A 54,964-nucleotide genomic window follows, 5' to 3' on the forward strand; every position below is an offset into this window, starting at 1 on the left:
TGCTCGAGGTGGGGGCGGAGGGGCATGCGGGGTGGGGGGTGCGGTTGTTTGCGTCGTAGGGGCTGCGTCCCTGGCCGTGGGGGTGGTTGGCCCCTCCGGGCGGGCCAGGAACCCTGCGGCACCGGCAACTATTCAGCCCGTCCGGCGTTTGAGGACGAGCGCGCAGCGCGATCGGCGGCGGACAGTCCCACCCGCACGGGACATCGGCGAGGGCTGGGGTCCAGGGGGCGCAGCGCCCCTGGTTACGGGAAAGGGCGGGACTGGGGAAGCCCCCGCGCAGCACCCCACCCTCCCACCCACCACAACCCACGCACTATCCCACCCACCCAATGACTAACTAACCGGAGGGAAACGACATGCACCTCGACCACACCCACGACGAATCCAAGGCCATCAGCGCGGACGCGCACCGCCCCGACGGCACCCGCCGGGCCCTCCGTATCGGCCTCGGCGGCCCCGTCGGATCAGGCAAGACGGCGACGGTCGCAGCCCTCTGCCAGGCCCTCCGCGACGAACTCTCCCTGGCCGTCGTGACGAACGACATCTACACCCGGGAGGACGCGGAGTTCCTCCTCCGTGAGGCGGTCCTCCCTCCGGAGCGCATCACGGCTGTGGAGACGGGAGCCTGCCCCCACACCGCGATCCGCGACGACATCTCCGCGAACCTGGAGGCGGTGGAGGACCTGGAGGACGAGGTGGGCCCGCTGGACCTGATCCTGGTGGAGTCGGGCGGCGACAACCTCACGGCGACCTTCTCGCGCGGCCTGGTGGACGCCCAGATCTTCGTCATCGACGTGGCGGGAGGCGACGACATCCCGCGCAAGGGCGGCCCCGGCGTGACGACGGCCGACCTCCTCGTGGTGAACAAGACCGACCTCGCCCCGTACGTGGGCTCGGATCTGGCCCGGATGGCGGCCGACGCGAAGGCGCAGCGCGCGGAGCTGCCGGTGGTGTTCCAGTCGCTGCGCTCGCAGGAGCACGTGACCGAGGTCGCGCGCTGGGTCCGGGAGCAGCACGCGAAGTGGACGGAAGCCCCGGCCAAGTGACCCATGCACCGCTCCTTGAGGACGACGCCGGGCAGCGGCCGCGGAGCCCCGCCGGGGTGAGGGCCCGCGCCCGCATCACCGCACGCGTGGACCCGCACGGCCGCACGGTCTTGCCCCTCCTCCACGGTGAGGCTCCCGTGGCCCTGCGCCGCACTCGCACCACGGGCCCCGAGGCCCACGTCACGCTGGTGGGGGCGATGAGCGGCCCCCTGGGCGGCGACAGGATCACCGTGGAGGCGGAGGTCGAGGCGGGCGCGCGCCTGCACGTCGGATCGGCCGCGGCGACGATCGCCCTGCCGGGGCAGGACGGCGCCCCGGCACACTACGACGTGCGCCTCACGGTCGCCGCAGGGGCGGAACTGCGCTGGCTGCCGGAGCAACTGATCTCGGTGAAGGACAGCGAACTGCACGTCACGACCCGCGCGGACGTCGCCGCGGGTGGCCGCCTGGTCCTGCGCGAGGAACAGGTACTGGGCCGCACGGCCGAGACCCCGGGCCTCCTTTCGTCCAGGCTCACCGTGCATCACGCCGGCCACCCCCTCCTCGACCAGGAACTGTCCTGCGGCCCCGGAGCCCCGGGCGGCTGGGACGGCCCGGCAGTCCTGGCAGGCCACCGCGCCGTGGGCCAACTCATCGTCGTAGACCCAGATTTCACGCACCACCCACCACCCCCGACACCCCTGGGTGATGCGGCGGCCGTCACCCCCCTGGCAGGCCCGGGCGCCCTGGTCACAGCGCTGGCCCCCGACGCCCTGCGCCTGCGCCGGATCCTCGACGAAGCGCTGACCGGCTTGGCGCGCCTGAACACCTGACCCACCTGCCTCACTTGACCCACCTGCCCCGCCAGACCTCTGAACCCTGACCCAGGACCTGTCCCGCCCGACGGACGCGGCCCTCAACTCTGCGGGGCCTTGGCCGAAGCCGTCGCCACGGCGGCGCCGAGCACGATGAGGCCGATGCTGAGGTAGATCTCGTAGCCGTCGACGTACAGGTGCCGCATGAAGCCCATGAGCGGAATCCACTTGTCGAATGCCTCGTGGACGATGCCCTGCAGGCCGCCGACGATGAGCGTGAAGCTGATGAACCCAAGGATGCCTTTCATGCTCCCGAGCGTAGAAAGCGCAGGTCGGGGTGGGTATTGGTCGTCGGTACATGGCAGGGCGCGGGCGGTAGTCCGAAAGTATCGACCTGCGGGGCGTGCGGACCGGGCGGCGCGGGGGGAGCGGACGAAGGTCCGGCGCTGTGCGCCGCCGCCGTGACCGGTACACCGACATCGCTTGGGTGCGACTGCCTGGAACGTCAACGCTGACGCAGCCCCAGAAGGGCTCGGACCCGCGGAAGTGCTCGCCTGCCGTGTGCCACTGGACTCCGGGTTAGGCGCCGCGCAGTGAGCGGCGGCTCGGCCTGGAGTGCGACTTGGAAGGGTTGGACCTCGTTGTCATCGGTAGGACGGCGGCTGATGCCCAACGTGCAGTCGAAGTCATTCCCGTTCCCTGGCCGCCCGGCTGGAGGCAGGTCGCAGGCCTCCCGGCAGGACGACACGTCACATTGATTAACGTTCAACCATTTTCGGCCGCCATTCGCGCGGCGGGTCGGCGCCGACCGCACTCAAGGCCGAGCCGCGAAGTCGGTGCAGGGTAGGGCTGCGACGCCCTCGATCGAAGCCCTCGCACCCCAGATCCCCGACCGCGCCACACGGAGGATCCCCCTGGCACCCCCGCACCCCTGGAGCGCCGCCCTGGCCAGCGCTGGTGCTGCCACCCCCGCCCAGGTCGACCGCCGGGAGGTCGACGCTCCAGTGCGCGAACAATGGCTCATTATGATTTAACATTCAACCGATGTATGGGGCATGCTGATTGGAGCAACGGAGACCGCCCCGGTCCCCGGTCTCCGGTTCAACACCCCGGCCGATCAACGGAGATGACCCCACATGAGCCAGACCCTGCCGCTCCGCCTTCACCACCACGCATGGATCACCGACGACCAGGAGGCCAATCGGCACTTCTACGAGGACGTCATCGGCCTGCCCCTGGTGGCCACCTGGACCGAACGCGAGGTGCTCTCCGGAGCCGAACGCGCCTACAGCCACGCCCTCTACGGCATGGCCGACGGCAGCGCGCTCGCCTTCTTCCAGTTCGCCGACCCCAAGGACCAGGAGGAGTTCAAGACGGACCTCAACGTCACCCCCCTGCGCCACATCGCCTTCAAGGTCGAGGCGGAGACCCAGGAAGCCATACTCAAGCGCGTCACCTCGGCCGACTGCACCGATGCGAACGCCCACGTGCTCGACCACGGCTTCTGTGTCTCGCTGTACGTCACGGACCCCAACGGGCTCATCCTGGAATTCGCCGTCGACCACCCCGACGTGGAGAAGATCGACGCCGAGCGACGCGCCACGGCACACGCCGACCTCGCCCGCTGGCTCGCCGGCGACCACACCAGCAACAACCACTGGCGCTGACCCCCGCCACCGGACAGCCCTGCCCCGTAGCCGTACTGCCCCGTAGCCGTCACGGCAACGACGCCGACCTGCTGCGACTCTGCCCCGAACGGGGTCAGCGGCCCGTCGGCGTCGAGGAGCAGCAGTCGAGGCCTGGATGAATCGGGCCCCTTCCCTGCCCTGGCCGCTCACCGGTACAAACCAATCCGTTTATCGGATTGCTTAACTGGATGCGCAACGTGGGCACTTGAATCTCTCTATATCAAGCGCGAGCGCAGGGCGGCCTCGTTCACGGAAGTCCGCGTTCGTACGCGGTAAGACGCCTAGGCTGGCCCCCAGCTTGGCTCCCCGCGCCCCGGGCTTTGAGTGATGAGGTAGTGCTGGTTGCGGACGTGCTAGGCCGGGAGGGTGGCGAAGATGGCGAAGCGTAGGCGGACTCAGCCCCGAGACGCACGAGGCAGATACGCGCGCATGCCGGCCCCGCCTATGTGGTTGGCCATCGGCTTCGTTATCTTGGTCCTGGTCATTATCAATCTGTCCTGATGGCTTAAATCTGGTGTGGGAGGCAACGGCACCTCAGCTTGGGAAGCTGGGGTGACCTAGCGTCGCTGCGGGCGTTGACCTGTGGCGGGAAGCCCGTCGCCGCCTGTTGGAGGGACGCTGGTTCCCCGATGTTCCCCCGTGGATCCCGGTACGATCTGGCATGCGTATGGCACGACCTCTTCGTCCCGAAGCAATTCAGCCTGGGTGCCGGCCTTGGCCTGGTGGAGCACTCATCTGCGAGGACGGTTCGTGGGTGTGCGTGGGCGTCCGCCGTTGTGCGTAGCGATCACTGGCCACACACAGTCCGCAGTCGGCGCTGTGTTGCTCCCATTAGTTGACGACTTCGTCGCTGGCTACGGCGAACATGAACGTAGCCAGCTCGGGCTAGTCAAGGCCACAGAGTTCCAGAGCCTTCTCCCATCGCTTGGAAGAGACGTCCTGCACGAGTTGGTCAAGGTTCGGCGCTTCCCTTGAGGAGAAGAGCGATTCTTCGTGGGGCTCCGCGTTGAGCCAGTCTGGGGGCAGAAGATAGTCATCCATCTCTGGCCGGTCCGACGGATTCTTCGTGAAACACGGCCGGATGTACTCGGCGAAACGCTCGGGAACCCCGGTGAGGTCCGGCTCAGCCGTGCATATCGCGAGCATCGTGGCCATACTGCCCCTCGCCTCAAACGGAGATCTTCCGCCACGCGCCAGAGAAGCCACGGTAGACGCCAGAGAGAAGAGATCCGACTGGAACGGCTCCAGCGGCTTTGCCTCGATCTGCTCGGGCGACATGTACGCCACGGTCCCGATGACGTTCCCAACGGTCGTCAGCGGCACGTTGCTTTCGTCACGGGCAATGCCGAAGTCAAGGACGACGCTGCCATTACTGTTGGACCTCAACAGTGGCGAACGGTAATAACTGTAGGTCAGGTTACTGGGCTTCACGTCGCGATGAACGAACTCATGATTGATCGACTGAAGCGACTCGTTGGCTGCCTGGAAGATGTTGAAAAGGTCCCGCTCCTCGAAAACCACACGCTCCTCCAGCAGATCGGCAAGCGTAGGGTGCGGGATGTACTGCATGGCGAACCACGGAACCGGGTCCTCGCCGTGGGCTATCGGCATCGGCGAACCCGAGACCGGCGGATCGATCAACCGGATTTTCTCCGCCATGCCGGGGATGGTGAGCTGGTGCTGATCCGCAGTGTCAAACGCTCTATCTCTTTGAAGGTGCGCGGCCTGTAGACCCAGGTGCCTCCAGAAGAACACCTTTTCGTATGCCGCCACCTCACGCCGGAACCGTTCCCGCATCGACGCATCCGACGCGTAGCGCGGGCTGATCGTCTTGATAGCTGTGGGAGCACGGCGTATGAGGTGCCATGGTGTCAGCCGAAGCGCATCACCGCCGAAGTCCATCCCATGAGAGTCAAATCCCTTAATATACCCCGTAACGTACGGATCAAACTTCGGTGTAAGCGAGGCGAGGAGTCCGTCAGGTCGGCCGTTGCCGTCGAAAATTCCGAGGTACACGACGCCCATGCCACCCTCGCCGAGTCTGGCGACGAGACGGTATCCACCTAGTTCTCTCGGATCGCCGTCCTTCAGTGGTTCCATCCGTAGCCCCTCCCGTGGCTCTTATCCGCGGCGATCATAGCGAGGGCGGGAAAGTGGGAGTGAGCCCGTCTCCCGACTCTCAGCGGGTTCATGACATGCAGCCGTTGGCTGTCGCACGCGGTCGGTGGAGCGGCTTTGGGTTGGAGCTGCTTTGGCGCGAGTGATCATGGCCCCGTAAGCTTCCGGCGCGTCGGGCAGTCTGTGGACCTGCCCACTAAAGCACGACGTTGGGGCCATGATCTTCGAGGCTCGAGCCAAAGTGGCGGCATAAAGCCGTGGAGCCGACCGCCCGGCCACGACGTACCTCTCTCGAACCCCAAGTGGCTGATCGCTTAGCGTGCGGCACGGGCGCCAGCCAGGCTGGGGCGGGGTCAGGAGCGCAGGCCCGGCCGGGGGCCGGGCCGCGTGCGGGGAGCGGAGCGAGCCGCCTTGAATGTGTAGAGAAGGTTGTAACTCAGAAGTCACTGATCGTGGTGGGCGAGTGCCGGTGGCTGGGGACATCCTCAGAACGGCTGAAGGTGCTGCGACCACCTCCCGTTACGCTGGTACGCACCACCTCAGAATGGAGAGTGCACTGCGGATGGGGCCAAAGACAGCCAAGGTCTACGAGACGATTCGTGAGCGACTCGCGTCTGGCGAGTACGCCCCCGGCGACAAGATGCCCTCGGAGCGGACGCTCTCGGAGGAACTTGGCATCGGCCGGACGGCGCTTCGGCAAGTGCTGGCCCGACTCCTGGCAGAGGGCGCCTTGGAGGTGCGAGGCAGAAGCTCGTACCGGGTGCCCGGAGCCGTCAGCGTCGAGACCCCCGAGGGTCTGGAACCGTGGCGCATCCACGGCGAGCGAGACGTCTACGACAACCGCTGGGTCAAGCTGCAGCTTTGGGACGTTGAGCCGCCTGGCCTGAAGCGCTTCGAGCATCACGTGGTGAAGCTCCACCATGTGGCCATCACCGCGGTCCTGGATGACCAGGACCGGGTGCTGATGATGTGGCGGTACCGGTTCGTCCCTCAGCAGTGGGGCTGGGAGCTGCCCGGCGGCATCGTGGACGAAGGGGAGGACCCCGCGGCCACGGCGCTCCGGGAAGTCGTCGAAGAGACCGGGTGGCGGCCGAAGTCGGTGGAGCACGTCGTCACCTATCAGCCCATGGTGGGCATGGTCGACTCGCCTCACGAGATCTTCGTCGGGCACCAGGCCGAGCAGGTCGGTCCGCCGACGGACTTGGAAGAGGCCGGCCACATCGAGTGGGTTCCGCTCGCAGACATCCCCGGGCTGATGGCCCGCGGTGAACTGATGGGATCCGGCACCCTCGTTGCCCTGCTCCACATCCTGGCGAGCCGCGGGCGGCAAGGAGCTACAACCGCTCGCTGAGGAGGTCGACGCGGCGGCGCTGCCGCACTGAGCCGGTGCGGCTGGCGAGCAGTCGCGCCTGCCTCAGGTGGGTCTTCGCGTCGTCGTACTCTGCGCGCGCCAAGTGGGCCTGAGCGAGGTCGGTGTGAAGGCCGCCTTGGGCGCGGACGAAGGTCGGATCCGCGGCTTCCAAGGCTGTGTACAGGCTGGTCACTGCCTCGCCGTCCCCGAGCAGGGCGAGGACGTTGCCTCGCCACCGAGCGAGGTGCGCGCCGTTCAGGAAGATGCTCAGCATGTCCGGGTCCCGGTCCCCGGAGTCGGACGGGATGCTTGCTCCAGCCGCATCGAGTGCCCGTCGGCAGTCATCAGGCATTCCAGCGTGGGCGCAAAGCTCCGCTTCGGCCGCGTACAGCCACGCCTGGAGCCGGGGGGACCCGTCTCGGGCAAGGGTGCGTTGTGCATCGCGGACCAGGTCGACTCCGAGGGATGGCCGGCCAGCCTCGCAGAGCACGTATGCCTGCTCTGCCATCGCGTGGGCGAGATACATCGGGGCCTCAGCGTCCCTCGCCGCCCGCTTCGCGAGTTCGTAGTGACGCCAGGCGCGTTCGACCGCCCCGGAGTCGATCGCCTGCCACGCCGCCAGCGTTGACGCTCCGGCGAGTGCGAGTGCCACGGGACGGCGCGCGCTGGGGAGCACTGTGAAGTTCAGCGCGTCTTCCAGGGCGGAGAGGTGCCCGGTCATCTGGTCCACAAGACCAGCCGCGCCCATCTGGCGGTCCATGGTGCGCAGTAACTCGGTCTGGTCGTTGAACGCCTTCACCATGGATTCGCTGACGCTGCCCGCTGAATCGATGCGGCTCAGCAGTTCGTCGTACCCGTCGGCGGATGAAGGCGCAGCTACGAGTGGGCCGCCCCGGAGTTCCGCGTCGGTGGTGCCGAGAAGCTGCCGCAGGACTACCGCGTAGCGGTCCGAGATCGTGCGCTTGCCGTTCTCCCACTCGGACACGTACACACGCAAACTCGCCGTCGACGCAACGTCCGTGACGTGCCGTCGGGCGTACTGCTCGATCTCGCGAACCAGTCGCTCCTGAGACCAGCCCCGCGCCGTTCGCGCACTCCGAAGTCCTGTACTCACAGGCCACCGCCCGGCAGTAGGTCCGTCCATCGACTCTTTCAGGATGCCTCACGTTGCCGCAGGTCAACAGGGGTTAACAGGGCGGAAGTTAAGCCCTGTTGGCTACCGACGCCCCTACCTCAAGCGGTCTTCTGGATCTGCACCAGGGAGGGCGAGCGCGGCTCGGCTCGGCGCAATCGCTTGACTCTGGTGCGCACCAGATGCTTCTCTACTGGTGCGCACCAGATGGCGAAGTTGCCTCCGATTCACGGTGTGCCAAGCAAAGGGCGGGGACGCTGCGATCCCGCTAAAGGCCAGGGGACAGGGCTTGGGCCCGACTGGCGAGGTGGCCCGGTGACCGCGAGCAACGGCCGGAGGGTGGGGACATGGTCCCCCTTGCAGTGCGTATCCCCTGTTCAGCGGGCTGAAGGAGTGGCAGTGAATCGACGAAAGCGATGGGCGCGGCCGTGATCGACCGGCACGGCAGCGTCGCTCGGCCTCGGGTCCGTGAGCGCGATCGAGCGCTCCGGCCAACCGGTCACCTTCGACCGCTTCGCGGCGGCTAGCGCCGCGTCGGTTGCCTCCTCCGTCCGTCCGGGCGCCCTGCGGGGCGGTCCCGTACGGACGGGGTTGAGGGGAGCCGGAGGTTCCGACTTCGACGGCGTGCGGCCCCGGTGCTCGAACACCGGGGCCGCTGTTCGGGCCGTTCCCGTCTGAGAGGAGCACGACCCATGAAGTGCATCGTGGCTGGTCATGTCGCTGTTACGACAGCGGAGTTCACGGAGTTGGCGTTGGGCTTCGCTGAGCGTTCGGCGGGGTTCGACACGGAGCTGTTCACCGGCGAGTTCGGGGAGTCGGAGGAGGGGCGGGCCGCGCGGCTGGCGGTGGCCCGCGAGGTGCTGGTGGAACTGCGGGAGGTCGACCCGGTCGCCGCGGCTTACGCCCGTGCGCTGCTGCGGGCGAGCGACCTGCCGAGGCGGGTGTCGCGTGCCCGGCGGGCTCGCCAGGCGACGGTCCGGCGCACGGGTACCTGCGGTGCGCAGGGTGCGGCGGTGGCGGCATGAGGGCCGATCTGGCGTTAGAGGAGCTGACGGTTTCTCTGCGGGCCTTGCGCACGGTGGCCGCGGAGTTCCCCGCCCTGCCGGCCCCGTCGGTGCATGTCTCGCCGGTCTTCCCCAAGCGGCTGGAGCTGTCCCTGCACGACGACTTCGCGTCCTTCGAGCCCTGGCGCCTGGCGCTCGGCATCGCCTGTGAGGACGTGCGGTTCGGGGTACAGAGCGACGGCCAGACCTGGGTCCTGACGGCGTGCGGCGACTTCGCGGGCGCGTCGGTCCATCTGACTGCCTTCCATGCTGCGCTCGATTCGGAGAGCAGGGGGCAGCGATGCGTGAGTCCCTGACTCCTGCGCAGATCCAGTCTGCGGAGCGCACGCTGGCCGCGGGCACGTGGGCCATCACCGGCGGGGCGGTGCTGTACTCCGTGCTGACAGTCACGCCGCTGGTGGAGCGGGTCACGCCTGCCGAGTGGCAGTGGACGGCACCGATCCTGCCGCTCGTGGTCGATGCGGCCGTGGTCATCGTGGTGCGCCTGGACGCGGTCGTGGCACGGCTCGGTGGCAACGGCGGGCGGTGGCCGGGCGTGCTGCGGTGGATGACCGGGCTGATGACCCTGCTCCTCAACATCGGTGACAGCGCCCTGAAACGGGATCTGGTCGGCGTGGCCGTGCATGCTGTCGCGCCGCTGCTGCTGATCGTCACGGCGGAGGCCGGGCTGGCCTACCGGCGCGCGATCAGCCGGGCTCTTGAACGCATCGAGCGTTCACGAGCTGAGGAACAGACCGCCCGTGAACAGCAGGCTCGGGCAGTGCGTGAACGCGAGCAGCAGGCCCGTGAACATGCTGAACAGGCGGCACGTGAACACGCTGACCGTGTCGAGCGTGAGCGGTTCGAGCGTGAGCAGGAACAGCGTCGCGAGGCGCGCGAGCACGAGGCTCAGATGGAGCGTGAACGCCTCGCTCGTGAGGCGGACATGCGCCGTGAGCAGCGCGAACACGACGACCGCGTGCGGCGCGAGCAGCAGCAGCGCGAGGATGCGCGGCGCCGTGAACAACAGGCACTGGCTGAGCGTTCACGGCGCGAGCCGACAGCCGTCCGCGAGGGCCAGCGCACCCTCCCGGGTGTGCCCGCTGCGGGCGTGGTGAACACTCCGGCTCGCTCCGTGAACGCCGCTGCGCGCGGCGTGAACAGCGAGCCGGGTGCGTTCACGAAGATGCCGGAGGGCGAGGCGCGCGCCTACATCCGCTCGGTCCGCGAGGGGGAGCGCACGGTGCGCCAGCTCGCGGATGACACCGGCTGGTCGCTGGGCTGGGTGTCCTCCCGGCTTCAGGAGCAGCGCTCCAAGCCCTCCGCCGACGTGAGCACATCGCTGGTTGAGGCGGTGGGCTGATGTCCGGCGCCTACGGCAAGTGCTTCGACCCGTCCGGCGCCCGCTACGGCGTGCCGACCTACCCCTTCCGCCTGGCGCCCGACGGGCTGGCGACCCGCCGTCAGCTCCGCGCCCGCGGGCTGCGGCCGGGAGGCCAGCCCATCGCCGCACAGGTGATGCGCGTGAACCGCCGCGCCGGTGGCCACCTGGTGGCCTACCTGTACCGGATCGAGCTGGCCAAGCCGGTTCGTCCGATGACCTCGCGCAAGTGGGGTGCGCTCGCACTGGCGATGCTCGCCCGCCGCACCTGCCCGCGCTGCCGCCTCGACGTCGGCTACTGCATCCCGCGCTCGAAAGGCATCTGCGGCCTGTGCCTCGCCATCGAGGAACAGCACGCCGCCTGACCCCTCAACTTCCTGGAGTTTTGCTGTGTCCAGTCGTACCCGGCCCCGGGCCCGCACCATGAAGGTGCCCGCCGGGGCCACCACCGTTCGTATCCCGCGTCAGCGTGGGCGCCGTCAGCAGTCGTTCGTATTCGTGGTGCCCGAACGCCCCACCCTGACCGGCCAGGCACTGCGCACGGCGGGGCGCCTGTTCTGGCGCCACCGCGCGGCGCTGCTCCCGGCGGGACTCTCCGTGCTGGCCCTGATCGCGACCGCCGTCCTGCATGTCCTGGCGCCGTGGGCGGGCATTGGGATTGTCGTGGTCGGGCTGCTGCCCCTGATCGCACTCCTCACCCCGCCGCTTTCCCGCCGCTGGCTCAAGAGCGGGGACCGGATGTGGCAGTGGGCCGCCGCCGTGCTCGCCGCTGTCGTGGGCCTGTGGGCCGGGCTCGCGATCCTGCTCGGTCCGCTGGCCGGGCCGCTTGAAGTCCTGTGGTTCCTCGGTCTGCTGGCCGCCTATGGCCTGCGCGCTGCCCTGCGTCGCACGACCCCGAAGGAGAAGCCCTGATGGCTACCCCGACCCGCAACGGCGCCGCGCGCGGCGCCGACAAGGGCAACAAGTTTGCCAACGCCGGAGCCGCGGCCGGCGGGTTCGTCGGCGCGATGGGCGGCAGCTTCATGCCGAACATCAACATCAATGTCAGCCGCGGTGGCGGGCGCCACGCCGGAGGCGGAGGGCAGTCGCTGCTGCCGCCGCCGGAGTTCAACTCCCCGGCGCAGGTGCGCAACTACTGCAACACTCTGCGGGCCGCGGGCGTGATGCTCTCGATGGAGGTCGCGATGGCGGCCGAGATCCTCAAGAGCGTGCTGGGTGCGGTGCCCGACCCCGAGGGGCGGGCCTTCGGTTCGCGGATCCGTGCAGCGAAGGTGGCGCGCAAGCTGCGCAAGTCCGCCGACGCGCTCAAGGACGCGGCGAAGAACGCCGCCGCCACGTACGCGGTGTTCCAGCAGGAGTACCAGGAAGAGATCGGCCGTGTCCGGCACCGGGCCCGCAAGCCCAACGCGCCCACGATGAACTGGGCCCAGCAGTGAGGCGCCGCACAGCGGTCGATGAGACCGCGCAGCAGCAGTTCGCGCAGTTGGTGAACATGCGCGAGGGCGGCTCGGGCGCGAGCGGGGTGGGCAACTACCTGCTGCACCGGGCCAAGCCGCACCTGCCGCCCTGGCTCGGCATGGCCGGGGTGGGGCTGGCCGGGGTGCTCGGCCACGAACGATGGGCCGCCTCCCCGGCCGCCGCCGTCGGCCTCACCCTCACCTCCGTGGCCGTGTCCGGCGGCGCGTACGTGATCGGCAAGAGCGCGAGCAGGCAGCGCCGCCTGCACTCCGCCATCACCACCGCACTCGGCTCCACATGGCTGACGGCGGCGTGCCTGGCCGGACCGGCGGCCGGGCCCATCGGGGATGCGTACCTGATGGGCGGGCCCGCGCTGGCGCTGTCGTGGAACGTGCGCATCTTCATGCGCACCTCCGACAGCGGCGGCGCGGGCAGCGCTGACGGCGGCCTGATGGAGAAGATCGGGCTGGCCCGCGCGCAGATCGGCCGGGCCAAGGTGGAGCCGAACAGGGTGACCGCCCCGGTGGCGCTGGATCCGGGCACGCAGACCAACGACGACATGGCCAAGGCGCTGGCGCACATCGCGTCCGCCCTGGACCTGCCGACGACCGCGGTCCGCTACCGGCCCAACCCCGACTCCGCACGCCGCGGCGAACTGGTCATCGTCCCCGAAGACATGCTCGCCGAAGTGATGGAGTGGGATGGACCCTCGAATCTGGGTGGTTCGATCGCGGAACCGCTGGTCATCGGCCGCTACGACGACGGCGCCCCGCTGCAGCTCTGGCTGCCCGGCGATCCGGAGGCGGGCCGCAACAGCACCCACGTGCTGATCGCGGGCGGCACCGGCTCCGGCAAGGGCGATGCGGCGCTGGATCTCCAGACCGAGATCCTCTCTCGCCACGATGTCCTGCTGTGGCTGTCGGATCCGAAGTCCTTCCAGGACTTCCGGCCCTTGCTGCCTGGCATCGACTGGGCAGTGGAGGGCGGCACCGCCACCGAGGTCATGGTGGAGGCCCTCAAGGCCGCGATCCCGGCCCGCACACGCTGGCTCGGTCAGCACCAGTACCGCCAGTGGGTGCCCGAGGCCGCCCGCGAGCAGAGCGACCCGGCGCACTCCTGCCGGCCCGGCGGGCGGGCGTGCGGCTGCCCGGGGATGCCGTTCCTCGTGGCATGGATGGAGGAGGCCGCGAACACCCTGCGGTACTTGGGCGATGACGCGTTCACCGGCATCGCGCAGGAGGCCCGCTCCGCGGGCGTCTCGCTGATCGTGTCGCTTCAGCGGCCGTCCTACGACCAGATGTCGACGTCCACCCGGGCCTCGCTGCCGTCGGCCATCGCGCTGGGCTGCGATGCCCGTGATGAGGACTTCACGCTCCCCGAGCGGGTCATCGACGCGGGCGCCCACCCCGGGGCGTGGGGCAACCGCAAGCCCGGCTACTGCTACCTCGTCAGCCCCGGCATCGACGAGGAGCGCTACGCATCGCCGGGCCGCACCTGGCGGGTCACGCAGCGCGTAGCACCGGCCCTGGAAGCCCTCGCCACATGGGCCCATCGCCACGGTGCCATCGCCGACCCCGTCACCGCCCAAGCCGCTGTGAGCGTGGCAGGGCGGGCCTACACCGGCCGCCCCGGCCCCGACGAGCCCCCGGCCGCAGCGCGGTCGGGCCGTCCTGTCCCGGACGCGCCGTCGCCGCTGACGCTGGCGGGATGGCCGGACGACGAGGACCAGGAGGACGCCATGGAGGGCGGGCTGCACGTCGACGAGGAGGACCGGGATATCGACCCGGAGGCCGAGCTGCCCGACATCCAGCCGGGTGACGACGCCCCGATCTTCGGTCAGGAAGCCGGGCGCAAGCCGTCCCCGGAGGAGGCCCGCCGCCTGTTCGGCGCGGCGCTGGCCGAGTTCGAGCAGGAGGGGCGCATGGTCGTGGGTCCGAAGGACTTCACCGACTGGTGCGACCGCCACGACCTGTCGCGTTCTTGGGTGTCCAAGCAACTGAAGCGGACCGCTCAGGACGGGCGGCTGGAGGCGACCGAAGCCACCGGCCGGTGGCGGATCGTCCCGGCCCTCACGGCCGCCTGAGGCCCGTCACATGTGACGGCCGTGTCACACCCAAACCCCTAGGCGGGCGCGGCGTGACGCGCCCGGCACAGCGGCCTGTCACACGGCATCACACCTGCCCGTCACACCCCGCCCGCGGGCCCGCACTTCCACCCGGGGGCGGGCCCGCCGCCTTACCCGCTGGAGCACCTCATGACCTACTCCGAGCGGCCCGTGGCCCTCGAAGTCCATCACCCCGTACCGATCACGGCTGTTGACCCGTACGCGGCGCCGCTGGCGCCCGCGCAGACGGGCATCGAGCGTCAGCCGGTGGTGTGGGTACCGGACGCCTACGGCCGCATGGTCCCCATGCCCAAGCACCTCGCCCCGCCGCCCGTCCTCGCGTCCGAGCCGCGCGACCTGTCCCCGCTGCCGCTGCTCGACCCGGTCGCGCAGCGCCTCATCGGCGGCGGCATCGGCGGGGGCGCGCTGTCCGCCGGCGTCGGCTACGGCACCGGCCAGGCCATCAGCGCCGCCGTCGGATTCACCTCCGGCGCCGGACTGTGGCTCGTCCTCCTCTTCCTCCTCGTCCTGCGGGCCCCCGCGGTCGCGGAGGGCGGGAGCACGGTCAACATCCGCAAGGCCGTCATCAAACGCAGCCACTTCCACGGCTGAACCACCGGGAGGCAACCCCCATGGCCTGCCGCTACTGCACCGGACACACCCCCATCCGCCTGGACGCCTACCCCGCCGGGGACCCCCGCGCCGAACTCCTGGCCGCACACCGCGCCAGCGAGGCCCGCGCGGAGGCGCCCGGCCCGGTCCACGTCCACTACGACGCGATCGGCGACACCTTCGCCGTCATCCGCACCCCCGACTCCGCCGACCACCACTGAAGGAGCACCGCACATGATCATCCCGTTCACGCCCCTGGACTTAGTCCTGGGAACCGACCAGGCCCGCGCGTTCATCTACGCCCGCGCGCACGAGCTGACCCACCACGATCTCCTGCCCGAACCGGTCGCCCTCCAGCTCACCATCCACCGCATCCTGCACGGCGACCCCCTCACCCTGGCGGAGCCCGGACAGGTGTGGACGCTGCGCGCGGACACCGACCCCGACGACGCCCCCGCACACCGGCTGGTCATCCACGCCCGGCACCACTGCCCGCCGCGCGTTCTGGTCACCGACCCCGACGACCCCACCGGCGAGGTCGACGAACTCCTCATCGAGGTCCTGGACATGTACCAGCTCGCCACCTGGCACCCCACCTTCACCGTGTGCGAGGGCCGAAGGGACGACTTCCGGTGACTGCCACACTGATGTGGTTCGACTCGCTCACTGACAGCGCGTACGCGCTCGGTGCCGCCGCCCGCGAGACCCGCCGTGCCGCCCAGAGCGCGCGGCTGGCGCGGGAACTGTACGAGCCCGACCGCATCCGCTTGCTGGACGCAGAAGTCCACACTGGCGGCCAGGTCCCGGGGGCACCGCCGTTTCGCCCGCATGACGCGGCTGTGTTCGCCATCGGTGACACCCTCAGCCAGGCGGACAACCAGCTCAGCAGGCTCTACACCAATACCGCCACGGCCTACGCCTACGGCACCGCGCACGCCATCCTGCGCGTCCTGGACGGCCAGCAACCCGCCGCCGTCCAGCTCGAACGCACCCCGGACGGGCACTACGTCCTGCCGCGCGAGTTGTGCCCGGTCCCGCCCGCGATGCCCGCGCTGCAGCGCTGGAACGGCTATCGCGGCTTCGAGCAGGCCCGCGCCCGCCTGGCCGAGTGCGACGCCGCGGGCATGCACGCGGACTTCCTGGACGACCAGCCCCACGTCAGCGACCACGAAGCCGCCGAACTGCACGCCGCGCTCGACGTCGCGGCCGGATACGCCGACGCGGCCTACGTGTACGGCGAGCGCGCCGAATCGGCCCTGCACTTCGCCCTGCTCGAACCCCAGACCCAGCACCCCCGCGCCCGCGCCTGACCAGGACAAGGAGCACCGCATGTCGTTCGGAGAGACCCCGATCACCGTCATCGGCAACTTGACCGCCGACCCGGAGGTGCAGTTCACCACCACCGGCTCCGCCTTGGTGAAGTTCACCGTCGCTTCCACCCCGCGCACCTTCGACAAGGACTCCGGCCAGTGGAAAGACGGCACCACCACGTTCTTCCGCTGCGCCGCCTGGCGCTCCCTCGCCGAACACGTCGCGGAGTCCCTCACCAAGGGCTCGCGGGTGGTCGCGTTCGGCCGGATCCGCCAGCACAACTGGCAGACCCCCGAGGGCGAGAACCGCTCCATGCTGGCCGTCGAGGTCGACGACATCGGCGCGAGCCTGCGCTTCACCACCGTCACCGTCGACGCCAAGCGCCCCACCCCGGCCGCCGCGCCCTCCAACGACCCGTGGAACACCGCAGCCAACCCGGCCAAGGAAACCGCCGACGTCCCCTTCTAGCCCCGCCCGGGGCGGCCCGTCTCTCGCCAAAGAACCACGGCCGCCCCGGCTCTCCCCAACCTCGTTTCAAGCCACAGGAGAAGGCACGTGCTGACCCTGACCGATCTGTTCTGCGGCGCCGGTGGTTCCTCCACCGGCGCCATCACGGTGCCCGGCGTCCGTGTGCGGATGGCCGCCAACCACGCCCGGCACGCCGTCGACACCCACCAGGCCAACCACCCGACCACGGACCACGACTGCGCCGACATCTCCCAGGTCGAACCCCGCCGCTACCCCAAGACGGACATCCTGTGGGCGTCCCCGGAGTGCACCAACCACTCCGGCGCGCAGGGCGTCAAGCGCGATCACGGGGAGTGGGACGACGGCCTGTTCGCCCCGGACGGCACCAACGAGTCCGCGATCCGCTCGCGCGCCACCATGTGGGACGTGCCCCGCTTCGCCGAAGCCCACCAGTACCGGGCGATCATCGTGGAGAACGTCGTGGAATCCCGCTGGTGGGGACCGAAGAACAACCGCGGCGCCGTCCACGACGCGTGGCTGCACACCATGCTCGCGTGGGGCTACGACCACCGCGCGGTCTACCTCAACTCCATGCACGCCACCGCCTACGGCCAGGGCGCGGCACAGAACCGCGACCGCAAGTACGACGTGTTCTGGCTCAGCGGCACCCAGGCTCCGGACTTCGACAAGTGGCTTCGCCCGTACGCCATCTGCCCGGTCCACGGCCGGGTGCGCGCCCTGCAGGGCTGGAAGACGACGAAGCTGTGCAGCCCGTTCAAGCCCTGGGGGCGCTACGGGGCTCGCAACCAGTACCAGTGGCGCTGCCCCCGGGTGGAGTGCCGCAACCAGGTCATCGAACCCGTGGTGCGGGCCGCCGCCGAAATCGTCGACTGGCAGCTTCCCGCCGTCGCCATCAAAGACCGCGCGGACGCGGGCCTGGACCCGCTCGCCGCGGCGACGATGCGCCGCATCCGGGCCGGCTTCACCCAGTTCGCCCGCCCCTGCCTCATCCCCGTCGAAGGACGCGACGGCAAGCAGCCCATCCCCGTCGAGCTGCCGATGCGCACCTGCTCCACCCGCAACGAGACCGGCGTCACCGTGCCCCCGTACATGGTCGAGCTGCGCGGCGGCTCCTCCTCGCACCGGGCCATCACCGAGCCCACCGCGACCGTGTGCGCGGGCGGCAACCACCTCTACCTCGCCGCCCCGGACATGGTGCTGCCGTACTACAGCACCTCCGCCGCCCGCCCCGCGTCCGAGCCGCTGCCCACCGTGACCACCATCGACCGGCACGCCGCCCTCACCGGCGGCACCGTGGACACAGTGGAGGACATGCGGTTCCGGATGCTGGAGCCGCACGAGTGCCAGGCCGCCATGGAGTTCCCGGCCGACTACCTGCTGACCCCGAAGGACAAACGCACCAAGGTCCAGATGCTCGGCAACGCGGTCACCCCGAACGCCGCCCGCGACCTGGTCGCCATGCTCACCGAGGCCCTCACCGGCCAGGACCTCGAACCCGCCGCCTGAAGGGCTCCGGCCCACGCGCGGGGGCATGCACAGGCGCTCGGGTCCTGAAGCCTCCCCGCCCCCGGGGAGGCTTGGCGGAAGCGTAGCTTCCGCCCCAACTTGCTGGCCGCGAGGTCGGCTCGGCTCGGACACTCCGAGCCTCCATCTTGCTCGCTCGCTGCTCCGCTTGAAGGCCCTGCTCAGCGCGCCTCGCGGATGCCCTCTCGCTCCCTGACGCAGCCCTCAGGGGGCGTGGAGCGGGGCGAAACATAGCGGCGAGTACCGGTTAGCGAAACCGGTGATTCTCCGGACCCTCAGAGATGGATCGCGACGGCCCGCAGCTCCAGGCCGCGGTCGCCGTGGTCTGCCCTGCCCGCACACAACCCGCTGCGCCCGGGGCGGACGCTCTCTCGCCAAAGAACCGCGTCCGCCCCGGCTCTCCCCGTCCCTGTGACAGAACAGGAGAACCTCCAAAATGCCACACCCCGGCACCCCTCCGCTGCTGTCCGCAGCGCTCACGGCCGCCGTCCGCGGCTGGCCCGTCCACCCGCTGCGCCCCGGCGCCAAGAGCCCGGCCCTGCACGGCGAGCGCACCTGCCCCCGCACCGGCGACTGCACGGCCGGCCACCGCAAGTGGGAGCAGCGCGCCACCCGCGACCACCAGCGCATCCAACGCGCCTGGTCGGCGAGCCCGTTCAACATCGGCATCGCCACCGGCCCCGCCCACCTGGTCGTCATCGACCTCGACGTCCCCAAGGACAAGGGCAGTTCGGACGCGCCTGACGGCGCGCAACACTTCCTGGCGCTCTGCGAGCGCGCCGGACAGCCCACCCCGGCCACCTACACGGTGCGGACCCCCAGCGGCGGCCACCATCTGTACTTCACCGCCCCGCCCGGCACCCGCCTGACCAACACCGCCAGCCGCCTGGCCGACCTCGTCGACACCCGTGCATGGGGCGGCTACGTCCTCGCCGCGGGCAGCATCATCGACGGCGCCGCCTACGAGGTCACCGACAACGCGCCGGTCGCCGAACTGCCCGCCTGGCTGCTCACCGCACTCCGGCCCGCCCCGACGGCCAGCACCCCGCCCGCCATCACCCCGACCCGCGACGCCACCCGCCTGGCCCGCGTGGCGCTCGAACGCGAGCAGGCCGCCATCCAGGCCGCACCCCAAGGGGCCAGGGAGGCAACGCTGTTCACCTCCGCCCGCGCCATGGGCCGCTTCGTGGCCTGGGGCGACATCGACCGCCACGAGGTCGAAGAGGCTTTTCAGGCAGCAGGAGAGGCGGCCGGACTCAAAGCGTACGAGTGCCGCTCCACCCTGCGCTCCGCCCTGAACTGGTCGATCCGCACCGCCCGCCCCCGGCGGACAGCATGAGCGACCAGCCGCCCCGCCCTGAAAAGCCCCTCACCCTCGTTGCCCGGAGCCGTACGCGCCCGCATCCGGCGGGCCCCGACGGGGGCGGTGGCACGAAGGACGACGGCCGCCAGGCCGTCCTTTCAGCCCTTCCCACCGAACAGCCCCCGAGCGCCCCGCCGCGCGGCGACGGCCGCTTCCCCGTGGCCTGGCTGCACATCAGCGCGCCCCGCGGCGCCATCCCCACCGCCACCTCACGGTGCCTGTGCGGCCGTGACCGCAACGCCGTGGGCCACACGAAGGTGCTCGCCCTGATCGACGACCACACCGCCCACCGCGCCCTCTGCCCCCTGCGCGCCACCTCAGAAGGGAGGAACGCCGCATGACCAGCACCACCCCGCCTGCGCCGTCCATCGACGGCGCGGCCCTGCTCGACGAAGTCGAAGCGTTCCACCGCCGCTTCAACGTCTTCCCCACCGATGCCGCCTACGTGGCCGTGGCTCTGTGGGACGCGCACGCCCACCTCATCGACGCGTTCGACGGCACCGCCCGCCTCGCCTTCCTCTCCCCGGAACCAGGGTCGGGCAAGTCCCGCGCCCTGGAGATCGTGGAGACCCTCACCCCGCGCGCCGCGACCACGGTCAACGCCTCCGCCAACGCCCTGTTCCGCCTCGTGGAGGCCGACGGCGGTACCCCGACGCTGCTCTTCGACGAGATCGACACCGTGTTCGGGCCCAAGGCTGGCGGCAACGAAGAGGTGCGTGGCTTCCTCAACTCTGGCTACCGCCGCGGTGCCAAGTCCCTGCGCTGCGTCGGCGACGGATCCAACCAGAGCACGGAGTGGTTCTCCTCGTTCTGCGCGGTCGCCATGGCCGGGCTCGGCTCCCTGCCAGACACGATCCTGACCCGTTCGGTCATCATCCGCATGCGTAAGAAGGCCCCCAACGAGAAGGCCGAACCGTACCGGCGCCGCACCCACGAGCAGCAGGGGCACGCCCTGCGCGACCGGCTCGCCGACTGGACGGCGACCGTCCACGCGCAGGTGGCCGACGCGTGGCCCGACATGCCCGAGGGCGTCTCCGACCGCCCCGCCGACGTGTGGGAACCGCTCCTCGCGGTCGCGGACGCGGCGGGCGGTGCCTGGCCTGAGCGGGCCCGCGCCGCTTGCGTGGCTCTCATCAAGGCCGCGCAGGAAGGAGACGAAGCCTCCCTCGGCGTGCGGCTGCTGACCGACCTGCGCGACCACGTGTTCTGCGGCGCCGACCGCATGCCCACCGCCGCCATCCTCGAAGTCCTCCTCGGGCTCGACGACGCGTCCTGGGCCGACCTGAGCGACGACGGACAGCACTGCAAGCCGCTCACCGCCCGCGGCCTGTCCAAGCTCCTGAGCCAGTACGTCCGCCCCGACAACACCCCGATCCGCCCCCGCGGCATCCGCGTCGGCAGCGGCACCCCTAAGGGCTACTACGCGGAAGACCTCAGCGACGCCTGGGCCCGCTACTGCCCCCCTCCCCCCGAAAAGTCCGCAACAGCCGCAACAGCCGCAACATCGCAGGTCAACGAGGGTGAATCTGTGGCGGAAAGCCCGTCCGAGAGCCGCCACATGGTCGTGGAAACCGACACACGCCCCCTGCGCAGCGTCGGCTGAACGACCGGACCCGATAGGTGCCGCCGCGCCCACGCGTGGCGGCACCTATCCGCAACACAACTGGCATCCGCCACAGATTCACGCCGCTGACCAGCAATGTTGCGGCGTGGCGGATGTTGCGGATTCTCCAGAAGGCCCCACACGACAAGCGAGCAACAAGGAGGACGCATGGAAGCGGTCGCTCCTGCCGCCGTGACGCAGCGCCGTCTCTACAGCGTGGAAGTCGCCGCTGAACTTCTCGGCATCGGCCGCACCGCCGCGTACGACGAGATTCGCCTAGGACGTCTCCGCACAGTACGCCGCGGTCGCCGCCGCCTTGTGCCCCCGGAGTGGATCGACGAGTACGTCGAACTCCTCAAGCATGAGGCCGAAGCCGCCGCCTGATACCGAGACCTGAGCAGGGCCGCACTCACCACGGGTGCGGCCCTGCTCTTTGCCCATGGAGGGTACGACCGCATGACCGAAACACCTGCGAAGCGCAGCAGAGCAGGGCACGGCGACGACTCGATCTACTGGGACAAGTCCAAGAACAGGTACATCGGCGCGGTGTCGCTGGGGTACACCCCGTCCGGCAGCCGCAGGCGTCCGAAGGTGTCGGGCAAGACCAAGACCGAAGTGCGGCAGAAGCTGCGCGAGCTGCGGAAGGAACTCGCTCGCGGGGCCAGAGCACCAGCCAGTTACACGGTTGCCCAGGCCGTGAACGACTGGCTTGCCCAGGGACTCAAGGGCAAGGAAGCCTCGAGCATCGGCACATACCGGAGCCTGGCGGACAACCACGTCATTCCGCATCTGGGCGCGGCCAAGCTGAAGGATCTCGAAGCCGACGACGTCGACGAGTGGCTGGAAGGCCGGGCGGAGGTGCTCGCGACCCGGTCCCTGCGGATGGTTCGCTCGATCCTGCGGCGGTCCATCGCTCACGCGCAGAGGCGGGGGAGGGCCGTGCAGAACGTGGCCGATCTGGTCGAGTTACCCGAGGGACGGCCCGGCCGGCCGAGCAAGTCCCTCTCCCTCGAACAGGGCGAAGCCGTCCTGCGCGCCATGGAGGGCACCTGGATCCACGCCTACGTGGTGTTGTCCCTCCTGGTGGGAGTCCGGCCGGAGGAGGCGCGAGCCCTCACCTGGACGCACGTCCACTTCACAGAGCCGGGGGAGGGCAAACCGCACGTGGACGTCTGGCGCTCTGTGCGTCGGCACGGTGACACCAAGACGCACAGGAGCCGCCGCTCGTTGGCCATGCCGCGGCAGGTCGCGCTCGTGATGAAGGCGCACAAGGCCCGGCAGCAGGCCGATTTCCGGACGGCTAACAAGGAATGGGTGGAAGACGGACTCGTCTTCCCCACCAAGACCGGGAATCGGCGCGACGCCACGGACGTACGGCGGAACTTCCGCGAACTGCTGCGCGCGGCAGGCTTCGAGAACCCGGGAAAGTGGACCACGCGGGAGCTCCGGACGAGCTTCGTGTCCCTGCTCTCCGACCACGGCATCCCGATCGAAGTCATCGCCCGCCTGGTCGGCCACAGCGGCAGCGTGACGACGGAGAGGGTCTACCGCAAGCAACTGCGGCCCGTGATCTCCGACGGAGCGGAGGCCATGGACGACATCTTCGGCGACGACGAGACGGAGGACGAAGAGACGGAGGACGAAGAGGAGGTCTCCGAGCGGGGCTGATCTGAGCGCCAGGGCTCCCTGTTTGGCTCCCGACGCCTGGTGGGAGCCCTGTGCCGACTCACTGTGACGTGCATGAACCGTTCACCGGTACAAACCAATCCGTTTATCGGATTGGTAAAAAACGTCCAACACGTCTGTTGTCAGGGACCCCCAGACGCAAGTATCCCCGTACCGAGCGAACGACCGAATCGATGTGCGGGAGGCCCCACTTGAGTCGTACCCCGATGACCACGCGGACCAGACGGACGGTGACGTTCGGTTCTGCGGGCACACTCGTCGCGGCGACGTTGATAGCGGGGGCGCTTGCCGCGCCGTCCGCGAGCGCTGATGTCCGGGGCGAGAAGGGCCCCGCCAAGGCCGCGGCCGCCAAGGACCGGGAGGCCGTCGGCGCTGCCGTCGCCGCCCGGCGCGCCGCCAAGAAGGGCATCTCCTGGAAGGACTGTCCCGAGGACTGGGGCCTCGCCAAGCCCATCCAGTGCGGCTGGGTCACCGTGCCGCTGGACTACGCCAAGCCGAACGGCAAGCAGATCAAGCTCGCCGTCGACCGCATCGGCAACACCGGGAGCAAGAAGGAGCGCCAGGGCGCGCTGCTCTACAACCCCGGTGGCCCCGGCGCCTCAGGACTGCGCTTCCCCGCCCGTGTCACCAGCAAGAACAAGCTGTGGGAGAAGACCGCCAAGGCCTACGACTTCGTGGGCTTCGAGCCCCGCGGCGTCGGCCACTCCGCGCCCATCTCCTGCGTCGACCCGCAGGAGTTCGTCAAGGCTCCCAAGCTGGACCCGGTCCCCGACTCCGAGGCCGACAAGCGCGCCCAGCGCAAGCTCGCCGCCGAGTACGCGGACGGCTGCAAGGAGCGCAGCGGCTGGATGCTGCCGCACATGACGACGCCCAACACCGCCCGCGACCTGGATGTCATTCGCGCCGCCCTCGGTGAGAAGAAGCTCAACTTCCTGGGTGTCTCCTACGGGACCTACCTCGGCGCCGTGTACGCCACCCTCTTCCCGACGCACGTGCGCCGCATGGTCTTCGACTCGGTCGTCAACCCCTCGACGAAGAAGATCTGGTACGAGGCCAACCTCGACCAGGACGTCGCCTTCGAGATCCGCCTCAAGGACTGGATGACCTGGGTCGCCAAGTACGACGCCACCTTCCACCTCGGCGACACCGTCGAGAAGGTCCAGGCGCAGTGGACGAAGCTCCGCGCCACCGCGAAGAAGGATCCGCTGGGCGGCGTCGTCGGCCCGGCCGAGCTCATCTCGTACTTCCAGAGCGCGCCGTACTACGACTCCACCTGGGTCTCCATCGCCACCAACTGGAGCAAGTACGTCGCCGGTGACCCGAAGCCGCTGATCGAGGCCGCCAGCCCCGACCTGTCCGACGTGGCCGGGAACAAGTCCTCCGAGAACAGCAACGCCGTCTACACCGCGGTCGAGTGCGCCGACGCCAAGTGGCCCACCAGCTGGAAGAAGTGGGACCGGGACAACACCCGCATCCACAAGGACCACCCGTTCATGACCTGGGCCAACGCCTGGATGAACCTGCCCTGCGCCACCTGGCCCAGCAAGCAGCACAAGCCCGTCGAGGTGAAGACCGGCAAGGGCCTGCCGCCCACGCTGATCGCCCAGGCCACCCGCGACGCCGCCACGCCGTACCCGGGCGGGGTCGAGCTGCACAAGCGGCTCAAGGGCTCCCGTCTGATCACGGAGAAGGACGCCGGTTCGCACGGCATCACCAACCTCGAGAACCCCTGCCTCAACCAGCGCGTCGACAACTACCTGCTCAACGGCAAGCTCGACAGCCGTGACGTGACGTGCACCCCGCACGCCACGCCCAAGCCGTAGCAGTGAGCAGTCAGCAGTAGTGGTGCTACTGGGAGATCGTCTCCAGCCTCGGCTGGGCGATCTCCCGGTAGTCCGCCGTCCGCAGCGCCAGCGAGCGGTCCAGACGGGCCGCGTTGAAGAACAGCTCCTCGTGCGCCAGCAGGTCCGGGTCCACGACGAGTTCCAGCTCCGGGTCGAAGGAGAACGGCAGGATCGTGCCGCTCACGCTCCCCGAGAGCCGCTCCGCCACCTCCTGCGTGGCGAAGCCCGCGTACACCCCGCCGAGCAGGGCCTTGAGCGCGTTCAGGTCCACGCGCCGGTCGCCGGGGACGACCGCGAGGACGTAGCGCTTTCTCTTCTTGTCCAGTTTCACCATCACCACGATGCACTTCGCGGCCTGCGCGAGTTCATGGCCGCGCAGCGCGCTCACCGCCTCCGTCGCGCCCTCCGCCGCGTGTTCGATGACGCGGTAGTGCGCGCCACGCTCCTCCAGCAGTCCGATGAGCTTCGTGTACTGGGCGTGCTCGGTCACCTCAGGCCTCCCGCTGAGCCAGCCAGGCGTCCTCCGCCCGGTAGTCGAAGAGATCGATCACTGGATCATAGGCGCGCGCCAGGACCGGGAACGCCTCGCGCCAGTCCCTGCCGGAGAGCCGGTCGACCAGCCAACTCACCGTCTCCGGCAGCGAGTCGGCGTACGTCGTGACCGCTTTGTACGCCAAGTCCCGTTCGGCGGCCGACATGTCGTACACGACGGGATGCCGGGCCGTCCAGGGCGTGAGGCCGACGCCCTTGCCCGGGGCCTCGCCCTCGATGAGGACCGTCTCGCTCTCGAAGCCGAGCACGGCGTCGACGGCCGCGCCGATCTCGGCGACGCTGGGGGCGTCCGGGTCGCCCGCGTTCAGGACCCGCGCGCCGGGTTGGCGGGCCGCGAGCCGTATCAGCTCCGCGAGGTTGTGCACGTTCACGGGGTGGAAGCGGCTCGTGCCGCCCTCGCTCAGGACCCGGGTGCGGCGGCCGTCGAGGACGCGCTTCACGAAGTACAGCTCGCGGGGTGCCCGGCAGTGCGGGCCGTGGATCGCGCCCGCGCGCAGGAGCGTCGTCGGCAGCAGGGTGCCGAGCGCCAGCAGGTTCCGCTCCAGCTGGATCTTCCGGGTGCCGTACGTCGTGGGTCCTGCCGCCACGGTCCGGTGGCTCTCGGGGATCGGCACCGGGTAGCGGGGGAAGCCGTCCGGCTCGTCCTGGGTGTCGAAGCTGCGGCCCTGCTCGTCCTCGTACACCGCGCCGCTGGAGATCACCACCGCCGAGCCGATCCGGCCGGCCAGGGCCCCGAGCTGCCGGGCGTGCTCCGCCCCGTGCGCCACGATGTCGACGAGGACGTCGCAGCCCTCGCCGACCAGCTCCGCGAACGCCACGTCGTCCGCGCGGTCGAGGCGCGCCGCGCGCACGTCCCCGGGCCAGGAGCTGTCGCGCCCGCCGCCCAGCGACGCCGCGGTCACCGCCCAGCCGTCCTCGGCCAGCGCCCGGACCGCCGCCCGCCCGATCTGCCCCGTCGCTCCGATCACCACTGCTCGACTCATGAGCGGACGGTACGCCGGGCCGGGTGGCGGCCGCGCGGTTTCTGCGGTCGGCAGACGCGGGGCAACCCGCCACGGTCCGGGCCTGCGGCGCCGCACTTCAACGCAGCAACATCCTCAACTCAGCGGCATCCTCGGGAACTTCCGCCCCGCCACCGCCCGCGCCTCGGCCTCCTCCGCCTTCACGACCGCCGCGTACTTGTCCACGTACTCCTGCCCGGACAGGCCGAGGATCGCGTACATCAGCTCGTCCGTGACCGCGCGCAGGACCGCCTTCTCGCCGTCCATGCCCGCGTAGCGGGAGAATTCGAGGGGTTCGCCGAAGCGGATCGTGACGCGCCGGAAGCGCGGGACTACCTTGCCCGGCGGCTGCGCCTCGAACGTGCCGATCATCGCGCAGGGAATCACCGGGACCTGCGCCTTGAGCGCCATCGCGGCGACGCCGACCTTGCCCTTGTACAGGCGGCCGTCGTGCGAGCGGGTGCCCTCCGGGTAGATGCCGAGCAGCTCGCCCTTGCGCAGCACGCCGAGGCCCTCGCGGATCGCGGCCTGCCCGGCCTCCTTGCCGGAGCGGTCCACCGGGATCTGGCCGGCGCTGCGGAAGAACGCGGCGGTGAGCCGCCCCTTGATGCCAGGCCCGGTGAAGTACTCGGCCTTCGCCAGGAACGTGATGCGCCGCTTGATGATCGCGGGCATCAGGAAGTGGTCGGAGAACGACAGGTGGTTCCCGGCGACGATGGCCGCGCCGTGCTCCGGAATGTGCTCCAGACCTTCGATTCTGGGGCGGAACATCAGCCGGAGCAGTGGCCCGAGGAGCACGTACTTGAGCACTAGGTAGAACATGCGGGCGCCGCCTTCCCCCGGGGGTGGTGCCGACGCACAGTAGTCAATCGGCGGCGCATGCGCGAGAGCCCGTTCGGGTCTTGTGGATCGTGGGCGCGTGGTTCCTGGCGTGAATCCGTACGGGCGACGCGGCCGACCCGTCTGGGGGAGTGACCGGCGCGGCGGCTTGCCGGGCGGGGCGCCGCGGGGTGCCCTGGCCGGTGCCCGACGTCCCTGACGGCACCGTCCGTGACCGGTGTCCGTCGTTGCCTCCCGGAGGTCCCATGCGCTCGCTCACCGTCACCTCGGCCGCCCTGCTCGCGTGTGCCGCGGCCGCCGCGGGGGCCGTGCCGTCGGCGGCCGTGTCCGCCGAGGCTCCGCCCGGCAAGCACGAGATTTTCCTGACCGTGTCGGGTGACGCGGACACCTGGATCCGCGGGGTGCTGCTGAGCTGCGTGCCCGAGCCGTCGGGGCACCACCCCTTCGCCCGGGAGGCCTGCGCGGAGCTGGACCGGGCGGGGGGCGACTTCGACAGGCTGCCGCAGGAGGACCGGATCTGCACCAAGGAGTACGCCCCGGTCACCGTCGGCGCGACCGGCACCTTCCAGGGGCGGCCGGTCGACTGGCACAGGACGTACGGCAACGCGTGCGAGATGGCGGCGTCGACGGGGCACGTGTTCAGCTTCTGAGCGGCCCCTCCCCGGGACGCGGTCCGCCTCGCCGACGCCCCACCGCTCACGTGGGCCGCGAGAACACCATCGCCACCGTGAGCAGCCCGAGCACGACCCAGCCGAACCACAGCCAGCCGTTGCTCCCGAGCGCCACCGTGTACGCGGTCACCATCACGAGCCCCCCGATGGTGAACGCGCCCATCGTCTTCGTAGAACCAGGCATCGCCCTGCCTCCTCAAACGCAGGTCGGGCGTCCGGTCACCCGGGCGCCGAACCGTGGCCTGAGTCCATCCTCACCCGCGATGCCACCAGGGCGCTAGCGTCCGCGTGCCGCCAGTGACGCCAGATAGGCGTTGTACTCCTCCAGCTCCTTGTCCCCGTCGCGGTCGGCGGCGCGGTCCTTGCGGCGGCCTTCGCGCTGGTCGGAGCGGTACCACTGGAAGAGAAGGGCGAGCAGCACGAGCACCGAGGGGATCTCGCTGAAGGCCCAGGCGATGCCGCCCGCGGCGTTCTGGTCGGCGAGCGCCTCGACGCCGAGGGAGGCCGGGGGGTTCTTGTACGTGTCGATCATGGGCTCGGACGCCATCATCAGGGCGATGCCGAAGAACGCGTGGAACGGCATGCCAGCGAAGAGCTCCAGCATCCGCATCAGATAGCCCGGGCGGTGCGGGCCCGGGTCCACGCCCATGATCGGCCAGAAGAACACCAGGCCGACGGCGAGGAAGTGCACCATCATGCCGATGTGCCCGGCCTTGGAGCCCATCAGGGTGTCGAAGAGCGGGGTGAAGTACAGCGCGTAAAGGCTCGCGATGAACAGCGGGATCGTGAACGCGGGGTGCGTGATGATCCGTACGTACCGGCTGTGCAGCAGGGCGAGCAGCAGCTCGCGCGGGCCCTTGCGGCCGCGGCCCGCGACCGGCAGCGCCCGGAGCGCCAGCGTGATCGGCGCGCCCATGAGCAGCAGGATCGGCGAGAGCATGCTGATGATCATGTGCTGCACCATGTGCACGCTGAACAGGACCATGCCGTAGTCGTTCAGCTTCGTGCACATCACGAGCAGGATGGTCAGGACGCCGACGACGAACGAGACCGTGCGGCCCACCGGCCACTTGTCACCGCGCCGCACCAGGCGGACGACGCCCCACCCGTACAGGGCGAGGGCCACCAGGCAGCCGATGAGGAAGAAGGGGTCGGCCGAGGGTTCCAGGCCTCGCCCCAGCGTGAACGGCGGCAGATCCATGTTCATGCCATGCATGCCGTGCCCGCTGTGATCCATCCGCTGGCTCCTGTTTCGTGCAGATTGTGCGCTGTGTGTCCGCACCAGAGTAGAACCGCCCCCGGCCGCGCTTGCGACCGGGGGCGAGTAGGTGAAACGCGGACCACCGGCCTAGAGCACGCACTCCGCTTCCTCGTACCGCTCCTGCGGCACGGTCTTCAGCGTCTCGACGGCCTCGGCGAGCGGCACCGTCACGATGTCCGTGCCCCGCAGCGCCGTCATCCGGCCGAACTCGCCGCGGTGCACGGCCTCCACGGCGTGCCAGCCGAAGCGGGTGGCGAGCACGCGGTCGTACGCCGTGGGGGTGCCGCCGCGCTGCACATGGCCGAGGATCACCGGGCGGGCCTCCTTGCCGAGGCGCTGCTCCAGTTCGAGGGAGAGCTGCCGGGCGATGCCCGCGAACCGCTCGTGGCCGTAGACGTCCTTGCCGCCCTCGTCGAACTCCATGCTGCCCTCGCGGGGCTTGGCGCCCTCGGCGGCCACGACGATCGCGAACTTCTTGCCCGCCTCGAACCGCTCGCCGACCTTCCTCGCCAACTCCTCGATGTCGAAGGGCCGCTCGGGGACGACGACGGCGTGCGCGCCGGCCGCCATCCCGGAGTGCAGCGCGATCCAGCCGGTGTGCCGGCCCATGACCTCGACGATCAGGACGCGCTGGTGCGACTCGGCGGTGGTCTTCAGGCGGTCCAGGGCCTCGGTGGCGACGCCGACGGCCGTGTCGAAGCCGAACGTCACGTCGGTGACGGCGATGTCGTTGTCGATGGTCTTCGGCACGCCGACGATGGGCAGCCCCGCGTCGGAGAGCAGCCGGGCCGCTTTCAGCGTGCCCTCGCCGCCGATCGGGATGACCGCGTCGAGGCCGAGGTCGACGAGGTGGCCCTTGGCGCGCTCGACGCCGTCACGCAGATGGGCGGGCTGCACCCGGGACGAGCCGAGGATCGTGCCGCCGCGGGCCAGGATGCCGCCGACCGCGTCCAGGTCCAGCTTGCGGTAGTCGCATTCGAGCAGGCCCCGCCAGCCGTCGTGGAAGCCGATGACCTCGTCGCCGTGGTCGACGACGGCGCGGTGGACGACGGACCGGATGACGGCGTTCAGACCGGGGCAGTCGCCGCCGGAGGTCAGGACACCAATGCGCATAGCACGGAATACCTTTGCTACGTGGGTCGGTGACCGGACCCCGTCGTCCGGCTGGAACGCAGTCACCCTACCGGGGGCGGGCGGCGGCTTCCCTTACCCGTCCGAGTGCTGGACGTGCCCCGGCTCCCGCCGATCGCGCTGCGCGCTCGTCCTCAAGCGCCGGACGGGCTGACTCCCCCGGGTACTAGGCAGGCTGCTGGGCGGCGGCGATCCGCTCCCCGCGCAGAGCCTCGTACCAGCGGTCGTCCGTCGGCGGGAGCGCGTTCACGTCGAGGGCCAGCTTGAGGAGCAGGTCCGCGATGAGGGGGTTGCGGGCGAGCACGGGCCCGTGCATGTACGTGCCGAAGACGGTGCCGTTGTACGCGCCCTCCGTGCCGTCCCCGGTGCCGTTGCCCTTGCCGAGGCGGACGCGGGCGAAGGGGCGCGAGCCCGGGCCGATGTGCGTGATGCCCTGGTGGTTCTCGAAGCCGGTCAGCTCGGGCAGGCCCAGCTGCGGGTCGATGTCGCCGAGGACGTCGCCGACGCAGCGCTCGCCCTCGCCGCGGGTGGAGACCACGTCGAGCAGGCCGAGGCCGGGCTCGCGCTGGCCGAGGTCGTTGATGAACTCGTTGCCGAGGATCTGGTAGCCCGCGCACACCGAGAAGACGATGGCGCCGTTGCCGACGGCCCGCTGCAGGCCGCCGTCGCGGCGCAGCCGCTCGGAGGCCAGGCGCTGCGGGCGGTCCTCGCCGCCGCCGATCAGGTAGATGTCGCCGGAGGTCGGCACCGGCTGGTCGCTGCGGACGTCGTACCGCTCGACCTGGAGGCCGCGCTGGCGGGCGCGGCGCTCGACGACGAGGGCGTTGCCCTGGTCTCCGTACGTGCTCAGCAGGTCCGGGTAGACCCACACCAGACGCAGGCTGTTGTCGCTCATGCTCATTGGTCCCTACGAAGCTCTCGAAGTGCTGGGGAGTCCGGCGGCTCAGTTGCCCACGCGGCGGCGCAGGTCCTGGAACGCGGTGTAGTTCGCGATCGTCTCGATGCGTCCGGGCGGCGCGAGCTGCACGGCCTCGTCGAGCGTCTCGCAGACCCGGAAGTCCAGGCCCGCGACCTCGAGCCGGACGGCGAGGTCCAGCTTGCGGTCGCCGAGCACGAAGATCGGGCGTCCGGCGAGGCGGGTGTAGTCGACGTCCCACAGCCAGGAGGTGTCCGTGCCGTCGGCGCCGCGGGCGTTCACCGACAGGACCACGGGGGCCGGCGCCGGGTCGATCAGCGAAAACGTTTCGAGCCAGCCCGCCGGGTTCTTGGCGAGAAGCAGCCGCAGGTCACGGCCCTGGAACTGGACCACGTCATAGCGGCCCGCGACGGCCTGCACCTGGTACATCCGCTCCAGGGCGACCTGCGGGGGCACGCCGAAGACGGCGGCGACGGCGGCCGACGAGGCGGCGTTGGCCTTGTTCGCGCGGCCGGGGAGCTGGAGGTGGATGGGCCAGGCGGAGCCGTGCGGGTCGAGGACGTAGTCACCGGAGAGCGCCCAGCTCGGGGCGGGACGGCGGAAGCCGCACTCGCCGCAGAACCAGTCGTCGCCGGGGCGCTGCATGACGCCGCCGCACGCCGGGCAGGACCAGGCGTCGTCCTTCCACTCCTGGCCCGCGGCCACCCACACGACGTTCGGCGAGGAGGAGGCGGCCCAGACGACCAGCGGGTCGTCGGCGTTGGCGATGACGACGGCCTTGGAACCGGCCAGGCCCTCGCGCCACTTCTCGGCGAGCATGCGGGTCTCACCGGCGCGGTCGAGCTGGTCACGGGAGAGGTTCAGGAGCGCGATCGCCTTGGGGTCGACGTCACGGGCGACGCCCGCCAGATACTTCTCGTCGACCTCGATGACGCCGAACCGCGCGTCGGAGCCGCCCGCGAGCGCGGAGGTGATTCCGGCAGGCATGTTGGCGCCGAGGGCGTTGGAGACGACCGGGCCGCTGGCGCGCAGGGCCTCGGCGATCAGCCGCGTCGTGGTGGTCTTGCCGTTCGTGGCCGAGACCAGCACCACGTCCAGGTGCGTGGCCAGCCGGCCGAGGAGCTCCGGGTCGAGCCGGAGGGCCACCTTGCCGCCGATCACCGATCCGCTGCCGCGGCCCGCCGCGCGCGACACCGCCGCGGCCGCCTTGCCCGCCGTCACGGCCAGCTTGGCCCGCGGCGACAGCGGGTCTGCACTGCCAGGGTGTCCTGCCATCTCTCGTGATCCTCCTTGCGTACGGCGCCGCGCCTGCCCGGCATCGTGTCGGGCCAGCCTATCGAGATCGGCAGACAAGCCCGAATCACACCACCTGCTCACGCTGCTGCTCTCCCCTGGACCGTACTCTTGCCGCCATGCGACACGGCTCGATCCCGGGCGCCTCAGGGCGCGTACGACCCCTGACCCTGCTCGGCGACCCCGTGCTGCACACCCCCGGCGCGGAGGTGACCGACTTCGGTCCCCAACTGGCCGCGCTCGTCGAGGACATGTTCGCCACGATGTACGCCGCCAGGGGCGTCGGCCTGGCCGCGAATCAGATCGGCGTGGGCCTCAGGGTGTTCGTGTACGACTGCCCCGACGACGAGGACGTGCGCCACCTCGGGCACCTGGTGAACCCGCGCCTGGTCGACGTGGACGGGGTGAGCGTTCGGGGGCCGGAAGGGTGTCTGTCGCTGCCGGGCCTGGAGGCGGCGACCCCGCGCTTCGACCACGCGGTCCTCGAGGGCGTCACGATGCGCGGGGACGCGGTGCGGGTGCACGGCACCGGATTCTTCGCGCGCTGCCTGCAGCACGAGTACGACCACCTGGAGGGCGGGGTGTACACCGATCACGTCACCGGGTGGCGCCGCCGCCGGGTGCTGCGCCAGGCGGCGAAGGCTCCCTGGGCGAACCGCGCGGGAGCCGCGGCGACCACGGCCTGAACCGCGGTCACCGCCGTCCCGGAAGCTCCTGACGGGCCCTCCCGGAAGCCCTGGAACCGGAGGGTCTTCAGAAGCCGGGCCCGCCCATGCGGTTGCCCGCCGCCGCGAGCCGGCCCCACAGCAGGTCCGCCAGGCTGCCCACCAACTCGGCGCGCGAGCAGGGCCGTTCGCCGAGCCACCAGTCGCCGGCCGCGTGCATCATGCCGACGATGCCGTGGCCCCAGACCCGGGCCAGGCGGCCGCTCTCCGGGCCGAGGTCGACCCGCTCCTCGATGACCTCGGCCAGCTCCTCGCCGAGGCGGCGCAGCAGCGGGGCGGAGTGCAGGCCGACGTCGAAGCCGCCCTGGTCGCCGGTGGAGCCCGCCTCCGAGGGGTGCATCAGGAAGCGGTAGACCTGCGGGCGGGCCTCGATCGCGGCGAGGTAGGTGTCGAGCGTCGCCTCCACCCGCTCCCTGCGCTCGGCGGGGGCGTCGAGGGCGGCGCGCAGCGAGGCCAGCAGGGCGTCCGTGTGCCGCTTGGCGAGGGCCGCGTACAGTCCGCCCTTGTCGCCGAAGTGCCGGTACAGAATGGGCTTGGTGATGCCCGCCTCGGCGGCGATGGCGTTCATCGAGGCGCCGGGTCCGTCGCGGAGCACGACGCGGTCGGCCGCCTCCAGAAGCTCGCGCCGCCGTTGCTCGGCGGACCGCTGCTGATCGGTCCGCTGCGTGGTCTCCATGGGGTGTCTCTCCGCCCGTGCGATTGCGTGACGCACGCGCCGTGCGAAATGCCTGACGCACGCGAAACGTAACACTCGCGGGAGGGTGCGCATCGAACGGGCTGCCGGGAGTTGACATCGGCTACCGGCCGGTAACACACTCCAGTTACCGGAAGTAACGTAGCAGGGTTCCGCAGTCCTGGAGGGGTCATGGCCGAGTTCACCATGGAGCTGAGCGACGAGCAGAAGGAGGTCCGGGACTGGCTCCACGGGTTCGCCGCCGATGTGATCCGCCCCGCGGCCGCCGAGTGGGACGAGCGCGAGGAGACGCCCTGGCCGGTGATCCAGGAGGCGGCGAAGGTCGGCATCTACTCCCTGGACTTTTACGCCCAGCAGTTCTTCGACCCCACCGGCCTCGGCATACCCATGGCGATGGAGGAGCTGTTCTGGGGCGACGCGGGCATCGCCCTCTCCATCGTCGGCACCGGCCTCGCGGCCGTCGGCGTTCTCGCCAACGGCACCGAGGAGCAGATCGGCACCTGGATCCCGCAGATGTACGGCGACGTGAACGACGTGAAGGTGGCCGCCTTCTGCTCGTCCGAGCCGGACGCGGGCTCCGACGTGGCGTCCATGCGCACCCGCGCGGTGTACGACGAGGTCAAGGACGAGTGGGTCCTCAACGGCACCAAGACCTGGGCGACCAACGGCGGCATCGCGAGCGTCCACGTGGTCGTCGCGGTGGTCGACCCCGATCTTGGCTCCAAGGGGCACGCCTCCTTCATCGTGCCGCCGGACACCCCGGGCCTGTCCCAGGGCCAGAAGTTCAAGAAGCACGGCATCCGCGCCTCGCACACCGCCGAGGTCGTCCTGGAGGACGTGCGCGTCCCCGGCTCCTGCCTGCTCGGCGGCAAGGAGAAGCTGGACGAGCGTCTGGCACGCGCGCGTGAGCGTGCCAAGAGCGGGGGCGAGCGCCTGAAGAACGCCGCCATGGCGACGTTCGAGGCGTCCCGCCCGGCGGTCGGCGCGATGGCGGTGGGCACGGCCCGCGCCGCGTACGAGGAGGCCCTGGAGTACGCCAAGACGCGTACGCAGTTCGGCCGCCCGATCATCGACAACCAGGGCGTGGCCTTCCAACTGGCCGACATGCGGACGCAGATCGACGCGGCCCGGCTGCTCGTGTGGCGGGCCTCCTGGATGGCGACCACGGGCAAGAAGTTCGAGTCGGCCGAGGGCTCGATGTCCAAGCTGTTCGCGAGCGAGACCGCGAAGAAGGTCACCGCCCAGGCGATCCAGATCCTCGGCGGCAACGGCTTCACGCGGGAGTACCCGGTCGAGCGCATGCACCGGGACGCCGCGATCTACACGATCTTCGAGGGCACGAGCGAGATCCAGCGCCTGGTGATCGCCCGCACGCTGTCGGGGCTGCCGATCCGCTGACGGGCGGCGGGGCCTGCGGCTCGGGGGCGAGCCAGGGGGGCGCGGGGCGTGTGACAGGGGTGCGGGCCGGGGCGGAGGAGGCGCCCTGGCAGGCGCCATGGCCATGCCATTACCGTGGACGCCCGCGTTCCCTCTGCCGAGGAGTGCCGATGCGCAGACGCCCCCTGACCTGGCTGATTCCTGTCCTCGCCACCGCCGCCGCGGTCACCGTGACCGCGGTGGTCGTCCCCCAGGGAGACGGCCGGGAGCCGGACGGCCGGTCCGTTCCCGCCGCGCACGGGGAACGACCCGCGGGGAAGGGCAAGCCCGACGCGCGGGACGTGGTCCTTGCGGTGCACGGCGGGGCCGGGACCGCGCTCGACCGTGACAAGACGACCCCGGAGCGCGAGAAGGCCTACCGGGACGGGCTCGGCAAGGCCTTGCGGGCTGGGCAGAAGGTCCTCGACAAGGGCGGCTCCAGCGTGGACGCCGTGCAGGCGGCCGTGGTGGAGCTGGAGGACGACCCGCTGTTCAACGCGGGCAAGGGCGCCGTGTTCACCGCGGACGCGGGCCATGAGCTGGACGCGTCGATCATGCGCGGCTCGGACCTCAAGGCGGGCGCGGTGGCGGGCGTGAAGAGCCTGCGCAACCCCGTCGCGGGCGCCCGCACGGTCATGGACAAGTCCCCGCACGTGCTGCTCGCGGGCGAGGGCGCCGACGACTTCGGCGCACGGCACGGCCTGAAGACCGTCACCCAGGACTACTACTGGACGCAGGCCCGCTGGGACGCCCTGATGGCCGCCAAGGCGGCGGAGCGGCGCGGCGGGGGCTCCAAGGGCGGTGACCGTGGCGCCGACTCGCGCGCCGCCCTCGCCGACGCGCAGTCCAAGGGCACGGTCGGCGCGGTCGCCGTCGACCAACGGCGCGACCTGGCAGCGGCCACCTCGACCGGCGGCATGACCAACAAGCTGCCCGGCCGCGTCGGTGACTCACCGCTGATCGGCTCGGGGACGTACGCGAAGAACAGCACGGTCGCCGCGAGCGCCACCGGCGCCGGTGAGGTGTTCATCCGGGGCGCCGCCACCTCGACGATCTCCAACCTGGTGGAGTTCAAGGGCGCCGACGTCGCGTCCGCGGCGTACGAAGTGATCGTCAAGCGGCTGCCGAAGCTCGGCGGCGACGGCGGTGTGATCGCGCTCGCGCCGAACGGCGAGTTCGACGCGCCGCACAGCAGCCCGGGCATGCTGCACGGCTATCTGACGAAGAGCGGGAAGGTCGTCACGAAGATCTTCCCGGACGAGACGCCACCCAATACGTGACGGCGGGTGAGGCTCGGCCGGGGCCAGGGGTGGGCCCCGGCCCGCCTCACGGCTTGTGGATGTACGGCGTCGTCGTGCCCAGCTCCGCGAAGCCGAGGCGGCGCAGGATCGGGCGGCTCTGGCTGGACGCGTCGACCTGGAGGTGGCGCACGCCGTGGTCCGCGGCGATGCGGGCGCGGTGGGCGATCAGGGCGCGGTAGATGCCCCGGCCGCGCCACTCGGTGACGGTGCCGCCGCCCCACAGGCCCGCGAAGTCCGTGCCGGGGCAGAACTCCAGGCGGGCCGAGCTGACCGGGACGTCACCGGCGAGGGCGACGACCGCGGCGATGGTGTCCGGTGCAGTCGTGAACTGGTCGAGCAGCTGCTTGCCGAGGGCGGTGCCGTCCGTGCCGAAGGCTCGCTCGTGCACGTCGACCATCAGCCGCACACCGGCCGCGTCCGTCACCGGCACCAGCCGGACGCCCTCGGGCGGGCCGGCGTCCAGTGGCAGTTCGTCCACGGCGGCGACCATCAGCGTCTCGGGGTCCTCGGGCGTGAACCCGGCCGCGAGGAGCCGCTCGGGCAGGTCGGCGGGGAGGTCGTGGGAGTACGCCTTCCACTCGAACTCCAGGCCGCGCGAGGTGAAGTGGCGCACCTGCGCGGCGATGGCCGCGTCCGCGGTGCTCTCGTCCAGGTCCGACCACAGGACGCCGTTCCAGTCGTGGGCGCCGCCCACCCGGCGTACGACGCCGTCCGCCCGCTCGACCACCACACCGGGGCCGTCGGGGTCCAGGTTCTGCCGAATCTGCCGGTCGTACGCCGCGAGCACCGCTGTGTGATCCATGCGGTCACTTCAGCAGGGCGGTTCCGGCGGGGCAACGGGATTTCGCGCGGGGGCCGGGGCCGGGTCCTGATCCGGGGCCGGGGCCTGGTCCGGGTCATCCTGGTCCGGTATCCGGTCGGTGTCCGTGCTCTGTGCGCGCGAGAGCGGCGGCAGGTGCAGGGACTTCGTGATCGCGGCGAGGCGCAGGGCGAGCACGAGGCCGGCCGAGGTGACCGTGGTCGCGGTCGGGGACGCGCCCGCGTGGTGCAGGCCGAGGTAGCACAGGGCGCCCGCGAGCGCGGCGGTCGCGTACACCTCCTCGCGCAGCAGCAGCGGCGGGAACTGGCCGCACAGCACGTCGCGCAGGACCTCGCCGGTCACCCCCGTGAGGACGGCGAGGAGGACGACCGCGATCGGTGTGACGCCCGCGTCGATGGCGGCCTGCGCGCCCATGACGGTCACCACGGCCAGGCCGACGGCGTCCACCACCATGAGCGTGCGCTGGGGCAGCTCCCGGTGGCGCAGGAACAGCATGGTGGCCACGCCCGTGCAGGCGACGACCGTGAGCAGGACCCAGTCGTGCGTCCAGTACAGCGGGTGCCGGTCCAGGATGAGATCGCGCAGGGTGCCGCCGGAGATGGAGGCGACGAAGGCGAGCACGAGGCCGCCGAACGGATCCATCCGGGCGCGGTGCGCGGCGAGCACACCGCTGGCGGCGAAGGCGGCGATGCCGACCAGGTACAGCGTGTGCAGCATCAGCGGGCGACCTCGCGGTCGTCCGTGGCCTCGTCCGTGACGGGGCGGCGAAGGAGCAGGAGGACGGCCGTCGACACGACGACGGCGATCACCAGGGCAACCGCGTCGAGCCGGGGATCGGCGCCGCCGTCGCCCGGCCCGGGACGGGTCTGCCCACGCCCTGCGGACGCGCCCGCGAGGAGGGCCGCCGTCAGCGCGACCACGCCGACGGCCCCCGCCGCCCTGAGCCACCACCTGGGAATACGTGCCGTGAACATCCGTCCAGCTTGTCCGCCGTGACCCGGCGCGCGCCATCGGTCAGGTGGATGGATCGGGGTAGCCGAAAGGACGAGGAGGCGCTGGCGGGGAGGGGGCGAACATGGAAGTGCCGGGCAGGTGGGGGCGATCACGAAGGCGGGGGCCGTTCGGACGGAGCCGCGTTGCGCAAACACGCAGCGCGCAAAGTCACGTCACTCATCAGCGCGGTGCACAGCGCAGCGTCGCGCAAAGCCACTGCGTACAAAGGTGCGTTGTGCAAAGGTGCGGCAAATAGCGGAAAGGAGGAGCAAAGCGGAGTGGCGGCGGCCCGCGGGTCCGGCAGAGTGCTTCGGGCGGGCCGGGGCGCTCGGGGTGGTCGGGGCGCTCGGGCGGGCCGGGGCGCTCGGGGGACGCTCGGGGTTGTCAGGGGTGTTTCGTGCGGGCCGGGGCGTGGAGTGCCGTACGCGGGCCGGGGCGTGTGACGTCGGGCGGGAGGGGTGTGCCGGGGGGAGTCAGGACTGCCAGCGGCAGCGCAGCGCCGCCGTGGCGAAGCCGGGGCCGAAGGCGATCGTGTAGCCGCGCTCGCCGTCGGCGGGCGGGTCGGCGTGGGTGCGCTCCAGGACGCGCAGGACACTGACGCCGCCGATGTTGCCCTCGTGGGCGAGGGTGTCCGTGGAATGCCGCGTGCCGTGCTCGTCGAGGCCGAGCGCCGCCCCCGTGTCGGCGATGATGCGCGGGCTGCCCGGGTGGATGACGGCGAACCCGGGGCGGTCCGTGCCGACCCAGTCCTTGAGCTGCGGCAGCACGTCGTCGGCCGCGGACAGCGCTTTCTTGGTGGACACGAAATGGATGCCCGCGTGGTCGATACGGCCCGCCTGGCGGTCGACGCTGTGCGGCAGGATGTACTCGAAGCTGTCCTCGATGACGAGGCCAGGGCCGAGCGGCTCGTCGGTGACGATCGTCGCCGCCGCGGCGTCGCCGAACAGGGCCTTGTAGATCATCGACTCGATGGTGTCGTCGGCGTTGTGATAGATGCCGGACAGGACTTCCCCGGCCACCACGAGGACCTTGCTGCCGGGCCGCGCGGCCACCAGGTCGGCGGCGCGGATCAGCGCCTGGGCGCCACCCGGGCAGGCCACGGTCGTCAGGGCGACGCGGCGCACGGTGGGGCGCAGGGAGAGCCGGTCGATCAGGTTGATGTCCAGGTTCGGTATGGCCCAGCTCGTCGTGTGCGTGGTCACGATGGCATCGATGTCGCGCGCCGTGAGTCCGGCCTCGTCGAGGGCCGCCTTGGCCGCCTTCTCGGCCATGGCGAGGGCGTCCTCGAAGGCCGTCGTGGTGCGTTCCTCGATCCCGGCGGAGCCCGCGACGGTGGGGGAGCCGAGGGGACGGGTGAAGTAACGGGTCCGGACTCCGCAGTTGCCGATCACGCGGAGGAACGCGCCCAGCCGAGGGTGGTCCGGGTGGTGGTTCCGGATGTCGTCGGCTATCTCCGCGGTGGTGACCTGGTGATCACCCAGGACGGTCTGCGGTCTGAGCACATGAGCTGGCATGAAGGGGCTCCCACGAGGCGTGATCCGATGTGGGGATCTGGGGCCAAAGTACTGCACCACATCGAACATGCGTCCTGCCGGGCTACTCCCTCTGGGCCGGCCGAGGGTCGGGCCGACCTGCGGATCAAGGGGAGCGGAGCATGGGCGCACGCGGGTGGGAGCGCTGTGTCCCGGGGTGGAACACAAGGATCATCAGCCGAGCGCCGGGGGCCGTCAAGGGCTGAGCGGCGCACATCGTGACCCAGCCGGGACCCAGCTCGGCGTGCATGAGGGGGCGCTCGTCGCCGTCGGGGTGCGGGAAGGGGCGCCCGGCGCCGTAATAGGGCGCGGTCTCGGGGTCGGCCATGACCTCCTTCTCGATCTGGCGGAGCGTTTCGTCCTCGGGGCGCGACGCGAGGGCGCCGCGCAACTGCGGCAGCACCATCGGGGCCCAGGCGGTGCTCCAGTCGAGGAGGTGCGCGCGGCCGACCGGGTCGAGGACCATCCAGCGCATGACGTTCGCGGGGACCTGGGAGTCCGGGAACATCCGGGTGAAGGCCTCGTTGTAGGCGAGCATGTCCCAGGACGCGTCTGTGACGTACGCCATGTGCCGCACGCCGTCCACGGCCTCCTGCCAGACGCCGGGAATCTCCTTGCCCGAGGACAGATGCAGCGGCCCGGGAGGATCCTGCAACAGGGCATAACGGCACAGAGACATCCATTCCTGCTCGTTGAGCCCGAAGAGGCGGGCCACATCACGCAGGAGAGAGGCCGGCGGGTTCGGGTAATTGCCCGACTCCAGCCGGTGATAAGTGCCGAGCGTGCGGTGGAGGAGCTGGTCCACCTGGTGCTGGGACAGCCCGGGAGCCCGGCGGCCCTGGCCCGTCGAACGGATGAAGCCGTGCGATTCGGGGGCGATGAGGGCGCGTCGTTCGCGGAGCAGAGCGCGCAGCGCCGTCTTGTTCATGGTGGGTAATCCCTCTTCGTGCACGCCGAGTTGAGCATCAGCAGTCTAAATATTCGCATCTTCTTTGGGCATAAACATTGCCTGAAGAAAACGATCAGTCGATGCGGCATCATGGAGTACGCGAGACCACCGACCTGCAGGTTTGATCGTCGGTGGGCTCGTGGGCACAACTCAGGGGCGTCCTGTTCGAGTGGCGTGAAATTGGCTGAAATTCCTCGGCGTTGGACACCCCCTAGGCCTACGGGGTCGCAGTCGGGTAGTGCGCGGGACCGGTTGTTCGTATTCCGATCTGAGTGGTCGGAAACTGAGCAGTGTGTACCCACGTGGCAGTTACCGCCCGGTTCGGTTCCTGGGTTCACTGGCTGCGGCCGGTGCCGTCACTCGCCATTACGTAGCGGCCACGGTACCGGCCGCCCGTGTTGTTACGGGCGGCGCGAGTGTCCGGACGTGCTTCAAGAGGCCCGGGGTGGCGGCTGAGCCGGAAGTTTCGTCTCCCTTCGTGCGTCCGCCTGTCGTTCCGCGTCAGCCAGGATTTCCGTCACCCGCAGTCCGAAACGTACGTCGCACGCGTGCCGCTCCCCGCCGCCCGCCGCGCGCACCAACGCGTCGACCGCTGACCGAAACGCATCGGTCGAATCGCCCCAGCCGCTCTCGCCCCACCCCGGTGGCACGGCTGTCCCGCGCTCGCCGCGGAACTCAAGCGTCAGGCCCTCGGCCGCCCGCGGCGCCCGCAGCGTGAGCGTCGCCGTGCTCGACGCGCCGCCCGCGTGCCGCAGGATCAGATGGACGGTGTCCTCGGGTCCGGGTGCCGCCGTCACCGACGTGACCTCGCCGAGCACCGCCGTGAGCACAGCAAGCGCATGCGGTCCGACGTCCCACAGGCCGCCCTTGGTGGCCCGCCAGGGGGAGTCGAAGTCGCCGGTGCCGTCCGCCGCGAAGAACGAGCTGTACCAGTCGGCGCGCGCCGTGAACCACGGCCCCTCGTCGGCCCGGCGCGCCAGCCACTGAGCCATCGGCGGGGCGAAGCGGAGCGTGAAGAAGACCACAGACGCCACCCCGGCCCGCTCCACGGCGTCGGCGAGACCCCGCGCCGCCGCCGGCGAGGTGGCCATCGGCTTGTCGAGCAGCAGATGACATCCCGCCGCCGCGGCCCGCTCGGCCAGTGGCGCCTGGACGTCCGGCGGCACCGCGAAGGCGACCGCGTCGCTCGCGGCGAACAGCTCGTCCACGTCCTCGTACGCGGTGGTGGCGTGCGCGGACGCCAGCTCGGCCGCCGCCTTCGGGCGGCGTCCCCATATTCCTGACAGCGTGGCGTCGGGATGCCCGGCGAGCACCGGCGCGTGCGTCTGCGTCGCCCAGGGACCCGTGCCGATCAAGCCCACTCGAAGTCTCTCCATGCGCGCAGTATGGCGGAGCCTGCTGTGGCGGCAGTACGGGTGTGACAGGGATGCGGGGCGGGGCGCGGCTGATACCGGTGCGGCCTTCTGACGCGTCGGGGGAGAAGAGCGGAGTCGTCGCCCTGCCGCAGGTCTGGACCTTTTCTTCGCGCGCTCCCCTCTCGTGTGCGCGCGGCGTTCCCTCTCGTGTGTTCTCGTGGTTCCTGTGCGCGCGTTCGCACGTATCCGGTGAAGAACATGTGGAGTGACTCGGACCGCTCACCGGGGCGCGCTTCTTTTCTCGACGTACCGTCAACTCTCGGTCTGCGAATGGCAATTCGTGGCCATGGGTCGGTGCAGGGTGAATTCGCATTCACTTGTGGCTGATTGCCGCTGTCCGAAAGGGGGCGGGCAACCTGTCTGGACTGTCCGGGAGTTCCCGACATCCGGCATTCCGGCGGGTGCGCGCCGGTCGGTGTGCCCCGGGGGGTATGGCGCGCGTTATGGCGTGCTCGCCGGACCGGACCGTGATCGGCGTCTCCGTGTCCCGTCCGCCCGATTCGTGGCCCTCGCGGCGCCCGGCGCCATACGCTCGGACCCGGCTGCCCAAAAGGGCAGCCAGCGACGGAAAGTGACACCATGACCAGCTCGACCTCACACCCTGCGCCGTGCGTGCCGAGTCCCGCGCGCCGCGACGCCGAGGCGACGAAGGCCGCGATCGTGCGTGCCGCCCGCCATCTGCTCGCCCGGCACGCGCACACCGACATCACGCTCAAGGCCGTGGCCGAACGTGCCGGGGTGAGCCCGCCGTTGGTCCTGAAGTACTTCGGCAGCAAGGACGCCCTGTTCGCCGGGATCATGTCCTTCGAGGCCGACGCGGAGGAGGTGCTCGACGCGCCCCTGGAGCGCCTCGGCCGCCACATGGTCCACCACCTGCTCACCAGCCAGGCCGAGCGCGGCGCCGACCCCATCCTGCGCATCGTCTACGCACCGCTGCACCGCGAGCACGGCTATGTCCTGCGCGCCAACTTCCGCACGCAGGTGGTCCGCAGGCTCGGCGACCGCCTTGCGGGCCCCGACGCGGGCCTGCGTGCCGAGCTGGCCGTCGGGATGCTGCTCGGGCTCGGCGTGATGTACGGCATCGCGCGCGGACCGCACCTGCGGGCGACCGCGATAGCCGACATCACCGACCGCTACGCCCCCGCCGTGCAGGCCTGCTTGACCCCCGAGTGACCCCGGCGATGGCCCCCGCGCCCCGGCCCGGCCCCGCCCCGGTGCACCACCGCGACGGCGGCGAGCCCGACGGCGAGGCCCAGAGCCGTCTGGACGCCGAACGGCTCCCCGAACATCGCCGCGCCCCACAGCGCCGTCACCGGCGCCATCAGGAACATCAGCGTGTTGACGCGGGTGACGCCGCCCCGGCGCAGGATCAGCCAGTAGAGCCCGTACCCGCCGAACGTCGACAGGACCACGAGCCAGCCGATCGCCGCCCAGAACGACGTCTCGGCGACCGGAGCCGCCGCACCCAGGGCGAGCGCGAGCACCGTGAAGATGACGGCACTGGTCGCGCAGTGCACCGTCATCGCGGCCGAGGGTGCGACGGCGGTGCGCGTGCGGCGGTCCAGGAAGGTCGCAGCGACCAGCGACAGCATGCCGAGGAACGGCACCAGGTACGCCCACCAGGGCGCGCCGGTGCCCGCCGCCGCGTCCCCGGCCGTGACGATCACCACGCCGGTCAGGCCGAGCGCGAGGCCGAGCCACTGGGTGCGTGACACGTACTGGCCGAGCAGCGGTCCGGCGAGCGCGCCCGCGACCAGCGGCTGGGTCCCGTCGATCAGCGCTGTCGTACCGCTGGAGACGCCGAGCTGGATGGCGTAGTACACGGTCAGGAGATAGCCGCTCTGGGACAGGGCGCCCACGACCGCCTGGCGCCCCAGGTCGCGGGCCGTCAGGCCGCGCCAGGACGCCCTGAACACGGTCGCTGCGAGCAGCGCGAGGACCGCGGCCAGCGGCAGGAACCGCCACATCAGGACGGTCACCGCGTCCGCGCTGCCCGCGCCGAGCTTGGCGCCGATGAAGCCGGAGCTCCAGGTCACCACGAATCCGAGGGAGAGCAGGACGTTCACGGCGAGCCTCCTGCGGCCGTCGAAAGTAGACCGATCTGTTTACTCCATGGGAGCGAGTATACAGATCGGTCTACTATGGGGGTGGGCTCGATGTGGTGAGGTGGGTGCATGAGCGAGCACGTCAAGCGCGAACCGGACGCGGCGCGGGTGCCGGACGCCGCCGAGGCGGGGCCGCGCCGCGTCCCTCTGACGCCCGGCGCGCGCAAGGTCCTTGAGGCGGCGGGGCGGCTGTTCTACGAGCGCGGCATCCACGCCGTCGGCGTCGACCTGATCGCGGCCGAGGCCGGCGTGACGAAGAAGACGCTGTACGACCGGTTCGGCTCCAAGGACCAGATCGTCGTCGAGTACCTGGCGGACCGCGACGAGCGCTGGCGGGCCTTCCTCGCCGGGTACCTGGAGCGCTCCCGCTCGCCCCGCTCCCGCGCCCTTGCCGTCTTCGATGCCTCCCGCGACTGGGCGGAGCGGAGCCTGCCGCGAGGGTGCAGCATGATCAACGCCCATGCGGAGATCACCGATCCCGGGCACCCCGCGTACGCCGTGAGCACCGGCCAGAAGGCGTGGATGCTGGAGCTCTTCACCGAGCTGGCGCGGCCGCTCGCACCGCGCCGCGCGAAGTCCCTTGGCAGGTCCCTGATGCTGCTGCACGAGGGCGGGCTCGTCGCGTACGGCATGGGGATCTTCCCCGACGCGATCGAGCACGCCCGGCAGGACGCCCGGGCGCTGCTCCGGGCAGCCGCTCCGGCGGACTGACGGCGGATCTCCGCCGCCGCACATGTTCCAGGGTTTGCACATGTGTTGAGCAAGTCTTTGCCGATGGCTGGAAGGTGTTGTTCCGTGCGGCCGTGCGGCGGGCGTGGGCGGGATGTGGCCCGATGGGGCTTCCTGGTGATTCCTTGACCCGGGCCTCCGGGTGGCCGAAATCCCCGGGTCGGTGCGGCTTCGCCGGGTCGGGGGCGCGTTGACCGCCGGGGCTCCGGGGCGGAGTCTGAACAGATAGCTGCCTATTACATCTAGTTCGGCCGTTCAGGGCGTACGACCGGGAAGGCAGCCGGACGGCAGGAGGAAACCCCATGTGTGGCATCACCGGATGGATCTCTTTCGACCGTGACCTGCGGTCGCACGCGCCGACCCTGGACGCCATGACGGAGACGATGGCCTGCCGCGGCCCCGACGACCGCGGTACCTGGATCGAGGGCCCGGCGGCGCTGGGGCACCGGCGTCTGGCCGTCATCGACCTGCCGGGCGGGCGCCAGCCCATGACCGCGACGACGCCCGACGGGACCGTGGCCCTCGTGTACTCGGGGGAGGCGTACAACTTCTCCGAGCTGCGCGCCGAACTGGCCGGGCACGGGCACGAGTTCCGCACCGACTCCGACACCGAGGTCGTCCTGCGCGGCTACCTCCAGTGGGGCGAGGGCGTCGCCGAGCGGCTGAACGGGATGTACGCGTTCGCCGTGTGGGACGGCCGCAGGCAGCGCCTCGTCATGGTCCGCGACCGCATGGGCGTCAAGCCGTTCTACTTCCACCCGACGCCCGACGGCGTCCTGTTCGGCTCCGAGCCCAAGGCGATCCTCGCCCACCCGCTGGCGCGGGCCCGCGTCGGCGTGGACGGACTGCGCGAGGTCTTCGCCTTCGTGAAGACACCGGGGCACGCCGTGTGGGACGGCATGCGCGAGGTCGAGCCCGGCACCGTCGTCACCGTCGACCGCGAGGGGCTGCGCAGCCGCGTCTACTGGAGCCTGGAGACCCGTCCGCACCCGCACGGCCGCGACGAGACCGTCGCCGCGGTGCGCGGGCTGCTCGACGACATCGTGTGCCGCCAGCTCGTCGCCGACGTGCCGCGCTGCGTGCTGCTCTCCGGCGGCCTCGACTCTTCCGCCATGACGGCGCTCGCCGCGGCGCGGCTCGCGGGCTCGGGGGAGACCCTGCGGAGCTTCTCCGTCGACTTCGCGGGCCTGAGCGAGAACTTCGTGGCGGACGAGTTGCGCGGCACACCGGACGCCCCGTACGCCCATGACGTGGCGCGCCTCGCGGGCACCGATCACCGTGACATCGTCCTGGACACGCAGGCGCTCGCCGATCCCGAGGTGCGCGCGAAGATGCTGACGGCCCGTGACATGCCGGTGGGTTTCGGGGACATGGACGCCTCGCTGTATCTGCTCTTCCAGGCGATCCGTGAGCACTCGACGGTCGCCCTGTCCGGCGAGTCGGCGGACGAGGTGTTCGGCGGCTACTTCCAGTTCTTCGACGAGGGGGCCCGGCGGGGCGGCACCTTCCCCTGGCTGGTGCGGCACGCGGAGACCCTCGGCGACGAGACGGGCGTGCTGCGTCAGGACGTCCTGGACGTGCTCGACCTGCGGACGTACGTCGGCGACAGCTATGCCGCGGCCGCCGCTGCCGTGCGGCGCCTCGACGGCGAGAGCGACTTCGAGTACCGCATGCGCACCATCAGCCACCTGTATCTGACCCGGTTCGTGCGTACGCTGCTCGACCGCAAGGACCGGGCGAGCATGGCCGTGGGCCTGGAGGTGCGGGTGCCGTTCTGCGACCACCGGCTCGTGGAGTACGTCTACAACGCGCCCTGGGCGCTGAAGTCCTTCGACGGCCGGGAGAAGTCGCTGCTGCGGGAGGCCGCCAGGGACAGCCTGCCCGCTTCCGTCTGTGACCGGGTCAAGAGCCCCTATCCGTCCACGCAGGACCCCAAGTACGCCTTCGCGCTCCAGGAGCACGCCAAGGATCTGGTCGCGCGGGCCGGGCATCCCGTCTTCGATCTCGTCGACCGCGAGGCCCTGCGCCGCCTGGCACACCGCGACACCCCGCAGGTGCGGCCGGCCTCACGGCGGGGCCTGGAGCGGGCGCTCGATCTGGCGCTGTGGTTCGACCTGTACCGGCCCGAGGTGTCGCTGGGCTGAGGCCGGCCGCGGGTCGAGGGCGTGGGGGTCGGGCTTCAGGGGCCCGAGCAGCTGCGGACCGTCGGCTGCTGGGGCGGGACGCGGGTGGGGTCGGCGGTCGCGAGGGTGTCGAGGAACCGCTGGAGCGCGGGGGCGCCGCGGGCGTCGAGGCTCCGGCGTACCGGGGGCACGACCACCGTGCGCCGGGCGCCGCCGGAGCCGCAGGTGTCGGGTTCCTGTCCGGTGTGGACGGCCGCCGCTCGGCGTATGAACTCGGCGGGCGTGATCCCGAGGCGGTCGGCGTGCCGGAGCACGGCGGCGTACTCGTCGGGCGGGAACAGGACCTGCACAGTCTTCGGACCGTCCATGGACGCATGATGCCGCCCGGACCGGCCGCGCGCGGTGCGGTTGGCATATTCGCCCTCGAAGGGGTGGCGGGAGCTCGAAACGGTGGCGGATTCGGCCCAGGGGTGACCATGGCCGCCGTGCGGGCCCCGGGCACGGTGAGAGCCCCGGCCGGACGGGGGAATCGCGGTCGGGGCTCTCATCTAGTTCAACGGTGAAATAGGGGTGTGCGTTCCCGTGGGCCGGGTCGGTTATGTGTGATCCGCGTTACATGACCGGTTCCGGGGGGGTGAAGGGGCGGGGTCGGGAGGAGAGGGCCGGGCCGTGGTGCCGGGTGCGGCTCCGGGCGTCGGCCGTCGTGACCCGAGCGATAGCTTGGGGGCCGTGACGCTCGACGACCTCCGTGTCTTTCTCGCCGTCTGCCGCGCCGGCAGCCTCAGCGCCGTCGCGCGCGATCTCTCCTGTACGCAGTCGGCGGTGAGCCAGCACGTCAAACGCCTGGAGAAGGAGCTGGCCGTCAGCCTCCTGGAGCGGCACGCGCGCGGTGTCGTGCCGACGTCCGCCGGACGCATCCTGCACGCCGCCGCGGCCGACGGCCTCGGCGGCATCGACGTCGCCCTGCGCCGCCTGCGCGACCTGGTGCGCGGCGAGAGCGGAGCGGTGCGCGTCACCACCGGCGCGACGACCGTACGGCACTTCATGGCCACGGCCGTCGTCGCTTTCCGGCAGCGCTTCCCGCAGGTCACCCTTGAGTTCCAGACGGCGAGCTCGAGCCGGGCCTGCTTCGAGGCGCTCGCCGCCGACGACCTGGACCTGGCCTGGGTCACCATCGGCACGCCCGTGCGCGGCATCGAGCAGCGGCCCGTCGCCGAGCTGCCCTGGGTGCTCGCGGTGCAGTCCGGCGACCCGCTCGCGGCCAAGCCGCACGCCGACCTCACCGACCTCGCGGCCGCCCGGCTCATCAGGCCCCCGCAGGCCGCCACGTCCCGTGCCCGCCTCGACGCCGCCCTGGCCGACCTCGACCTGGGGCCCGACGGGCACACCAGCGTCGCCGACTGGGACACCGCGCTGCTGCTCACCGAACTCGGCGTCGGCCAGGCGCTCGTGCCCGGCCTGCCCGGCTGGCGTACCCAGAGCCCGCCCGGCCTGCGCCTGCTTCCGGTCCCTGACCTGCCGCCGCTGTCCGTCGGCTGGGCGGTGCGCCGCTGGGACGCGCTCAGTCCGCTGGCGCGGGCGTTCGCCGACACGGTTTCTGGCGGGGCGCCTTGACTCGTGGTTCAGCCCCGTCCCCGCGCTGCTTACGGGGACTGCTCGCGCCCCGGGGGCGTAAGCCGGGCCGCACGCATCTGCAAGTAACGGATCTCCGGGCGGCTGAGGGTGCGTTGGGCGGCCAGCTGGTAGGCGGTGCGGGCTGCTTCGAGGTCGCCCGCGCGTTCGAGGAGGTGGCCGCGTACCGCCTCCAGGCGGTGGTGGCCCGCCAAGCGCTCCTCCAGCGACGCCAGTTCGTCGAGGCCGGCGCGCGGGCCGCGCACCATGGCGACCGCGACGGCACGGCCCAGCTCGGCCATCGGCTCCGGCGTGCGGCGCACCAGGATGTCGTACAGGGCGAGGATCTGCGGCCAGTCGGTGTCCTCGGCGCGTGCTGCCTCGTCGTGCAGCGCGGCGATGGCGGCCTGCAACTGGTAGACACCCGCGCGGCCCTGGCCCAGGGCCTGTTCCACCAGGGCGGTGCCTTCGGTGATCGCCTCGCCGTCCCAGCGGGTGCGGTCCTGCTCGTCCAGCGGGATCAGCTCGCCGTGCGGCCCGGTGCGGGCGGCGCTGCGCGCGTCCGTGAGCAGCATCAGCGCCAACAGGCCCGTCACCGCGCCCTCCTGCGGCAGCAGCCTGCGCACCGCGCGGGTCAACCGGATCGCCTCGCGGGCCAGGTCGGCGCGGTGCAGCGTGGCGCCCGACGTCGCCGTGTAGCCCTCGTTGAAGATGAGGTACAGGACCTGGAGCACGACGGCCAGGCGCCCGTCCCGGTCCGCCGGGCCCGGCTGTGTGAACGGCGCGCCCCGTATCTTCTGCTTGGCGCGGCTGATGCGCTGGGCCATCGTCGCCTCCGGCACCAGGTGCGCGCGGGCGATCTCGGCCGTCGTGAGACCGCCGACGGCCCGCAGCGTCAGGGCGATCTGCGCGGCGGGCGTCAGCGAAGGGTCGCAGCACAGGAACAGCAGGGTGAGCGTGTCGTCGTCCGACGGGGCGCGGCTCTCGCCGGGCGCGGGCGCGGTGAACGCGTCGCGCGGCGTCATCCGGGCCGCGTTCTCCTCGCGCCGCCGCCGGGCCGCGTCGCTGCGCAACTGGTCCGTCAGGCGCCGTGACGCCACCCTGATCAGCCAGCCGCGCGGATTGTCCGGCACGCCCCGCCCGGGCCACTCGCCGGCGGCGGCGAGCAGGGATTCCTGTACGGCGTCCTCGGCCTCGTCGAAGTGGCCGTACCGCCGCACCAGCGCGCCGAGGACCTGCGGCGCGTGCAGGCGCAGCAGGTCCTCGACGTCACCGGTCGCGCTCATCGTCGGCCGCGGGCCTCGCGGGGGCGCGTCGGTTCTGTGCGGTCAACGGCGTTCCGGGCGGTGCGGTGACCGGCGCTTCGGTCCGTGCGGTGACCGGGGCTCCGGTCGCGGCGGTGATCAGCACCCCTCGCCGCCGTCGCCGCCCTCCTGGATGGTCCGGATGACCACCGTCGGGTTCGGGGAGCCCGCGGGCGCGGGACACTCGTTGATGCGCTTGGCGATCTCCGTGACCCGCTCCAGGTTCTCGCACTCCAGGACCCAGTAGCCCGCGAGGACCTCCTTGGTCTCGCTGTACGGCCCGTCCGTGATCACCGGGCGGCCGTTGTCGTCGACGCTGACGTGGCGGGTCTGCGCGGGCTCGGTCAGGCCCTGGCCGTCGATGAGCTCGCCGGACTCCGACAGGTCGTTGTTGAGGTTCCCCATGAACGCGAACATCGCCTGGAGTTCCTGCTCGCTCCACGCCGGGCTGTGCTCCGAGGCCTTGCCGCTCATGGCCTCGTAGTCGGCCTGGGACCCCTGCACCATCACCAGATACTTCATGGCTGCCACTCCTTGGCTGTCTCGTCGCCCCTCATGGGCAACTCTCACAGGGGACGTCGGAGCGGGCGACTCGATCTCGACAACTCCCGCGAAGTTTTTTCCGGATTCTTTTCGGGGGTGCTCCGGGGGCGCTTCGGCGGTGCTTCGGAGCCGGGGCTCCGCGTACGCCCGCGCTTCTGGTCGCTCGACTGGAGCAGTCCACGGGGCGGGGCGTCCGGGGCGCCGCGAGAGTGGGGCCATGCGTGCCTTGCGGGCCCTGGGGGAGACGGTGGCGGGGCGGCTGCCCCGTGCCGGGCGCTGGGCGCTCGCGTGCCTGCCGGGGATGCTCGCCGTGACCGCCCTCGTGCTGTGCGTGGCCGGGGTGGAGGACGCGGTCGGCGGCGGCGGGCGGCACACCGAGGCAAGGGCCGTGGCGCACCGGGCGGCCAGGCCCGCCATCGTGCCGCGCGAGCGCTGGCTGGGCGACTCCCGGCCGACCACGCCGCCCGCGCACTACAGCGGTCCCGTCGTCGTGGTCTTCGTCCACCACACCGACTCGCCCAACGGGTACGACTGCGCCGACGCGCCCCGCATCATCCGCGCGCTCGCGGAGGGCCAGACCAGCGCCCGGCTGTTCGACGACATCGGCTACAACTTCCTCGTCGACCGCTGCGGCACGATCTACGAGGGGCGCGGGGGCGGCGTCGACCAGCCCGTCGTCGGCGCCCACACGCAAGGGTTCAACCACCGGACGGCGGGCGTCGCCGCGATCGGCACGTTCACGGCGGGCAGTCCCGTCCCGGCGCCGATGGCGGAGGCGATCGCCGCGCTCGCCGCGTGGAAGCTCGGCCTGGCCGGGACCGACCCCCGGCAGACGGCACGCCTGGTCTCCAGCAACAGCCTCAGCCGCGTACCGGCGGGCAGGCACGCCGGCTTCCACGCGGTGGCCGGGCACACCGACGGCTACACCACGGACTGCCCCGGCGCCGCCCTGCGGGCCGAGCTGCCCGCGATCAGGGAGCGGGCAGCGGTGCTTCAGGGGCGGACCGAGGCACGGCTGCAGGCGGCGCGCGGGCGCTAGGTGTGTTGATCCGCAGCGTTGCGGTGTGTTGATCCGCGGTGTTGAGGTGTGTTGATCCGCAGCGTTGTTGACGCGGCCGGTCAGCCGGTGGTGGCCGTCACGACTTCTTGAGGCGTATGCCCTTCACGGCGGCGTCGAAGACAGGCCGGTGCCGCTTCCACTCGGCGTCGGGGGCGGAGAGGTACACGACGTACTGCGTGCCGTCGGCGTCGGCGAACGCCATCTCCACCGCACGGTACGCGCGTGCCTTGCCGTCGAACGTGAACTCCCAGTACCCGGCGGGTGTTCCACGGAAGGTCGTGGACGTCATCCGCACCCGCTCGTATCCTGGGTTGTCGCGGCGGGTCTGGGCTTCCTCGGTCCGGCGCCAGTGCTCCAGGGGGTCCGATCCGGCGAACTCGGCGACGTTGACCCGCAGGCCGACGAGCCCGGACGGGTCGATGTACGCGATGTCGCCGCCCCGCAGCTCCTTGCGCTTCCAGCCATCCCGCACGGGCAGGGAGAGGCCGCCCTCCTGCTTCTCCAGGTGATAGCCGGGCGGCAGCGGCGGCACGGGGGAGCGGGGCGAGGGCGTGCGCTCCGCGGGGCCGGTACCGGAGGCCCGGGCACCGGTGTCGGCGCCCTCGGGCCACAGCAGCACACCGCCCGTCACCAGTCCGGCGACGGCGGCGGCCGACCCGCACCACAGGGCCGCCCGGCGGCCGCGGCCGCCGGGCGCGGAGCGCACGTGGGGCGGTGCCGGGTCGAGGACTGCCGTGGACGGCTCGTCGGCCCGGCGCAACAGACGCTCGGCCTCGTGTGCCTCCATACGGCGCCCGGGGTCCTTGACGAGCAGCCCCTCGATCACGGGAGCGAGCGCCCCGGCGGCCCTGGGCGGATCGTGCGGTTCGGTGGCGACGGCGTAGGCCGTCTCCATCGCGGTGTCCCGTTCGAACGGATGGCGCCCTTCCACCGCTTGGTACAGCATCACGCCGAGTGACCAGAGGTCGCACGCGGGTCCGGGTTCGGCGCTGCGCAGCCGCTCGGGCGCCAGGTACTGCACCGAGCCGACCAGTTCGCCGGTCCTGGTCAAGGAGGGGGTGCCGCTCTCCAGGGCGATGCCGAAGTCCGTGAGCACGATCCGGCCGTCGTGCCCCAGCAGGACGTTGGCGGGCTTGACGTCCCGGTGCAGGACGCCCGCGTCGTGCGCGGCCCGCAGCGCTGCCGCCGTCGCGACGGCGATCTTCGCGGCCTCGCCGGGCGGCAGGGCGCCACGCTCCTTCAAGGCGTCGCCCAGGGTGAGTGAGGGGACGTACTCCATGACGATGCACGGCAGACCCTCGTCGTCCACGACATCGTGGACGACGATCACATGGGGGTGGGTGATGCGGGCGGCGCTGCGGGCCTCGCGGCGGGTGCGCTCGTGGAGCGTCTGGATCTCGTCGTCGTCCACGTGCGGAGGGACGTGCAGCTTCTTCACCGCGACAGCACGCTTGAGCAGTTCGTCCTCGGCCCGCCACACGGTGCCCATGCCACCCCGGCCCACGCGCTCGACGAGGCGGTAGCGGCCGGCCACGAGCCGCCCCAGATCGGACACCTTTGATTCCCTACTTCGCACACATGAACAGTTTTGTGCGCAAAGCCTACCCGGCACCCTGAAGGGCCCAGGGCGCCGCCCACGTTGGTTGCTCAGGGCATCGAAGCCTGGGCGGGGTGCGGAACATCGACTACCGATTTGCGGTGGCGTACACGATGAGGTTGTCCACGGGGTGGCCCTGGGCGTCGAAGGCGCCGTCGCAGGTGATCAGGCGCAGGGCGCGGGAGTTGGTGGCGCCGTAGACCCGGTCGGTCGGGAAGGCCTTCTTGTCGACGGTCTCGGTGCGGGTGACCTCGAAGTGCGTCGTCCTGCCGCGGGCGTCGCGGACCGCGATGTCCGCGCCCGCGCGCACCTTCTTCAGGTCGTGGAAGACGGCCTTGCCGTGGCGCGTGTCGTTGTGGCCGATGATGACGGCCGCACCGCGCTGCCCCGGCACGGCCCCGCCCGTGTACCAGCCCGCGGTCATTCCCTTGTCCGGCGGCGGGACCTCGACCGTACGGTCCGCGTTGAGGCCGAGCCGCATCAGGGAACTGCTGACGCCGATGGACGGCACCGCGACGTGCACGGGCGCGGCGGCCCCGGCCGGTGTGCCGCGCTCGGCCTTCTGCCCGGAGCCGCCTGCCGAGCCCTCCTCGGCAGGGGAGTCGTCCGAACGCACCGTGTACGTGGGCGAGGACTCGGCTCGCGCGCCGTCCCCGGACGAACAGCCGCTCACGGCGGCGCACACGAGGGCGAGGCCGCCCGCGATCGACACGAGGGTGCCGTACGGGCGCCGGGGGGACATACGGGGCGCCCCGTCGTGGGAACGGGACGTCCGGTGCTGCGCAGGGGACATGGGGGCTCCGTGAACGGTGGCGCCGCCCCGGGGCTTGTGAAGGGGGACCGGGGCGGCGCCACCGAGAGGTGGGTCGGGCCGGACGGGGTGCTGACCGTCGGCCCGAGGGAGGGGTGGGCGGCGTGCGGGGGTGCGGGACCCGCGGGGTGCGGTGGGCCCGGCCGCGGGGTGCGCCGAGGGGCTTGGGCCCGGGACCGGGGCCGGCCGGTCGGGCCTGACGGCGTGTGCCTCGGCTCGTCGGCAGGTGCCGGGCCGGGGCCGCGCGTCAGGCCGACCGGACCGATAGCCGACCGGCCAAGAGGCGTCAGCCCTGCTGGCGCACCGCGGCGCGGCGGCGCAGGACCATGGTGCTCGCACCCGCGAGCAGTCCGATGCCCGCGGCCGAACCGATCAGCGTGGCCGTGTTGTCGCTGCCGGACTCCGGGCGCTCGCCCGCCGCGACACCGCCCTTGGGCGGCTGCGCGAGACGCTTGCGCGCCTCGTCGCTGACCGGCTTCGGCGTCGGCTTGGCCTCGCGCACGGCGGGCGTGTCGGGCTTGTCACCGGCGGCCACCCCGCCGCGCGGAACGGCCCCCGGCGCCTTCTGCTTCGCGTCCTCGGCGGCCCGCTTCTTCTTCACCACGTCCTCGGGCGCGGGCTCGCTGACGGTCGGCTTCGGCTTCGGCGGGGTGTCGCTCGCGAAGGCCGTGGCCGACGGAGCGGCGAGCACCCCGCCCGCCACGGCGGTGGCGAAGAAGGCGGCACGCAAGGACGTGCTGCGCTGGGGACGACGGGCACGGTGGGACATAGGGGCTCCATTCCAGCTCTGACTCGGAAGGGCCCGGCACCGTTGGTCAAGCGGCGCCGGGCCTGTCGCACAGGCTGGCGTGAAGTTATGAGGAACCTGTCAGGTTCCTGTTGGGGTCCGATCAGGGACCGGGAAACGGGGAAGGGACGGGGACCGGGGGACCGGTGGAGGAGCACCGGACAGGCCCTAGGGTCGGTGCATGACGACGCTCATGATCCACGACGGCGCGGCCGACCCGCACGCCACCGGCCTGCG

58 protein-coding genes (1 of these 58 cut by a window edge) are annotated in these 54,964 nt (G+C 71.2%); 33 read left to right on the forward strand and 25 right to left on the reverse strand.

All coding sequences use genetic code 11. The features are described 5' to 3' along the window. Positions 1 to 356 precede the first annotated feature (356 nt). The gene (gene ureG, locus OO63_RS31250; protein WP_030362372.1) at positions 357 to 1,046 is read left to right on the forward strand and encodes an urease accessory protein UreG; all 690 of its coding nucleotides are present in this window, start codon (positions 357 to 359) and stop codon (positions 1,044 to 1,046) included. Continuing rightward, positions 1,043 to 1,858, forward strand: coding sequence for an urease accessory protein UreD (locus OO63_RS31255; protein WP_051811361.1), 816 nt, complete (start codon positions 1,043 to 1,045; stop codon positions 1,856 to 1,858). The genes ureG and OO63_RS31255 overlap by 4 nt, the downstream gene beginning before the upstream one ends. Before the next feature lie 83 nt (positions 1,859 to 1,941). On the opposite strand, the gene OO63_RS31260 is transcribed toward OO63_RS31255, so the two are convergent. Further along, entirely contained in the window at positions 1,942 to 2,148 is a 207-nt protein-coding gene (locus OO63_RS31260; RefSeq protein ID WP_030362374.1) for a hypothetical protein, read from the reverse strand. 828 nt (positions 2,149 to 2,976) lie between these two features. On the opposite strand from OO63_RS31260, the gene OO63_RS31265 reads away from it, so the two are divergent. Further along, a complete protein-coding gene (locus OO63_RS31265; protein ID WP_030362375.1) occupies positions 2,977 to 3,507 on the forward strand; it encodes a VOC family protein in 531 nt (176 codons plus the stop codon). A 906-nt stretch (positions 3,508 to 4,413) separates the two neighbouring features. On the opposite strand, the gene OO63_RS31270 is transcribed toward OO63_RS31265, so the two are convergent. Beyond that, the gene (locus OO63_RS31270; RefSeq protein WP_078619479.1) at positions 4,414 to 5,628 is read right to left on the reverse strand and encodes a serine/threonine-protein kinase; all 1,215 of its coding nucleotides are present in this window, start codon (positions 5,626 to 5,628) and stop codon (positions 4,414 to 4,416) included. A 580-nt stretch (positions 5,629 to 6,208) separates the two neighbouring features. Here OO63_RS31270 and OO63_RS31275 point away from each other — a divergent pair. After that, entirely contained in the window at positions 6,209 to 6,997 is a 789-nt protein-coding gene (locus OO63_RS31275) for an NUDIX domain-containing protein (protein WP_078619480.1), read from the forward strand. Here OO63_RS31275 and OO63_RS31280 read toward each other — a convergent pair. Beyond that, positions 6,981 to 7,988, reverse strand: a complete 1,008-nt coding sequence (locus tag OO63_RS31280) for an NsdA family TPR-like regulatory protein (protein ID WP_030362378.1) — start codon at positions 7,986 to 7,988, stop codon at positions 6,981 to 6,983. The genes OO63_RS31275 and OO63_RS31280 overlap by 17 nt on opposite strands. Positions 7,989 to 8,821: 833 nt before the next feature. On the opposite strand from OO63_RS31280, the gene OO63_RS31285 reads away from it, so the two are divergent. From OO63_RS31285 to OO63_RS31375, 19 genes are all read left to right on the forward strand, one after another. Beyond that, the gene (locus tag OO63_RS31285; RefSeq protein WP_033264646.1) at positions 8,822 to 9,154 is read left to right on the forward strand and encodes a hypothetical protein; all 333 of its coding nucleotides are present in this window, start codon (positions 8,822 to 8,824) and stop codon (positions 9,152 to 9,154) included. Then, positions 9,151 to 9,489 (forward strand): hypothetical protein, encoded by a 339-nt coding sequence (locus OO63_RS31290; protein WP_030362380.1) that lies wholly within the window; start codon positions 9,151 to 9,153, stop codon positions 9,487 to 9,489. Before OO63_RS31285 ends, OO63_RS31290 begins: the two co-directional genes overlap by 4 nt. Further along, entirely contained in the window at positions 9,474 to 10,535 is a 1,062-nt protein-coding gene (locus OO63_RS31295) for a hypothetical protein (RefSeq protein WP_030362381.1), read from the forward strand. Before OO63_RS31290 ends, OO63_RS31295 begins: the two co-directional genes overlap by 16 nt. After that, positions 10,535 to 10,918 (forward strand): RRQRL motif-containing zinc-binding protein, encoded by a 384-nt coding sequence (locus OO63_RS31300; RefSeq protein WP_030362382.1) that lies wholly within the window; start codon positions 10,535 to 10,537, stop codon positions 10,916 to 10,918. Before OO63_RS31295 ends, OO63_RS31300 begins: the two co-directional genes overlap by 1 nt. 25 nt (positions 10,919 to 10,943) lie before the next feature. Beyond that, positions 10,944 to 11,465 carry a hypothetical protein gene (locus OO63_RS31305; RefSeq protein ID WP_030362383.1) on the forward strand — a complete coding sequence of 174 codons (522 nt, stop codon included), beginning with the start codon at positions 10,944 to 10,946 and terminating at the stop codon, positions 11,463 to 11,465. After that, positions 11,465 to 11,989, forward strand: a complete 525-nt coding sequence (gene traA / locus OO63_RS31310; protein WP_030362384.1) for a plasmid transfer protein TraA — start codon at positions 11,465 to 11,467, stop codon at positions 11,987 to 11,989. Before OO63_RS31305 ends, traA begins: the two co-directional genes overlap by 1 nt. A gap of 56 nt (positions 11,990 to 12,045) precedes the next feature. Next, on the forward strand, positions 12,046 to 14,094 hold the full coding sequence (gene traB, locus OO63_RS31315) for a plasmid transfer protein TraB (RefSeq protein WP_051811363.1): 2,049 nt from the start codon (positions 12,046 to 12,048) through the stop codon (positions 14,092 to 14,094). 171 nt (positions 14,095 to 14,265) lie between these two features. Next, positions 14,266 to 14,727 carry a hypothetical protein gene (locus OO63_RS31320; protein WP_030362386.1) on the forward strand — a complete coding sequence of 154 codons (462 nt, stop codon included), beginning with the start codon at positions 14,266 to 14,268 and terminating at the stop codon, positions 14,725 to 14,727. A gap of 20 nt (positions 14,728 to 14,747) precedes the next feature. Beyond that, positions 14,748 to 14,948, forward strand: coding sequence for a hypothetical protein (locus OO63_RS31325; RefSeq protein ID WP_030362387.1), 201 nt, complete (start codon positions 14,748 to 14,750; stop codon positions 14,946 to 14,948). A gap of 13 nt (positions 14,949 to 14,961) precedes the next feature. Further along, on the forward strand, positions 14,962 to 15,363 hold the full coding sequence (locus OO63_RS31330) for a hypothetical protein (protein WP_030362388.1): 402 nt from the start codon (positions 14,962 to 14,964) through the stop codon (positions 15,361 to 15,363). Next, positions 15,360 to 16,037, forward strand: a complete 678-nt coding sequence (locus tag OO63_RS31335) for a hypothetical protein (protein ID WP_157854088.1) — start codon at positions 15,360 to 15,362, stop codon at positions 16,035 to 16,037. The genes OO63_RS31330 and OO63_RS31335 overlap by 4 nt, the downstream gene beginning before the upstream one ends. A 19-nt stretch (positions 16,038 to 16,056) precedes the next feature. Next, on the forward strand, positions 16,057 to 16,506 hold the full coding sequence (ssb, locus tag OO63_RS31340) for a single-stranded DNA-binding protein (RefSeq protein WP_030362390.1): 450 nt from the start codon (positions 16,057 to 16,059) through the stop codon (positions 16,504 to 16,506). An 87-nt stretch (positions 16,507 to 16,593) separates the two neighbouring features. Then, the gene (locus tag OO63_RS31345) at positions 16,594 to 18,033 is read left to right on the forward strand and encodes a DNA cytosine methyltransferase (RefSeq protein WP_030362391.1); all 1,440 of its coding nucleotides are present in this window, start codon (positions 16,594 to 16,596) and stop codon (positions 18,031 to 18,033) included. 454 nt (positions 18,034 to 18,487) lie between these two features. After that, entirely contained in the window at positions 18,488 to 19,390 is a 903-nt protein-coding gene (locus tag OO63_RS31350) for a bifunctional DNA primase/polymerase (protein WP_030362392.1), read from the forward strand. Further along, positions 19,387 to 19,755, forward strand: a complete 369-nt coding sequence (locus OO63_RS47080; RefSeq protein ID WP_234311392.1) for a hypothetical protein — start codon at positions 19,387 to 19,389, stop codon at positions 19,753 to 19,755. The genes OO63_RS31350 and OO63_RS47080 overlap by 4 nt, the downstream gene beginning before the upstream one ends. After that, a complete protein-coding gene (locus OO63_RS31360) occupies positions 19,752 to 21,017 on the forward strand; it encodes a DUF3631 domain-containing protein (RefSeq protein WP_030362394.1) in 1,266 nt (421 codons plus the stop codon). The genes OO63_RS47080 and OO63_RS31360 overlap by 4 nt, the downstream gene beginning before the upstream one ends. A 168-nt stretch (positions 21,018 to 21,185) precedes the next feature. Next, positions 21,186 to 21,401 carry a helix-turn-helix domain-containing protein gene (locus tag OO63_RS31365; protein WP_030362395.1) on the forward strand — a complete coding sequence of 72 codons (216 nt, stop codon included), beginning with the start codon at positions 21,186 to 21,188 and terminating at the stop codon, positions 21,399 to 21,401. Positions 21,402 to 21,473: 72 nt separating this feature from the next. Further along, the gene (locus OO63_RS31370; protein ID WP_030362396.1) at positions 21,474 to 22,685 is read left to right on the forward strand and encodes a site-specific integrase; all 1,212 of its coding nucleotides are present in this window, start codon (positions 21,474 to 21,476) and stop codon (positions 22,683 to 22,685) included. A 224-nt stretch (positions 22,686 to 22,909) separates the two neighbouring features. Then, a complete protein-coding gene (locus OO63_RS31375) occupies positions 22,910 to 24,526 on the forward strand; it encodes an alpha/beta hydrolase (protein ID WP_030362397.1) in 1,617 nt (538 codons plus the stop codon). A 25-nt stretch (positions 24,527 to 24,551) separates the two neighbouring features. Here the strand turns inward: OO63_RS31375 and OO63_RS31380 are convergent, their stop codons facing one another. The 3 genes from OO63_RS31380 to OO63_RS31390 form a co-directional block, all read right to left on the reverse strand. Continuing rightward, positions 24,552 to 25,037, reverse strand: a complete 486-nt coding sequence (locus OO63_RS31380) for a YbaK/EbsC family protein (RefSeq protein WP_030362398.1) — start codon at positions 25,035 to 25,037, stop codon at positions 24,552 to 24,554. A 1-nt stretch (position 25,038) separates the two neighbouring features. After that, positions 25,039 to 26,082 (reverse strand): NAD-dependent epimerase/dehydratase family protein, encoded by a 1,044-nt coding sequence (locus OO63_RS31385; RefSeq protein ID WP_078619482.1) that lies wholly within the window; start codon positions 26,080 to 26,082, stop codon positions 25,039 to 25,041. 114 nt (positions 26,083 to 26,196) lie between these two features. Then, entirely contained in the window at positions 26,197 to 26,922 is a 726-nt protein-coding gene (locus tag OO63_RS31390; protein WP_030362400.1) for a lysophospholipid acyltransferase family protein, read from the reverse strand. Positions 26,923 to 27,185: 263 nt separating this feature from the next. Between OO63_RS31390 and OO63_RS31395 the strand changes: the two genes are divergently transcribed. Beyond that, complete coding sequence (locus tag OO63_RS31395) at positions 27,186 to 27,590, forward strand: subtilase-type protease inhibitor (protein ID WP_030362401.1); 405 nt, start codon at positions 27,186 to 27,188, stop codon at positions 27,588 to 27,590. A gap of 46 nt (positions 27,591 to 27,636) precedes the next feature. On the opposite strand, the gene OO63_RS45005 is transcribed toward OO63_RS31395, so the two are convergent. From OO63_RS45005 to OO63_RS31420, 5 genes are all read right to left on the reverse strand, one after another. Then, positions 27,637 to 27,795: a hypothetical protein gene (locus OO63_RS45005; protein WP_033264647.1), complete on the reverse strand. Its 159-nt coding sequence runs from the start codon at positions 27,793 to 27,795 to the stop codon at positions 27,637 to 27,639. A gap of 93 nt (positions 27,796 to 27,888) precedes the next feature. Further along, complete coding sequence (locus OO63_RS31405; RefSeq protein WP_030362402.1) at positions 27,889 to 28,848, reverse strand: cytochrome c oxidase assembly protein; 960 nt, start codon at positions 28,846 to 28,848, stop codon at positions 27,889 to 27,891. A gap of 111 nt (positions 28,849 to 28,959) precedes the next feature. Then, a complete protein-coding gene (locus OO63_RS31410; RefSeq protein ID WP_030362403.1) occupies positions 28,960 to 29,985 on the reverse strand; it encodes a 6-phosphofructokinase in 1,026 nt (341 codons plus the stop codon). A 184-nt stretch (positions 29,986 to 30,169) separates the two neighbouring features. Continuing rightward, positions 30,170 to 30,898, reverse strand: coding sequence for a type 1 glutamine amidotransferase (locus OO63_RS31415; RefSeq protein WP_030362404.1), 729 nt, complete (start codon positions 30,896 to 30,898; stop codon positions 30,170 to 30,172). A 48-nt stretch (positions 30,899 to 30,946) separates the two neighbouring features. Continuing rightward, on the reverse strand, positions 30,947 to 32,194 hold the full coding sequence (locus OO63_RS31420; RefSeq protein ID WP_030362405.1) for a Mur ligase family protein: 1,248 nt from the start codon (positions 32,192 to 32,194) through the stop codon (positions 30,947 to 30,949). Positions 32,195 to 32,331: 137 nt separating this feature from the next. On the opposite strand from OO63_RS31420, the gene def reads away from it, so the two are divergent. After that, a complete protein-coding gene (gene def, locus OO63_RS31425) occupies positions 32,332 to 32,898 on the forward strand; it encodes a peptide deformylase (RefSeq protein ID WP_030362406.1) in 567 nt (188 codons plus the stop codon). A gap of 67 nt (positions 32,899 to 32,965) precedes the next feature. Here the strand turns inward: def and OO63_RS31430 are convergent, their stop codons facing one another. Next, positions 32,966 to 33,613: a TetR/AcrR family transcriptional regulator gene (locus tag OO63_RS31430; protein ID WP_030362407.1), complete on the reverse strand. Its 648-nt coding sequence runs from the start codon at positions 33,611 to 33,613 to the stop codon at positions 32,966 to 32,968. A 189-nt stretch (positions 33,614 to 33,802) separates the two neighbouring features. Here OO63_RS31430 and OO63_RS31435 point away from each other — a divergent pair, with 189 nt between their 5' ends. Further along, positions 33,803 to 35,029 carry an acyl-CoA dehydrogenase family protein gene (locus tag OO63_RS31435; protein ID WP_030362408.1) on the forward strand — a complete coding sequence of 409 codons (1,227 nt, stop codon included), beginning with the start codon at positions 33,803 to 33,805 and terminating at the stop codon, positions 35,027 to 35,029. Positions 35,030 to 35,178: 149 nt separating this feature from the next. Continuing rightward, complete coding sequence (locus OO63_RS31440; RefSeq protein WP_030362409.1) at positions 35,179 to 36,327, forward strand: isoaspartyl peptidase/L-asparaginase family protein; 1,149 nt, start codon at positions 35,179 to 35,181, stop codon at positions 36,325 to 36,327. A gap of 46 nt (positions 36,328 to 36,373) precedes the next feature. Here OO63_RS31440 and OO63_RS31445 read toward each other — a convergent pair whose 3' ends face one another. From OO63_RS31445 to OO63_RS31470, 6 genes are all read right to left on the reverse strand, one after another. Continuing rightward, on the reverse strand, positions 36,374 to 37,150 hold the full coding sequence (locus OO63_RS31445; RefSeq protein WP_030362410.1) for a GNAT family N-acetyltransferase: 777 nt from the start codon (positions 37,148 to 37,150) through the stop codon (positions 36,374 to 36,376). Positions 37,151 to 37,159: 9 nt separating this feature from the next. Beyond that, complete coding sequence (locus OO63_RS31450; RefSeq protein ID WP_234311393.1) at positions 37,160 to 37,885, reverse strand: trimeric intracellular cation channel family protein; 726 nt, start codon at positions 37,883 to 37,885, stop codon at positions 37,160 to 37,162. After that, positions 37,885 to 38,142 (reverse strand): hypothetical protein, encoded by a 258-nt coding sequence (locus OO63_RS31455; protein WP_157854089.1) that lies wholly within the window; start codon positions 38,140 to 38,142, stop codon positions 37,885 to 37,887. Before OO63_RS31455 ends, OO63_RS31450 begins: the two co-directional genes overlap by 1 nt. Before the next feature lie 492 nt (positions 38,143 to 38,634). Continuing rightward, complete coding sequence (locus OO63_RS31460; RefSeq protein ID WP_030362413.1) at positions 38,635 to 39,675, reverse strand: beta-ketoacyl-[acyl-carrier-protein] synthase family protein; 1,041 nt, start codon at positions 39,673 to 39,675, stop codon at positions 38,635 to 38,637. Between the two features lie 124 nt (positions 39,676 to 39,799). Next, a complete protein-coding gene (locus tag OO63_RS31465; RefSeq protein WP_030362414.1) occupies positions 39,800 to 40,621 on the reverse strand; it encodes an MmyB family transcriptional regulator in 822 nt (273 codons plus the stop codon). 452 nt (positions 40,622 to 41,073) lie between these two features. Then, positions 41,074 to 42,018 (reverse strand): Gfo/Idh/MocA family protein, encoded by a 945-nt coding sequence (locus OO63_RS31470; protein ID WP_030362415.1) that lies wholly within the window; start codon positions 42,016 to 42,018, stop codon positions 41,074 to 41,076. Between the two features lie 618 nt (positions 42,019 to 42,636). Here OO63_RS31470 and OO63_RS31475 point away from each other — a divergent pair. Further along, positions 42,637 to 43,230: a TetR/AcrR family transcriptional regulator gene (locus tag OO63_RS31475; protein WP_030362416.1), complete on the forward strand. Its 594-nt coding sequence runs from the start codon at positions 42,637 to 42,639 to the stop codon at positions 43,228 to 43,230. On the opposite strand, the gene OO63_RS41745 is transcribed toward OO63_RS31475, so the two are convergent. Beyond that, complete coding sequence (locus tag OO63_RS41745) at positions 43,191 to 44,123, reverse strand: DMT family transporter (RefSeq protein WP_106983495.1); 933 nt, start codon at positions 44,121 to 44,123, stop codon at positions 43,191 to 43,193. The genes OO63_RS31475 and OO63_RS41745 overlap by 40 nt on opposite strands. 108 nt (positions 44,124 to 44,231) lie before the next feature. Here OO63_RS41745 and OO63_RS31485 point away from each other — a divergent pair, with 108 nt between their 5' ends. Further along, complete coding sequence (locus OO63_RS31485; RefSeq protein ID WP_078619483.1) at positions 44,232 to 44,873, forward strand: TetR/AcrR family transcriptional regulator; 642 nt, start codon at positions 44,232 to 44,234, stop codon at positions 44,871 to 44,873. A 320-nt stretch (positions 44,874 to 45,193) separates the two neighbouring features. Beyond that, complete coding sequence (gene asnB / locus OO63_RS31490) at positions 45,194 to 47,035, forward strand: asparagine synthase (glutamine-hydrolyzing) (protein WP_030362419.1); 1,842 nt, start codon at positions 45,194 to 45,196, stop codon at positions 47,033 to 47,035. Positions 47,036 to 47,070: 35 nt separating this feature from the next. Here the strand turns inward: asnB and OO63_RS31495 are convergent, their stop codons facing one another. Next, the gene (locus OO63_RS31495) at positions 47,071 to 47,382 is read right to left on the reverse strand and encodes a ribbon-helix-helix domain-containing protein (RefSeq protein WP_125263106.1); all 312 of its coding nucleotides are present in this window, start codon (positions 47,380 to 47,382) and stop codon (positions 47,071 to 47,073) included. A 361-nt stretch (positions 47,383 to 47,743) separates the two neighbouring features. Between OO63_RS31495 and OO63_RS31500 the strand changes: the two genes are divergently transcribed. Next, a complete protein-coding gene (locus OO63_RS31500; protein ID WP_030362421.1) occupies positions 47,744 to 48,628 on the forward strand; it encodes a LysR family transcriptional regulator in 885 nt (294 codons plus the stop codon). Between the two features lie 29 nt (positions 48,629 to 48,657). Here OO63_RS31500 and OO63_RS31505 read toward each other — a convergent pair whose 3' ends face one another. Both OO63_RS31505 and OO63_RS31510 read right to left on the reverse strand, forming a co-directional pair. Next, positions 48,658 to 49,911, reverse strand: coding sequence for an RNA polymerase sigma factor (locus OO63_RS31505; RefSeq protein WP_030362422.1), 1,254 nt, complete (start codon positions 49,909 to 49,911; stop codon positions 48,658 to 48,660). A gap of 117 nt (positions 49,912 to 50,028) precedes the next feature. Then, positions 50,029 to 50,451 carry a YciI family protein gene (locus OO63_RS31510; protein ID WP_030362423.1) on the reverse strand — a complete coding sequence of 141 codons (423 nt, stop codon included), beginning with the start codon at positions 50,449 to 50,451 and terminating at the stop codon, positions 50,029 to 50,031. A 238-nt stretch (positions 50,452 to 50,689) separates the two neighbouring features. On the opposite strand from OO63_RS31510, the gene OO63_RS31515 reads away from it, so the two are divergent. Further along, positions 50,690 to 51,511 (forward strand): peptidoglycan recognition protein family protein, encoded by an 822-nt coding sequence (locus OO63_RS31515; protein ID WP_078619484.1) that lies wholly within the window; start codon positions 50,690 to 50,692, stop codon positions 51,509 to 51,511. Positions 51,512 to 51,608: 97 nt separating this feature from the next. Here the strand turns inward: OO63_RS31515 and OO63_RS31520 are convergent, their stop codons facing one another. The 3 genes from OO63_RS31520 to OO63_RS31530 all read right to left on the reverse strand — a co-directional run bounded on the left by OO63_RS31520 (position 51,609) and on the right by OO63_RS31530 (position 54,709). Continuing rightward, positions 51,609 to 53,087, reverse strand: a complete 1,479-nt coding sequence (locus OO63_RS31520) for a serine/threonine-protein kinase (protein WP_030362425.1) — start codon at positions 53,085 to 53,087, stop codon at positions 51,609 to 51,611. A 130-nt stretch (positions 53,088 to 53,217) separates the two neighbouring features. Next, a complete protein-coding gene (locus OO63_RS31525; RefSeq protein ID WP_030362426.1) occupies positions 53,218 to 53,871 on the reverse strand; it encodes a class F sortase in 654 nt (217 codons plus the stop codon). A gap of 355 nt (positions 53,872 to 54,226) precedes the next feature. Then, positions 54,227 to 54,709 (reverse strand): hypothetical protein, encoded by a 483-nt coding sequence (locus OO63_RS31530; protein WP_030362427.1) that lies wholly within the window; start codon positions 54,707 to 54,709, stop codon positions 54,227 to 54,229. A gap of 199 nt (positions 54,710 to 54,908) precedes the next feature. Here OO63_RS31530 and OO63_RS31535 point away from each other — a divergent pair, with 199 nt between their 5' ends. Then, on the forward strand, positions 54,909 to 54,964 hold the 5' end (the start) of the coding sequence (locus OO63_RS31535; RefSeq protein ID WP_030362428.1) for a hypothetical protein. It continues 550 nt past the right edge of the window; only the first 56 of its 606 coding nucleotides appear in the window; it begins with the start codon at positions 54,909 to 54,911; the stop codon falls past the right edge of the window.

Source organism: Streptomyces alboflavus (assembly GCF_000716675.1).
Classification (GTDB): domain Bacteria; phylum Actinomycetota; class Actinomycetes; order Streptomycetales; family Streptomycetaceae; genus Streptomyces; species Streptomyces alboflavus.

Bases quoted from the DNA above. Each gene is read 5' to 3' on its own strand.
- ureG (WP_030362372.1), top strand. From the start codon at position 357: ATGCACCTCGACCACACCCACGACGAATCCAAGGCCATCAGCGCGGAC.
- OO63_RS31260 (WP_030362374.1), bottom strand. From the start codon at position 2,148: ATGAAAGGCATCCTTGGGTTCATCAGCTTCACGCTCATCGTCGGCGGC.
- OO63_RS31265 (WP_030362375.1), top strand. From the start codon at position 2,977: ATGAGCCAGACCCTGCCGCTCCGCCTTCACCACCACGCATGGATCACC.
- OO63_RS31270 (WP_078619479.1), bottom strand. From the start codon at position 5,628: ATGGAACCACTGAAGGACGGCGATCCGAGAGAACTAGGTGGATACCGT.
- OO63_RS31275 (WP_078619480.1), top strand. From the start codon at position 6,209: ATGGGGCCAAAGACAGCCAAGGTCTACGAGACGATTCGTGAGCGACTC.
- OO63_RS31285 (WP_033264646.1), top strand. From the start codon at position 8,822: ATGAAGTGCATCGTGGCTGGTCATGTCGCTGTTACGACAGCGGAGTTC.
- OO63_RS31290 (WP_030362380.1), top strand. From the start codon at position 9,151: ATGAGGGCCGATCTGGCGTTAGAGGAGCTGACGGTTTCTCTGCGGGCC.
- OO63_RS31295 (WP_030362381.1), top strand. From the start codon at position 9,474: ATGCGTGAGTCCCTGACTCCTGCGCAGATCCAGTCTGCGGAGCGCACG.
- OO63_RS31300 (WP_030362382.1), top strand. From the start codon at position 10,535: ATGTCCGGCGCCTACGGCAAGTGCTTCGACCCGTCCGGCGCCCGCTAC.
- traA (WP_030362384.1), top strand. From the start codon at position 11,465: ATGGCTACCCCGACCCGCAACGGCGCCGCGCGCGGCGCCGACAAGGGC.
- traB (WP_051811363.1), top strand. From the start codon at position 12,046: ATGCGCGAGGGCGGCTCGGGCGCGAGCGGGGTGGGCAACTACCTGCTG.
- OO63_RS31320 (WP_030362386.1), top strand. From the start codon at position 14,266: ATGACCTACTCCGAGCGGCCCGTGGCCCTCGAAGTCCATCACCCCGTA.
- OO63_RS31325 (WP_030362387.1), top strand. From the start codon at position 14,748: ATGGCCTGCCGCTACTGCACCGGACACACCCCCATCCGCCTGGACGCC.
- OO63_RS31330 (WP_030362388.1), top strand. From the start codon at position 14,962: ATGATCATCCCGTTCACGCCCCTGGACTTAGTCCTGGGAACCGACCAG.
- ssb (WP_030362390.1), top strand. From the start codon at position 16,057: ATGTCGTTCGGAGAGACCCCGATCACCGTCATCGGCAACTTGACCGCC.
- OO63_RS31350 (WP_030362392.1), top strand. From the start codon at position 18,488: ATGCCACACCCCGGCACCCCTCCGCTGCTGTCCGCAGCGCTCACGGCC.
- OO63_RS47080 (WP_234311392.1), top strand. From the start codon at position 19,387: ATGAGCGACCAGCCGCCCCGCCCTGAAAAGCCCCTCACCCTCGTTGCC.
- OO63_RS31360 (WP_030362394.1), top strand. From the start codon at position 19,752: ATGACCAGCACCACCCCGCCTGCGCCGTCCATCGACGGCGCGGCCCTG.
- OO63_RS31365 (WP_030362395.1), top strand. From the start codon at position 21,186: ATGGAAGCGGTCGCTCCTGCCGCCGTGACGCAGCGCCGTCTCTACAGC.
- OO63_RS31370 (WP_030362396.1), top strand. From the start codon at position 21,474: ATGACCGAAACACCTGCGAAGCGCAGCAGAGCAGGGCACGGCGACGAC.
- OO63_RS31375 (WP_030362397.1), top strand. From the start codon at position 22,910: ATGACCACGCGGACCAGACGGACGGTGACGTTCGGTTCTGCGGGCACA.
- OO63_RS31385 (WP_078619482.1), bottom strand. From the start codon at position 26,082: ATGAGTCGAGCAGTGGTGATCGGAGCGACGGGGCAGATCGGGCGGGCG.
- OO63_RS31390 (WP_030362400.1), bottom strand. From the start codon at position 26,922: ATGTTCTACCTAGTGCTCAAGTACGTGCTCCTCGGGCCACTGCTCCGG.
- OO63_RS31395 (WP_030362401.1), top strand. From the start codon at position 27,186: ATGCGCTCGCTCACCGTCACCTCGGCCGCCCTGCTCGCGTGTGCCGCG.
- OO63_RS45005 (WP_033264647.1), bottom strand. From the start codon at position 27,795: ATGCCTGGTTCTACGAAGACGATGGGCGCGTTCACCATCGGGGGGCTC.
- OO63_RS31405 (WP_030362402.1), bottom strand. From the start codon at position 28,848: ATGGATCACAGCGGGCACGGCATGCATGGCATGAACATGGATCTGCCG.
- OO63_RS31410 (WP_030362403.1), bottom strand. From the start codon at position 29,985: ATGCGCATTGGTGTCCTGACCTCCGGCGGCGACTGCCCCGGTCTGAAC.
- OO63_RS31415 (WP_030362404.1), bottom strand. From the start codon at position 30,898: ATGAGCGACAACAGCCTGCGTCTGGTGTGGGTCTACCCGGACCTGCTG.
- OO63_RS31420 (WP_030362405.1), bottom strand. From the start codon at position 32,194: ATGGCAGGACACCCTGGCAGTGCAGACCCGCTGTCGCCGCGGGCCAAG.
- def (WP_030362406.1), top strand. From the start codon at position 32,332: ATGCGACACGGCTCGATCCCGGGCGCCTCAGGGCGCGTACGACCCCTG.
- OO63_RS31430 (WP_030362407.1), bottom strand. From the start codon at position 33,613: ATGGAGACCACGCAGCGGACCGATCAGCAGCGGTCCGCCGAGCAACGG.
- OO63_RS31435 (WP_030362408.1), top strand. From the start codon at position 33,803: ATGGCCGAGTTCACCATGGAGCTGAGCGACGAGCAGAAGGAGGTCCGG.
- OO63_RS31440 (WP_030362409.1), top strand. From the start codon at position 35,179: ATGCGCAGACGCCCCCTGACCTGGCTGATTCCTGTCCTCGCCACCGCC.
- OO63_RS31445 (WP_030362410.1), bottom strand. From the start codon at position 37,150: ATGGATCACACAGCGGTGCTCGCGGCGTACGACCGGCAGATTCGGCAG.
- OO63_RS31450 (WP_234311393.1), bottom strand. From the start codon at position 37,885: ATGCTGCACACGCTGTACCTGGTCGGCATCGCCGCCTTCGCCGCCAGC.
- OO63_RS31455 (WP_157854089.1), bottom strand. From the start codon at position 38,142: ATGTTCACGGCACGTATTCCCAGGTGGTGGCTCAGGGCGGCGGGGGCC.
- OO63_RS31460 (WP_030362413.1), bottom strand. From the start codon at position 39,675: ATGCCAGCTCATGTGCTCAGACCGCAGACCGTCCTGGGTGATCACCAG.
- OO63_RS31465 (WP_030362414.1), bottom strand. From the start codon at position 40,621: ATGAACAAGACGGCGCTGCGCGCTCTGCTCCGCGAACGACGCGCCCTC.
- OO63_RS31470 (WP_030362415.1), bottom strand. From the start codon at position 42,018: ATGGAGAGACTTCGAGTGGGCTTGATCGGCACGGGTCCCTGGGCGACG.
- OO63_RS31475 (WP_030362416.1), top strand. From the start codon at position 42,637: ATGACCAGCTCGACCTCACACCCTGCGCCGTGCGTGCCGAGTCCCGCG.
- OO63_RS31485 (WP_078619483.1), top strand. From the start codon at position 44,232: ATGAGCGAGCACGTCAAGCGCGAACCGGACGCGGCGCGGGTGCCGGAC.
- asnB (WP_030362419.1), top strand. From the start codon at position 45,194: ATGTGTGGCATCACCGGATGGATCTCTTTCGACCGTGACCTGCGGTCG.
- OO63_RS31495 (WP_125263106.1), bottom strand. From the start codon at position 47,382: ATGGACGGTCCGAAGACTGTGCAGGTCCTGTTCCCGCCCGACGAGTAC.
- OO63_RS31505 (WP_030362422.1), bottom strand. From the start codon at position 49,911: ATGAGCGCGACCGGTGACGTCGAGGACCTGCTGCGCCTGCACGCGCCG.
- OO63_RS31510 (WP_030362423.1), bottom strand. From the start codon at position 50,451: ATGAAGTATCTGGTGATGGTGCAGGGGTCCCAGGCCGACTACGAGGCC.
- OO63_RS31515 (WP_078619484.1), top strand. From the start codon at position 50,690: ATGCGTGCCTTGCGGGCCCTGGGGGAGACGGTGGCGGGGCGGCTGCCC.
- OO63_RS31525 (WP_030362426.1), bottom strand. From the start codon at position 53,871: ATGTCCCCCCGGCGCCCGTACGGCACCCTCGTGTCGATCGCGGGCGGC.
- OO63_RS31530 (WP_030362427.1), bottom strand. From the start codon at position 54,709: ATGTCCCACCGTGCCCGTCGTCCCCAGCGCAGCACGTCCTTGCGTGCC.